General features: G+C 64.2%; 53 protein-coding genes (1 of these 53 running past the window's edge). 22 read left to right on the top strand and 31 right to left on the bottom strand.

The window, feature by feature from the left end:
- The 3 genes in view from AC07OK_RS15040 to AC07OK_RS15030 are tightly spaced (at most 1 nt apart) and all read right to left on the bottom strand, a layout consistent with a single transcriptional unit that may run on beyond the window.
- A protein-coding gene (locus tag AC07OK_RS15040; RefSeq protein WP_494691062.1) for an aldo/keto reductase crosses the window boundary here: on the bottom strand, positions 1 to 465 show its beginning. It extends 549 nt beyond the left edge of the window; only the first 465 of its 1014 coding nucleotides appear in the window; it begins with the start codon at positions 463 to 465; its stop codon lies off the left edge, out of view.
- Position 466: 1 nt separating this feature from the next.
- A complete protein-coding gene (locus AC07OK_RS15035; protein ID WP_494691061.1) occupies positions 467 to 1687 on the bottom strand; it encodes a UxaA family hydrolase in 1221 nt (406 codons plus the stop codon).
- A complete protein-coding gene (locus AC07OK_RS15030) occupies positions 1687 to 2022 on the bottom strand; it encodes a UxaA family hydrolase (protein WP_494691060.1) in 336 nt (111 codons plus the stop codon). The genes AC07OK_RS15035 and AC07OK_RS15030 overlap by 1 nt, the downstream gene beginning before the upstream one ends.
- A 102-nt stretch (positions 2023 to 2124) precedes the next feature.
- Here AC07OK_RS15030 and AC07OK_RS15025 point away from each other — a divergent pair, with 102 nt between their 5' ends.
- From AC07OK_RS15025 to AC07OK_RS15010, 4 genes are read left to right on the top strand one after another with little or no spacing between them, the layout of a single operon-like run.
- Positions 2125 to 3135 carry a zinc-binding alcohol dehydrogenase family protein gene (locus AC07OK_RS15025; protein WP_494691186.1) on the top strand — a complete coding sequence of 337 codons (1011 nt, stop codon included), beginning with the start codon at positions 2125 to 2127 and terminating at the stop codon, positions 3133 to 3135.
- Positions 3136 to 4260, top strand: a complete 1125-nt coding sequence (locus AC07OK_RS15020; protein WP_494691059.1) for a mannitol dehydrogenase family protein — start codon at positions 3136 to 3138, stop codon at positions 4258 to 4260. It abuts the gene before it with no gap.
- Complete coding sequence (locus tag AC07OK_RS15015) at positions 4257 to 5189, top strand: sugar kinase (protein ID WP_494691058.1); 933 nt, start codon at positions 4257 to 4259, stop codon at positions 5187 to 5189. Before AC07OK_RS15020 ends, AC07OK_RS15015 begins: the two co-directional genes overlap by 4 nt.
- A complete protein-coding gene (locus AC07OK_RS15010; protein WP_494691057.1) occupies positions 5186 to 6016 on the top strand; it encodes an amidohydrolase family protein in 831 nt (276 codons plus the stop codon). The genes AC07OK_RS15015 and AC07OK_RS15010 overlap by 4 nt, the downstream gene beginning before the upstream one ends.
- Before the next feature lie 22 nt (positions 6017 to 6038).
- On the opposite strand, the gene AC07OK_RS15005 is transcribed toward AC07OK_RS15010, so the two are convergent.
- On the bottom strand, positions 6039 to 8762 hold the full coding sequence (locus AC07OK_RS15005) for a LamG-like jellyroll fold domain-containing protein (RefSeq protein ID WP_494691056.1): 2724 nt from the start codon (positions 8760 to 8762) through the stop codon (positions 6039 to 6041).
- Between the two features lie 494 nt (positions 8763 to 9256).
- Here AC07OK_RS15005 and AC07OK_RS15000 point away from each other — a divergent pair, with 494 nt between their 5' ends.
- The gene (locus AC07OK_RS15000; protein ID WP_494691055.1) at positions 9257 to 10477 is read left to right on the top strand and encodes an FAD-dependent oxidoreductase; all 1221 of its coding nucleotides are present in this window, start codon (positions 9257 to 9259) and stop codon (positions 10475 to 10477) included.
- Positions 10478 to 10508: 31 nt separating this feature from the next.
- On the top strand, positions 10509 to 12230 hold the full coding sequence (locus AC07OK_RS14995; protein ID WP_494691054.1) for a flavin monoamine oxidase family protein: 1722 nt from the start codon (positions 10509 to 10511) through the stop codon (positions 12228 to 12230).
- A gap of 244 nt (positions 12231 to 12474) precedes the next feature.
- Here the strand turns inward: AC07OK_RS14995 and AC07OK_RS14990 are convergent, their stop codons facing one another.
- Positions 12475 to 12780 (bottom strand): HigA family addiction module antitoxin, encoded by a 306-nt coding sequence (locus tag AC07OK_RS14990; protein WP_494691053.1) that lies wholly within the window; start codon positions 12778 to 12780, stop codon positions 12475 to 12477.
- Between the two features lie 322 nt (positions 12781 to 13102).
- Here AC07OK_RS14990 and AC07OK_RS14985 point away from each other — a divergent pair, with 322 nt between their 5' ends.
- Positions 13103 to 14458, top strand: coding sequence for a jacalin-like lectin (locus tag AC07OK_RS14985; protein WP_494691052.1), 1356 nt, complete (start codon positions 13103 to 13105; stop codon positions 14456 to 14458).
- A gap of 71 nt (positions 14459 to 14529) precedes the next feature.
- On the opposite strand, the gene AC07OK_RS14980 is transcribed toward AC07OK_RS14985, so the two are convergent.
- From AC07OK_RS14980 to AC07OK_RS14965, 4 genes are all read right to left on the bottom strand, one after another.
- Positions 14530 to 15660 carry an AraC family transcriptional regulator gene (locus AC07OK_RS14980; RefSeq protein WP_494691051.1) on the bottom strand — a complete coding sequence of 377 codons (1131 nt, stop codon included), beginning with the start codon at positions 15658 to 15660 and terminating at the stop codon, positions 14530 to 14532.
- A gap of 201 nt (positions 15661 to 15861) precedes the next feature.
- Positions 15862 to 17472, bottom strand: coding sequence for a glutamine-hydrolyzing GMP synthase (gene guaA / locus AC07OK_RS14975; protein WP_494691050.1), 1611 nt, complete (start codon positions 17470 to 17472; stop codon positions 15862 to 15864).
- Between the two features lie 69 nt (positions 17473 to 17541).
- Positions 17542 to 19014: an IMP dehydrogenase gene (gene guaB, locus AC07OK_RS14970; RefSeq protein WP_494691049.1), complete on the bottom strand. Its 1473-nt coding sequence runs from the start codon at positions 19012 to 19014 to the stop codon at positions 17542 to 17544.
- Between the two features lie 153 nt (positions 19015 to 19167).
- A complete protein-coding gene (locus tag AC07OK_RS14965) occupies positions 19168 to 20379 on the bottom strand; it encodes a hypothetical protein (protein ID WP_494691048.1) in 1212 nt (403 codons plus the stop codon).
- Positions 20380 to 20787: 408 nt separating this feature from the next.
- On the opposite strand from AC07OK_RS14965, the gene AC07OK_RS14960 reads away from it, so the two are divergent.
- From AC07OK_RS14960 to gntR, 4 genes are all read left to right on the top strand, one after another.
- Complete coding sequence (locus tag AC07OK_RS14960) at positions 20788 to 21939, top strand: choice-of-anchor J domain-containing protein (RefSeq protein WP_494691047.1); 1152 nt, start codon at positions 20788 to 20790, stop codon at positions 21937 to 21939.
- Positions 21936 to 23351 carry a PA domain-containing protein gene (locus tag AC07OK_RS14955; RefSeq protein ID WP_494691046.1) on the top strand — a complete coding sequence of 472 codons (1416 nt, stop codon included), beginning with the start codon at positions 21936 to 21938 and terminating at the stop codon, positions 23349 to 23351. Before AC07OK_RS14960 ends, AC07OK_RS14955 begins: the two co-directional genes overlap by 4 nt.
- A 148-nt stretch (positions 23352 to 23499) precedes the next feature.
- Positions 23500 to 24009 carry a DUF4124 domain-containing protein gene (locus AC07OK_RS14950; RefSeq protein WP_494691045.1) on the top strand — a complete coding sequence of 170 codons (510 nt, stop codon included), beginning with the start codon at positions 23500 to 23502 and terminating at the stop codon, positions 24007 to 24009.
- Between the two features lie 65 nt (positions 24010 to 24074).
- On the top strand, positions 24075 to 25103 hold the full coding sequence (gntR, locus tag AC07OK_RS14945; protein ID WP_494691044.1) for an HTH-type transcriptional regulator GntR: 1029 nt from the start codon (positions 24075 to 24077) through the stop codon (positions 25101 to 25103).
- Between the two features lie 19 nt (positions 25104 to 25122).
- On the opposite strand, the gene AC07OK_RS14940 is transcribed toward gntR, so the two are convergent.
- Positions 25123 to 25953, bottom strand: coding sequence for a hypothetical protein (locus AC07OK_RS14940; protein ID WP_494691043.1), 831 nt, complete (start codon positions 25951 to 25953; stop codon positions 25123 to 25125).
- A 151-nt stretch (positions 25954 to 26104) separates the two neighbouring features.
- Between AC07OK_RS14940 and AC07OK_RS14935 the strand changes: the two genes are divergently transcribed.
- On the top strand, positions 26105 to 27346 hold the full coding sequence (locus AC07OK_RS14935; protein ID WP_494691042.1) for an esterase/lipase family protein: 1242 nt from the start codon (positions 26105 to 26107) through the stop codon (positions 27344 to 27346).
- Here AC07OK_RS14935 and AC07OK_RS14930 read toward each other — a convergent pair.
- A complete protein-coding gene (locus tag AC07OK_RS14930) occupies positions 27335 to 27619 on the bottom strand; it encodes an RnfH family protein (protein WP_494691041.1) in 285 nt (94 codons plus the stop codon). The two genes, AC07OK_RS14935 and AC07OK_RS14930, sit on opposite strands and share 12 nt — an antisense overlap.
- Positions 27609 to 28043, bottom strand: a complete 435-nt coding sequence (locus AC07OK_RS14925) for a type II toxin-antitoxin system RatA family toxin (RefSeq protein WP_494691040.1) — start codon at positions 28041 to 28043, stop codon at positions 27609 to 27611. Before AC07OK_RS14925 ends, AC07OK_RS14930 begins: the two co-directional genes overlap by 11 nt.
- A 75-nt stretch (positions 28044 to 28118) precedes the next feature.
- On the opposite strand from AC07OK_RS14925, the gene smpB reads away from it, so the two are divergent.
- The 3 genes from smpB (at position 28119) to AC07OK_RS14910 (ending at position 30011) form a co-directional block, all read left to right on the top strand.
- Complete coding sequence (gene smpB, locus AC07OK_RS14920) at positions 28119 to 28568, top strand: SsrA-binding protein SmpB (RefSeq protein WP_020702788.1); 450 nt, start codon at positions 28119 to 28121, stop codon at positions 28566 to 28568.
- 187 nt (positions 28569 to 28755) lie between these two features.
- Positions 28756 to 29451 (top strand): YajG family lipoprotein, encoded by a 696-nt coding sequence (locus AC07OK_RS14915; RefSeq protein WP_494691039.1) that lies wholly within the window; start codon positions 28756 to 28758, stop codon positions 29449 to 29451.
- The gene (locus AC07OK_RS14910) at positions 29451 to 30011 is read left to right on the top strand and encodes a FlgO family outer membrane protein (protein ID WP_116988674.1); all 561 of its coding nucleotides are present in this window, start codon (positions 29451 to 29453) and stop codon (positions 30009 to 30011) included. The genes AC07OK_RS14915 and AC07OK_RS14910 overlap by 1 nt, the downstream gene beginning before the upstream one ends.
- A gap of 1 nt (position 30012) precedes the next feature.
- On the opposite strand, the gene AC07OK_RS14905 is transcribed toward AC07OK_RS14910, so the two are convergent.
- On the bottom strand, positions 30013 to 30864 hold the full coding sequence (locus tag AC07OK_RS14905) for an NAD-dependent protein deacetylase (protein WP_494691185.1): 852 nt from the start codon (positions 30862 to 30864) through the stop codon (positions 30013 to 30015).
- A gap of 102 nt (positions 30865 to 30966) precedes the next feature.
- Between AC07OK_RS14905 and AC07OK_RS14900 the strand changes: the two genes are divergently transcribed.
- From AC07OK_RS14900 to AC07OK_RS14880, 5 genes are all read left to right on the top strand, one after another.
- The gene (locus AC07OK_RS14900) at positions 30967 to 31551 is read left to right on the top strand and encodes an RNA polymerase sigma factor (protein WP_494691038.1); all 585 of its coding nucleotides are present in this window, start codon (positions 30967 to 30969) and stop codon (positions 31549 to 31551) included.
- The gene (locus AC07OK_RS14895) at positions 31548 to 32240 is read left to right on the top strand and encodes a zf-HC2 domain-containing protein (protein WP_494691037.1); all 693 of its coding nucleotides are present in this window, start codon (positions 31548 to 31550) and stop codon (positions 32238 to 32240) included. The genes AC07OK_RS14900 and AC07OK_RS14895 overlap by 4 nt, the downstream gene beginning before the upstream one ends.
- Entirely contained in the window at positions 32237 to 33610 is a 1374-nt protein-coding gene (locus AC07OK_RS14890) for a S8 family peptidase (RefSeq protein WP_494691036.1), read from the top strand. The genes AC07OK_RS14895 and AC07OK_RS14890 overlap by 4 nt, the downstream gene beginning before the upstream one ends.
- Positions 33607 to 34308: a TorF family putative porin gene (locus AC07OK_RS14885; RefSeq protein ID WP_494691035.1), complete on the top strand. Its 702-nt coding sequence runs from the start codon at positions 33607 to 33609 to the stop codon at positions 34306 to 34308. The genes AC07OK_RS14890 and AC07OK_RS14885 overlap by 4 nt, the downstream gene beginning before the upstream one ends.
- An 83-nt stretch (positions 34309 to 34391) precedes the next feature.
- Positions 34392 to 35456, top strand: a complete 1065-nt coding sequence (locus tag AC07OK_RS14880; protein WP_494691034.1) for a TIGR03118 family protein — start codon at positions 34392 to 34394, stop codon at positions 35454 to 35456.
- A gap of 14 nt (positions 35457 to 35470) precedes the next feature.
- Here the strand turns inward: AC07OK_RS14880 and AC07OK_RS14875 are convergent, their stop codons facing one another.
- The 4 genes from AC07OK_RS14875 to ppsA form a co-directional block, all read right to left on the bottom strand.
- Positions 35471 to 35887, bottom strand: a complete 417-nt coding sequence (locus tag AC07OK_RS14875; RefSeq protein WP_494691033.1) for a DUF4259 domain-containing protein — start codon at positions 35885 to 35887, stop codon at positions 35471 to 35473.
- A 12-nt stretch (positions 35888 to 35899) separates the two neighbouring features.
- On the bottom strand, positions 35900 to 36850 hold the full coding sequence (locus tag AC07OK_RS14870) for an SPFH domain-containing protein (protein WP_494691032.1): 951 nt from the start codon (positions 36848 to 36850) through the stop codon (positions 35900 to 35902).
- 22 nt (positions 36851 to 36872) lie between these two features.
- Positions 36873 to 37295, bottom strand: a complete 423-nt coding sequence (locus tag AC07OK_RS14865) for an NfeD family protein (protein WP_494691031.1) — start codon at positions 37293 to 37295, stop codon at positions 36873 to 36875.
- 168 nt (positions 37296 to 37463) lie between these two features.
- Entirely contained in the window at positions 37464 to 39893 is a 2430-nt protein-coding gene (gene ppsA, locus AC07OK_RS14860) for a phosphoenolpyruvate synthase (RefSeq protein WP_494691030.1), read from the bottom strand.
- A 154-nt stretch (positions 39894 to 40047) separates the two neighbouring features.
- Between ppsA and ppsR the strand changes: the two genes are divergently transcribed.
- Positions 40048 to 40896, top strand: a complete 849-nt coding sequence (gene ppsR / locus AC07OK_RS14855) for a posphoenolpyruvate synthetase regulatory kinase/phosphorylase PpsR (RefSeq protein ID WP_492929979.1) — start codon at positions 40048 to 40050, stop codon at positions 40894 to 40896.
- 7 nt (positions 40897 to 40903) lie between these two features.
- On the top strand, positions 40904 to 42244 hold the full coding sequence (locus AC07OK_RS14850; protein WP_494691029.1) for an amidohydrolase family protein: 1341 nt from the start codon (positions 40904 to 40906) through the stop codon (positions 42242 to 42244).
- 129 nt (positions 42245 to 42373) lie between these two features.
- Here the strand turns inward: AC07OK_RS14850 and AC07OK_RS14845 are convergent, their stop codons facing one another.
- The 14 genes from AC07OK_RS14845 to uppS form a co-directional block, all read right to left on the bottom strand.
- Positions 42374 to 43054, bottom strand: a complete 681-nt coding sequence (locus tag AC07OK_RS14845) for a hypothetical protein (protein ID WP_494691028.1) — start codon at positions 43052 to 43054, stop codon at positions 42374 to 42376.
- Positions 43055 to 43341: 287 nt separating this feature from the next.
- Positions 43342 to 44547 (bottom strand): EAL domain-containing response regulator, encoded by a 1206-nt coding sequence (locus AC07OK_RS14840; RefSeq protein ID WP_494691027.1) that lies wholly within the window; start codon positions 44545 to 44547, stop codon positions 43342 to 43344.
- Between the two features lie 20 nt (positions 44548 to 44567).
- Complete coding sequence (locus tag AC07OK_RS14835; protein ID WP_332851631.1) at positions 44568 to 45353, bottom strand: TrmH family RNA methyltransferase; 786 nt, start codon at positions 45351 to 45353, stop codon at positions 44568 to 44570.
- On the bottom strand, positions 45350 to 45991 hold the full coding sequence (rnhB, locus tag AC07OK_RS14830) for a ribonuclease HII (RefSeq protein ID WP_494691026.1): 642 nt from the start codon (positions 45989 to 45991) through the stop codon (positions 45350 to 45352). The genes AC07OK_RS14835 and rnhB overlap by 4 nt, the downstream gene beginning before the upstream one ends.
- A gap of 10 nt (positions 45992 to 46001) precedes the next feature.
- A complete protein-coding gene (gene lpxB / locus AC07OK_RS14825; RefSeq protein ID WP_494691025.1) occupies positions 46002 to 47180 on the bottom strand; it encodes a lipid-A-disaccharide synthase in 1179 nt (392 codons plus the stop codon).
- Positions 47164 to 47952 carry an acyl-ACP--UDP-N-acetylglucosamine O-acyltransferase gene (gene lpxA / locus AC07OK_RS14820; protein WP_217940228.1) on the bottom strand — a complete coding sequence of 263 codons (789 nt, stop codon included), beginning with the start codon at positions 47950 to 47952 and terminating at the stop codon, positions 47164 to 47166. Before lpxA ends, lpxB begins: the two co-directional genes overlap by 17 nt.
- A gap of 2 nt (positions 47953 to 47954) precedes the next feature.
- Positions 47955 to 48467: a 3-hydroxyacyl-ACP dehydratase FabZ gene (gene fabZ / locus AC07OK_RS14815; protein WP_494691024.1), complete on the bottom strand. Its 513-nt coding sequence runs from the start codon at positions 48465 to 48467 to the stop codon at positions 47955 to 47957.
- A 2-nt stretch (positions 48468 to 48469) separates the two neighbouring features.
- On the bottom strand, positions 48470 to 49525 hold the full coding sequence (gene lpxD / locus AC07OK_RS14810; RefSeq protein ID WP_494691023.1) for a UDP-3-O-(3-hydroxymyristoyl)glucosamine N-acyltransferase: 1056 nt from the start codon (positions 49523 to 49525) through the stop codon (positions 48470 to 48472).
- A gap of 24 nt (positions 49526 to 49549) precedes the next feature.
- A complete protein-coding gene (locus AC07OK_RS14805) occupies positions 49550 to 50074 on the bottom strand; it encodes an OmpH/Skp family outer membrane protein (protein WP_494691022.1) in 525 nt (174 codons plus the stop codon).
- A 48-nt stretch (positions 50075 to 50122) separates the two neighbouring features.
- Positions 50123 to 52459, bottom strand: coding sequence for an outer membrane protein assembly factor BamA (gene bamA, locus AC07OK_RS14800; protein ID WP_494691021.1), 2337 nt, complete (start codon positions 52457 to 52459; stop codon positions 50123 to 50125).
- A gap of 55 nt (positions 52460 to 52514) precedes the next feature.
- Positions 52515 to 53885, bottom strand: a complete 1371-nt coding sequence (gene rseP / locus AC07OK_RS14795) for an RIP metalloprotease RseP (protein ID WP_494691020.1) — start codon at positions 53883 to 53885, stop codon at positions 52515 to 52517.
- Positions 53882 to 55075 (bottom strand): 1-deoxy-D-xylulose-5-phosphate reductoisomerase, encoded by a 1194-nt coding sequence (gene ispC, locus AC07OK_RS14790; protein WP_494691019.1) that lies wholly within the window; start codon positions 55073 to 55075, stop codon positions 53882 to 53884. Before ispC ends, rseP begins: the two co-directional genes overlap by 4 nt.
- A 10-nt stretch (positions 55076 to 55085) precedes the next feature.
- Positions 55086 to 55925, bottom strand: coding sequence for a phosphatidate cytidylyltransferase (locus tag AC07OK_RS14785; RefSeq protein WP_494691018.1), 840 nt, complete (start codon positions 55923 to 55925; stop codon positions 55086 to 55088).
- Positions 55925 to 56677: a polyprenyl diphosphate synthase gene (gene uppS, locus AC07OK_RS14780; protein WP_116988649.1), complete on the bottom strand. Its 753-nt coding sequence runs from the start codon at positions 56675 to 56677 to the stop codon at positions 55925 to 55927. Before uppS ends, AC07OK_RS14785 begins: the two co-directional genes overlap by 1 nt.
- Positions 56678 to 56810: the final 133 nt, after the last annotated feature.

The following is a 56810-nucleotide window of genomic DNA, read 5'->3' as shown; positions in this document are numbered from 1 at the left end:
GTGCGCGTGCTGTTCGCCGTGCGTGACGCGGCCGATGTCGTGCACGTACAGGATGTCGACCCGGTCCATGCCCAGCCGCTGCAGGCTGTCCTGGTGCGAGCGCATCACGCCGTCGTAGCTGTAGTCGAAGTGCGGCCGCAGCGGCAGCGGCCGCGCCCAGCCGGATTCGCCGGGCCGCACGCCGGCGTCGGGCCGCATCAGCCGCCCGACCTTGGTGCTGACCACGTAGCTGTCGCGCGGGCGCTCGCGCAGCGCGGCGCCCAGCCGGTGTTCGGACAGCGTGTAGCCGTAGTAAGGCGCGGTATCGAAATAGCGGATGCCCAGCTCCCAGGCGGCATCGACGATGGCGCGCGCCTCGGCGTCGCTGACCTCCTGATACAGGCCGCCCAGCTGGGCGCAGCCCAGTCCCAGGCTGCTCAGCGCGATGCCGCGGCGCGGCAGCATGCGCGGGTCGTTGACGTGCATGTCAGGCCGCTTTCAAAGGGAAGCATCCGGGGCCGGACGCTTCGAATTGTTTATACGTGAGGATGAACTCCTGGTGCCCCAGCGCTTCCGAACAGCTTTGCGCGCCGTTGGCCACCTGCGCCACCAGCGCCACGATCTCGGCGCCGACCTGCTCCAGCGTCGCGGCGCCGGTCAGGATGCGGCCCGCGTTCACGTCCATGTCCTCGGACAAGCGCTCGAACGTGGCCGGGTTGGCGCACACCTTGATCACCGGCGAGATGGCCGAGCCTACCACCGAGCCGCGCCCGGTGGTGAACAGCGTGACATGCGCGCCACAGGCGATCAGCTCGACGATTTCGGCGTTGTCGGAAATGTTGGGGAAGCCGAAGCGCACCTCGCCGTCCGGCACCACGTCCAGCAGGTACAGGCCGCCGGTTTCGGGCTGGTCGCCTGGCTTGAGGATGCCGCTGATCGGCGAGGCGCCGCTCTTGGCGTAGGCGCCCAGCGATTTCTCTTCCTGCGTGGTCAGGCCGCCGTCGGCATTGCCGGGCGCGAAACTGCCGTGGCCCAGCACCGTGTAGTAGTGCGCCGCCTTATTGACGCAGGCGACGATGGCCTCGCCCAGCTCCGGCGTGGCGGCGCGGCGTTTCATGTGGAATTCGCAGCCCACCAGTTCTCCCGTCTCTTCGAAGATGCAGGCCGCGCCGGCCGCCACCAGCTGGTCGAAGGCCACGCCGACGGCCGGGTTGGCGGTGATTCCGCTGGTGCTGTCCGAGCCGCCGCAGATGGTGGCCACCACCAGTTCATCGAGCCCCATCGGCACGCGCTGCTGCGTATCGAGCGCTTCGCGCGCCCAGCGTACCCATTCGACGCCGTCGGCCACACTGGTGCGGGTGCCGCTGTTCTGCTGGATGGTGATGGTGTGCACCGGCCGGCCGCTGGCCGCCACCTCCTCTTCCAGGCCACGGCGGTTGAAGCTCTCGCAGCCCAGCGAAACGATCATCGCGGCGCCGACGTTGGGGTGGGTGGCCAGGCGCTTCATCATGCGGTCGGCGTAATCGTTCGGATAGCAGCCGGGGAAGCCGATCAGGTGCACCTCCTGGCCGGGGAAGGCGTTGACGATCAGGCGCGCCACGTGGTGCGCGCATTCGACGGTGTAGGCGACGACGACGACGTTGCGGATGCCCTTGCGGCCGTCGGCGCGCAAGTATCCCGACAGTGCGGGCAGTGTAGCGTTGGACATCAGTGGGTGCTCCCGATGAAGGAATGGGCGTCCGACGCCAGGGTGTAGGTCGGGATGTAGTCGCTGACGAGATTATGCGTGTGCAGCATGGCGCCGGGCGCGACGTCGGCGGTGACGGTGCCGATGATGGCGCCGTAGCGCAGCACCTTGTCGCCGGCCTTGAGTGCGCGGCGGGCCACCTTGTAGCCCAGCGGTACATTCTCGGCCAGGGTGACGGCCGCGCCGTCGATTTCCGGCGCCTCGCCGGCCGCCAGCGGCATGCGGGCGATCAGGCAGTTGTCTTCGGGCGCCATCAGCAGCAGGCGCGGCGCCGAGGGCTTGGTGGGGGTGGACATGGATCGTTCCTTACGGATAAAAGTCAGCATCAACCGCTCGATTGTATTCGATATATCACGTACAATACAAGCACATCCAACCTCGATCCGGAAAATTCGATGATGAAAACTGTTGTATGCCTCTCACCCGGCGACCTGCAACTGGTGGAACGCCCGCTGCCGCAGGCCGGCGCCGGCGAAGTGCTGTTGCGCGTGCGCCGCATCGGCCTGTGCGGCACCGACATGCATATCTTCCGCGGCACCCAGCCCTTCCTGCAATATCCGCGCGTGATGGGCCATGAGCTGTCGGGCGAGATCGTCACCGCGCCCGAGGGCAGCGAGCTGGCGCCCGGCGACCAGGTCTATGTGATGCCCTACCTGTCGTGCGGAAGCTGCATCGCCTGCCGCCAGGGCAAGACCAATTGCTGCACCAACATCCAGGTGCTGGGCGTGCACCGCGACGGCGGCATGACCGAATACCTGGCGCTGCCGGAACGCTTCGTGTTCAAGACCGATGGCATTTCCCTCGACGACGCCGCCATGCTGGAGTTCCTGGCCATCGGCGCGCACGCGGTGCGGCGCGGCGGCGTGCGGCCCGGCCAGAACGTGCTGGTGGTGGGCGCCGGCCCGATCGGCATCGCCGCCGCGCTGTTCTCCCGGCTCAAGGGCGGCAACGTGACGGTGCTGGACGCGCGCGAGGATCGCCTGGCGTTCTGCCGCAGCGCGCTGGACATCCCGCGCACGGTGACGGTGGGCGAACAGGACAAGGCGCAGCTGTCGGCGCTGACCAACGGCGAGTTCTTCGACGTGGTGTTCGACGCGACCGGCAACGTCAAGGCCATGGAGCGCGGCCTGGAGTTCGTCGCGCACGGCGGCACCTATGTGCTGGTGTCGATCGTGCTGGACCGCATTTCCTTCGCCGACCCGGAATTCCACAAGCGCGAAACCAACCTGCTGGGCAGCCGCAACGCCACCGCCGACGACTTCCGCGAAGTGCTGGCGGCGATGAAGGCGGGCCTGGTGCCCACCGGTTTGATGAACACGCACCGCACCACGCTGGCCGATTTCGTGACGGTGCTGCCGCAGTGGATGGACCCGGCCGCAGGCGTCATCAAAGCCATCGTCGAGGTGTAGATGGCCACGCCCATTCTGCAATTCGGCACCAGCCGCTTCCTGCAGGCGCACGTGGACCTGTTCGTCCACCAGGCGCTGGAGGGCGGACAGGCGCTGGGCCGGATCACCGTGGTGCAAACCACCGGCAGCACGCAGAGTGCGCGGCGGGTGGCGGCGTTCAACGCGCCGGGCGGCTACCCGGTGCGCATCCGTGGCCGCACGGACGGCGCCGTGGTCGAGCAGGAACACCGCGTCACCGCCATCGAGGCCGCGCTGCAGGCGGACCAGGACTGGCCGGCGATTCGCGCGCTGGCAGCCGGCCCGGTGCGGGTGATCGTCTCCAACACGGGCGACCGGGGCTACGAGCTGTCGCCGCAGGACGGCCCGGCGCTGCTGGACACGGCCACGCCGCCGCGCAGCTTTCCCGCCAAGCTGCTGGTGCTGCTGCACCGGCGCTACCTGGACGGCGCCGCGCCAGTGACGCTGTATCCGTGCGAGCTGGTGGCCAACAACGGCAGCGTGCTGCGCGACGTGGTGTGCCGGCTGGCGCGCGACTGGGGCGTGGACGGCGGCTTCCTCGCCTACCTGGGCACGGCCTGCGTGTGGATCAATTCGCTGGTGGACCGCATTGTCTCCGAGCCGATCGAGCCGGCCGGCGCGGTGGCCGAGCCTTACGCCATCTGGGTGATCGAAGCGCAGGCAGGCATGGTGCTGCCTTGCACGCATCCGCAAATCGTCGTCACCGACCGCCTGGAACAGTATGAGCGGCGCAAGCTGTTCCTGCTGAACCTGGGCCACACCTTCCTGGCCGAGCAGTGGCTGCAGGGTGGCCGCGCCGCCGACGAGACGGTGCTGCAGGCGATGTCCGATCCCGCGCTGCGCGCGCAGCTGGAAGCGTTGTGGGAGGAAGAAGTGCTGCCGGTGTTCGACGCGCTGGGCGAGTCCGACATCAGCCGCGCCTATCTGGCGCAGGTGCGCGACCGCTTCAGCAATCCCTTCCTGGCGCACCGGCTGGCCGACATCGCCCAGAACCACGCGCAGAAAAAACAGCGCCGCCTTCTGCCGGTGGTGGAACTGGCCCGCGAGCTGGGGCTGTCGCTGGCGCAACCGCGCCTGCACGCCACGCTGCGACGGGAGGCCGCATGAACGGCGCCTTCTGGTCCGTGGGCGAATGCATGCTGGAGCTGCGCCCGCAAGCGAACGACACGCTGGTCCACGCGGCGGCCGGCGACAGCTACAACACGGCGGTCTACCTGAAGCGGCTGGCGCCCGCCATGCCGGTGCGCTACGTCAGCGCGCTGGGAGACGACGCGATGAGCGGCTTAATCCGCGACCACATGCGGGCCGAACACATCGACGACAGCCTGATCGACATCCGCGCCGGCGGCACGGCGGGACTGTACGCGATCGCCACCGACGGCAGCGGCGAGCGCCGCTTCACCTACTGGCGCGCGCAGTCGGCGGCGCGCGCCATGTTGTCCGCCGCTCACCTGGCGCGACTGGGTGCGCAGTTGGATGAATGCCGCGTGCTGCTGCTGACCGGGATCACGCTGGCCATCCTCGACGACGAGCGGCGCGCCGCCCTGCTGTCGCTGGCGGCGCGGGTGCGCGCGGCCGGCGGCTGGGTCGCGCTGGACAACAACTACCGCCCGGCGCTGTGGGACGCGGCGAGCGCGCGCGCGTGGATGACGCGCGCGGCGCAGGTCTGCACCCACGCGCTGTTCAGCTTTGACGACGAGGTGCTGCTGCATGGCGATCGCAGTCCGGCGCAGGCGTTGGCCCGCATCGAAGCGAGCGGCGTGCCGGAAGTAGTGCTCAAGCTGGGCGCCGACGGCTGCCTGGTTGGCGGTGCGGCGTCAGGCTCGGTGCATGTCCCCGCCCTGCCGGTGCGCGCAGTGGACACCACCGCCGCCGGTGACAGCTTCAACGCCGGCTACCTGGCGCAGCGCCTGCGCGGCGCGTCCAGCGTCAAGGCTGCGGAATTCGGCTGCGCGGTGGCCGCCGCCGTGGTGGCGCATCCGGGCGCTATCATACCGGCGACAGCCCTGCCCTCCCTTTTGAACACGGAGCCATGATGCGCATCGACGCCCATCAACATTTCTGGCAACTGGCCGCGCGCGAGGGCGCGTGGCCGCCGCCGGAACTCGCCCCGATTTACCGCGATTTCCATCCTCGCGACCTGAGCCCGCTGCTGGCCGCGCATGGCGTGTCCGCCACCGTGCTGGTGCAGTCCATGCCCAACGAGGCCGACACCCGCTACATGCTGGAGCTGGCGGACAGCCACGCTTTCATCGGCGCCGTAATCGGCTGGACGGACATGAAGGCGGCCGACGCTCCCGAACGCATCGCCGCCATGGCCGCGCATCCCAAGCTGCGCGGCCTGCGGCCCATGCTGCAGGACCTGGACGACGTTCACTGGATCGACGACGCAACCCTGGCGCCGGCGGTGGACGCCATGCTGCGCCACGGCCTGTGCTTCGACGCGCTGGTGCTGCCACGCCATCTGCCGGCGCTGCTGACCTTCGCGCGCCGCCATCCAGAGCTGCCGATCGTGATCGACCACCTGGCCAAGCCGGCCATGGACGGCGCGCCGCATGCCCAATGGCGGCACGCCATGGACAAGCTGGCGGCGCTGCCGCAGGTGGAATGCAAGCTGTCCGGCATGGTCACGGAGGCCGGTCCCGGCTGGACAGTCGAGCGGTTGCGGCCCTACGCGCACCACATGCTGCAAGCCTTCGGGCCGCAGCGCGTGATGTGGGGCAGCGACTGGCCGGTGCTTACGCTGGCCTCCGACTACGCGGCGTGGGTCGACGCCAGCGAGGCATTGCTGGCGCATCTGAACGCGGCGCAGTCCGCCGCAGTATTCGGCCTGAACGCTCGCCGCTTCTACCGCATCGACTAAGCGCCGCGCGCCAGGGTCTATTTCAGACGTAGGCCAGATGATCGAAGGTGGCGACGCTCAACGTCGGAGCGTTGTGGGACAGCACAGACAGGCCGCTGAACACCGTCGCCGGCATGCCGACGTCGATGCTGCCCACCTGGGTCCAGTTCACCCCATCCGGCGAAATGAAGCCGGTGAAGGTGTTGCCGGCCCGCGTCAGCCGCACCCAGTACGGCGCAGTGATCCCCGCCAGCAGGTTGACCGTGCTGGTGCCGCCACCGGTGCCGCCGCGGTAGCTCATTTGCGCGCCGTTGCCTGGGGTGAGCGCCAGCATCACGTTCTGCGCGTTGCCGTCCAGCGTGGCGCGCATCATCACGCCGGACTTGGCCCAGGCATTGGTGTTGCCGATGCTCGCCACGCGCGCGGTGATGCTGCCGTCGCCGGTGGCACAGGCCGAGGCGAAATGGAAGCCATCGTTGTTGCCCCAGATGTCGGCGCCGCCGCCGGCCACCGTGTACACGCCGTTGGCCAGGCTGGCGCTGCCTTTCACCGCCACCGCACCGACGTCAACGTCGAACATCGGCGACGGCAGCGACGAGCCGCTGAGCGCGGCGATGTCGGCCGCGCTGGCGGCGCCGTTGTAGATGCGAAAATCGTCGATCATGCCGTTGAAGGTCGGATCGGGGTATTGCGACCGGCCGATGTAATTTTGCGTGGTGTGCCCGAGCTGGAACGGCGGCATGCGGAAGTCCGGCGCGGTCTTGATGGGCGCGCCGTTCAGGTAAATGGTGACGTCGGTGCCCGCCAGCGTCACCGCGACATGCACCCATTGCGAAGCGGGCAGCGTGGTCGGCGTATCGACACGCCATTCGCTGTCGCCGCCGTTGAGCGTGACCGAGAACCCCAGCGAGCCGCGGCCGGTGTGCGGCGACAGGTACATATAGTGCAAGGTGTTGCTGCCGAAATCGAAAATCCGGCTCCAGGTCTGGCCACCGTTCCAGTACACCCAGGCCGCGATGGTGAAGTCGCCGACGGTGTCGACCACATTGGCCGGCAGGCTCGCATACGCGCCATTGCCGTTCAGCGCCAGCGCCGTGCCCTGCCCCGCCACTCCTGCCGCCCACGCGGCGCCGGCGGCCAGCGTGCCGGTGTGGCCGTTGCCGGTGCTGTCGGCGGCGCTGGCGCCGCTGCCCTCGTCGAACGTCAGGCGGGTATGCAGCCTGACGCCGGCGATGCCCTGCACCTCGTTCGAGGCGGCCGTCTCGCCTGACGGCGTGCTGGCCGTGACGACGTAGTAATACACGCCGGCCGCCAGGTTGGTGTCGGTGTAGGTCAGCAGGTCGGTGATGCCGGAGGCGATCACCGTGTAGGGACCGCCGGCGGTAGTGCCGCGCTTGACGCTGTAGCCGCTGGCGTAGGCGCTGCCCCACCACGACAGCACCACCTGGCCGCCGGTGGTCACGGCGCTCAGGCCGCTGGGCGCCACGCCGGCCGCGATCGGGTCGCGCGTGAACAGCAGCGTGCCATAGCCCAGCTGGTCCCAGGTGCCGCCCGTCTGCGGATAGCGTCCGCCCCCTTCCGGCGCCACTTTCTGCGCGAATTGCTGCGTGTAGGGCGCGGCCAATCCCTTGCGGTTGACGTAGTGGTTGTAAATCAGCGCCCATGCGGGCCGGGAGTTGCCCTGCGCCGAGGTGGAAAACGCGGTGGCGTAGAAACCCGGCACGTAGTAGTTGACGAACGGGACGGTGTTGTAGGAGGAGCCCGACTGGATCAGGTTGCCCTTGGCGGAATATTCGCAGGCCGCCAGCACCCGGTTGTTGTCGTAGCCGTACAGGTCGATACCCTGGTTCCACGCCATTTCGCAGATGGTGGTGACCAGCGTCACGCTGAGCATGTTGTGGCCCTGGTCGCGGCCGGACTCCTGGGTCTGTCCCAGATAGCCGGGATGGATGTAAAACACCATTTGCGCGATCGCGCCATTGCCCAGGCCCTGCTTGAAATAGGACACCGCGTTGTCGAAGCGGACGTGGTCGTCGCACAGCACCGCGATGGCCATGGTGGCGGCCAGGCTGCTCAAGTCCCAGTTGGAGAACACGGTCAGATTGCTGAAGCCGCCGGTCAGCGGCAGGAACACGTTGATCATCATTTGCTGGAAGGCGGCCAGGTCGGCCGCGGCCCAGCCGGAATAGCCGCGCATGATTTCCGCCGCGTTGGCCAGCTGATAGCCCTGCAGGCCCGCAGCCAGGTAGCCGTCCCAGTGGCCGTCCGTCAAGTTGATGCCGGTGAGCGTGGAGCCCCACGCGTTGAGGATCTTCACGGCGGTGTTGGCCGCGGCCAGGTTGCCGGTGATTTTCCACTGCAAGGCATTCAGGTAGGCGGCCATGGTATCCCACTGCAGATACTGGACGTTATCGCCATGCACGCCGTCGTTGCGGTAGATCACCGCTCTCGCCGACGGCGTCCACGTGTTGCTGGCCAGATTATTCTGCAACATCAGGTTCCAGTCGTCGATCCATGGCGATGCCTGGTTGCCGACCTTCAGGCTCATGCGGTCGAAGTCGGCCTGGGTGTGCAGCAGACCGGGATGGGTGAAGGTGCCGGGCGCACCGCCCATGCGCTTGGGCGCGCCTTGCAGGGCCGCCGTGGCGGCATCCGCTCCGCCGCCGCCGCAACCTGCCAGGCTCAACGGGCCGAGCGCGGCGAAACCGAGTGTGCTGGCGCAAAAGTTCCGGCGCTTGGGGGAAAAAGGTTGGTTAGTGTTAGACATGGTATCCAGACTGAATGGGTGTGGGCCATGCATACCGGATCGCCAGGAAGGCCGGCGCCGCTCCGGTATGCGCCTTTGCTGAAGTCGCAACCGCGAACACCGCGCTGACGACGGGCCGATTATGTCAGTTAATATTGCCGTGCAGCAATCGTGCGCAGGGGTTGGGAAAAATCGTAATCCGGCTTGTCGGATTTAATAATTCGTAAGCAGGTTTTAGCAAGCCATCCATTACAACTGAATTGCAAGCCGCACACCGCCATTAAAATCGGCCATTTTCATTCGCCGAGCCACATACATGATGCATGTCACCCTGCAAATAACAAGCGGATTAATAGCCACAACCGGCGTCAAGTTAATTAAAAATATATAAAAATATTCGTTGGAATAAACCAACACAGGCATTATATTTTTAAAAATAAATGTAATACTACACAGCCGTTTCCCTCCAAGAGTTATTACCATCCTCCACTTGTTACTATTGGAAAGGTAGTATTATGCCTGTCGATAACGTCAATAAGTCCTCGCCCGGTTTTCAGCAAACATATGAAGTGATCGTCATAGGCGGTGGCCCGATGGGGCTAGCCACCGCGTATTACAACAGCAAACGTTCGGCCTCCACGCTGGTGTTGGAACAGTTCACGTTCATCAACCAGCAAGGCAGCTCAGCCGGTGTTTCGCGCCAGTTCCGCATCCCCTATCCGGATGAATACATGGTGAAGATGGCCGAAGATGCGCTGCCCTACTGGGCCGAACTGCAAACCCACAGCAGTGAACAACTGCTGACGACGGTCGGCACCCTGTGGTTTGGCGACCCGACAGTCCAGTCGACTGAAGGCAACATCGCCGCCGCGGAACTGGCCATGCAGGCGCAGGACGTGGCCTACACCTCCTTGACCGTGGCGGAAATCGAAGAGCGATATCACTTTAAAGACTTGCCAGACAATTACCGGGGCCTGTTCCAGGCCGACGGCGCCAGCATCGACTTGCGCGCCACCCAGCGCACCCTGTACGACTGCAATCTCGCCAGTCCGCACGTGACGATGCTCGAGCAGTCGCCGGTTATAGGCATTCAGCAATCCGATCAATTATTCATGGTGACGACTCCTGGCGGAACTTACGTCGGCAAGAAGTTGGTGGTGGTGCCCGGGCCTTATATCAACGACGTCATTAACCTGCTCAATTTCCGGGTCGAGGCGACGTATTGGAATATGGCCTCGGCCTATTTCAAGAAAACCGACCCCACCATTCAATACCCGACCTGGTTTGTTTTCCAGCAACCGGAAGGCAAAAGCGGGAATCAGTTCTATGGTTTTCCCGAAGTCGATTGGGACCACCCCGACTATATCCGGGTTGCGCCGGACTTCGTGATGACGCCCCTGTCCGATCCCAATCTGGCCAGCTTTGTCCCCAACCCCGAGGAATTGGCGTACACGTCCGAGTGGGTGCGCAAGCATATGACCGGACTCGACCCGACCCCGCATTACAAGTCCACCTGCCTGGTGGCGCTGAGCACGATCGCCGGCAAGGAAATGCTGATCGACTTTGCCCCAAGGTATGTGCCCAACCACCAAAACATCGTCATGTATGCAACCGGCTGGGCCGCCAAGTTCGTGCCGCTGCTGGGCAGCATCCTGTCGGAAATGGCGCTCGACGGCAAGAGCACGTACGACATCTCGCACTTCCAGACCGGCCAACTCTACTTCAGAGCCATGTAAATAATTTAGCTACTTATATCGGGAGTCCCAAATGGTTGACAAGAATACGGCATTGAACACCGGCATGCAGGATGGATTGAAACTCGACGTGGCCATCGTGGGCGCCGGCATTTCCGGCATCTACACCGCCTACCGCCTGACCAAGGCAGGCGCCAGCACCGGCAGTCAGGTACAGGTCTTCGACATGAACACCCGCATTGCCGGACGGCTCGAATCGGTACGCCTGCCCGGCATGCCGACGGTACAGGGTGAACTGGGCGGCATGCGCTACCTGACCTCGCAAAAGATCGTCACCACGCTGATCGAAGAGGTCTTCGCCGATCAGATGGAAGCGGTCGAATTCCCGATGGGCGATCCGGCGGACCTGTATATCTACTTGCGCAAAGACCGCTGCATGCAAAACGCCTGGACGGCAGCGCAGGACAAGCACGAGAAGCTGGCCACCCGCTACTATCTGGACGACGAAGACATCGGTTTCAGCGCCGATCAGCTCTTCAGCAAAGTGATTTACAACGTGCTGATGGCAGATCCGTGGTTCAGGGAGCGTTTCGGCGACTACGTCAGCCAGGATGGCGAGTACACCTACACCATCAAACTGACGCTGCGGCAGTGGGACCAGATCAAACCCTACCTGACCTACCGCTTCGAAGGCTCGCCGTACGACAAACGCCTCGTCAATGACATCGGCTTCTGGAATCTACTCAAGGACCAGGTATCGCAGGAGGGCTACACCTTCCTGTCGACCGCCGGCGGCTACTACTCCAACACCATCAACTGGAACGCGGCGGAGGCCTTCCCCTACATGATCGGCGACTTCTCGGCCGGCGCGACGTACAAGACCATCGCCGAGGGTTTTGACAGCACGGTCTATGCGATGGCGAACGAGTATATGCGCCACGAAGGCGCATGCATCTGGTCCGAAAACAAGCTGCTGACCTTTAACCGGCAACACCCGCACAGCGCCACCCATCGCTATGAACTCGTGTTCCTCAACCTGAGCTCGAACCAGCAATGGCGGGTCTATGCCAATCGCCTGGTGCTGGCGATGCCGCGACGCTCGCTGGAGCTTCTGGACCAGGACAATTTCTTCTTCAACATCAACGAGAACGCCGAACTGAACAACAACATCCGCTCGGTCATCAAGGAACCCGCGTTCAAGATCCTGATGGGATTTGAAACGCCGTGGTGGAAGGAGCTGGGCATTAACGCCGGCCATTCGATCACCGACTTGCCGATGCGTCAGTGCTACTACTTCGGCACCGCGAAAGCGACCGACCATTCGATGCTGCTCGGCAGCTACGGGGACATGGAAACGGAGACGTTCTGGAAGGCTCTGTCCGACGATCCGGTGAAGTTCCGGCCACGTGCGACCAAGCTGGCCTCGCAGTTTGAAGTCGAGACACTGAACGACGTCGCGGCGAGCGAAATGATGGTCAAGGAGGTGGTCAAGGAGCTGCGCGAGCTGCACGGCGTGGGGATTCCCATGCCCTACGTCACGTGGTTCAAGGACTGGGGCGACGACCCGTTTGGCGCCGGCTATCATGCCTGGAAAGCCGGCTACAAGGTGCAGGATGTGATGCCCTACATGCGCAAGCCCTCGCCGACAGAGGACATACACATCTGCGGCGAAGCCTATTCGGACCAGCAAGGTTGGGTTGAAGGCGCCTTCTGCGAGGCGGAGAAGATGCTGCAGTCCTATTTCGGCCTGCCCCGCCCGAGCTGGCTGCCAGCCGACTATTACCTCGGCTGGTAGAGCGCCGGGGCCCTGTGCGCGGTGCCGATGGCTCGTTACATGGGCCATCGGCACCGGCATCAGCAGCAGGACCAGCGGCGGCAGGGTCAGGATCGCCGCCAGCGTGGTCATCGCAATCCAAAAAGAAAAAGCCCCTGAAAATCTGGGGCTTAGTCTCATCCGCTTGCCTGCCGGCGCCAGCGGTTGCCGGCTACGGCATCATTCCCACCCGGATATCAAAAATACCATCATCGACATTGCGGCATCATACTTCCAGCGCAAGCGGCCTAACCGCTTTGGCAATGGCTTTTCCCGCCGTTATCTCGGCTTTACGCAAATCATAGGCACTTTGAAGGTTCAGCCAGCCTTGCGCTTCGCTTCCATAATAACGCTCCAGCCGCAGCGCGGTATCAGCCGTGACGCCGCGTTCGCCTTTGATGATTTCGCTAAGGCGCGAGTAAGGGACATGCAGCGCCAAGGCCACTGAACGAACGCTGACGCCCATAGGCTTGATATAGTCCTCCAGCAACACCTCGCCAGGATGAACCGGACGCATACCGTTCTTAAACATGATCTTCTCCTCAGTGTGGGTCCTCGATCAACTAATGTTGGCAAACCTGCGACTCTTACCCTTTGTGAACAGGATCTCCATGTCAGCGCACGCAAAGGACTGGATTGACATATGCCGACGTTATCTGTTAACCGGTTAGCAGTCAACAACATGTCGGCGTGTCGCGCACATTGCCGTGACCACCGCTCGTTGCACGGCTGGTTAAGTCGCTTGCGCGCTCGGTTATAAGGCGGATGGGAGCGGCGAAAAGACTGGTATTTCGCTATAGGATGCGACGCAGTATCACCGTTCGACAACAACCATCCAAAATCAGGAGCTACCGATGTCTACCGTCCTCGCAACACAAGAACAATTCTTCAGCAACCCTTTGTCGGCACTGGACTTTGTCGATCGTATAACAGGAACCGGCGTCAGCGACGCGCAGCTGTCCAAACTTGGGGCCCTGCCTGAGCGGGCGTGGTCGTCCCTGATGCGGGTGGCTGTGCACAAGCACGGCGTCGCGGCGCCGGCGGGCATCGAGATTCCGCTGCCGGATCAGGAGGATGACGCCTACACCAATGAAATTCTCGAAGACGTGGGCATCGCCCTGGCCACCTACCTGGGCATCGCCTCGGTGGTGGCCGGCGTGCTGGCCGCGATCTTCTCCGCAACCGTCGCGCCGGCCTTGTTCTTCGCCGCTTGCTCGGCGATCTTTGGCATCCTCGCGCTGGGGCTTGCCGCGCTGATCGCGTTCCTGAAGTGGGTCATCCAGCCGGAACTGCATTCCTCCATCGAGTTCGGTGGTAAGGGCGGCACGCTGTTCCGCGACGTGCTGGACCACCACCAGACTGCGGATTGGGCATTCCGTGATTTCCCGCAGAGCGTGGCCAGCCAATGGGAAGTGGATCGCGTGGATATCTGGACCGGCAACGTGGTCGATGCGATCCAGATGCATTGGCGCGGCAAACCGGGCTCGCCGTATGCGGACAAGCGCGTCAGCGGACGCAAGTTCGGCGGCGGTGGCGGCCAACTGCATCAGTTCACGTTGCAGCCGGGCGAATACATCGCCAACGTCAAGGTCAAGGCTGGCGCGGTGGTGGACAGTGTGCAATTCAAGACCAATATCCGCGTGTCCGACAGCTTTGGTGGCGGTGGCGGCGACCGCGAGGCCACGCTCGGTGGCGGCGATGACGGCCAGGGACCGGTGATCGGCCTGCTGGGCCGCGCTGGCGGCGTGATCGATGCGCTGGGCGTGCAGCATGCGCTGCAAACCAATCACACCGTGGTCTATGGCGGTAGCGGCGGCATTCCCTTCCTGATCAACCTGTCCGGCATGCAGCGCCTGGTGCGGCTCGACGTCTGGCAGGGCGCGTACATCGACGCCATCCAGCTGCACTGGCTGAACCAGGACAGCGCCCTGGTCAGCGGTCCGATGTACGGCGGCTACACGATCGGTGGCGTCGGCGGCGAGAAAAAGTCGATCGAGTTCGCCGCCGACGAGACGATCCAATCGCTAGTGCTACGCACGGAACTGTACGTCGACCATCTCCGCGTGGTGACCAACAAGCAGACGGTCGATTTTGGCGGTAATGGCGGCACCGAACGTCCAGCCATCAACCTGGGCGGCCGCAAGCTGCTGGGCTTCGTCGGACGCTACACGAAGTTCGTGGACCAGTTCGGCGTGATCTTCGCCGACTGACTGCGCCGCGCCGCCCCGCCCCGGCGGCATCACTCGGCCGCATGACGCCGGCGGTGCGCGCCCTGCGCGCCTCAGGCCATCCGGTGAAGCGCCAGCGGCTGGCATGCCAGCCGCTGTATCCATTCATCCCAGCGGTCGGGCGACCAGGCCGGCGACGTTGTACCGCCGCGATCCGCCAGCGCGAAGCCGCGCGCGCCGCGGGCGCTGATGCCGCGCGCGCCGCGGGCGCTGATGCCGTAGGCGCGGGTGAAAGCGCGGCTGAAGCTCTCCGGATGGGCAAAGCCGACCATGCGCGCCACGGCGGCGATGCTGGGCCGCGCGTCGGGGGCCAGGGACACATCGGAAGCGATTCCCGCGTGCCACGGGCCGGGGGAGCACAATAGCTGGCGCGCCTTCTGCAATCGGCGGCGCTGGATGTAGCGGGCGGCGCCGCCGTCGGCCTCGAACAGATACTGCAGCGTGCGCAGCGACAGTCCGGCATGCGCCGCCAGCCGGGCCGGCGACAGCTGGCTGTCGTGCAGGTTCTGATCGATGTGGCGCAGCAGGACCAGCTTGATCCCGGCCGCCGACGCCTGACGCTGCTCCTCGGTCGGCACGCCGTTGAGCGCCGCCGCCGCCAGCGCCAGGATGGTGGGCGTGATCGCCACCGCATGCGAAGCGCGCATCTGGCCCGAGGTTTGCAGGACCGTCTTAAGATGCTCGCGCAGCAACGTCACCAGTGGCAGACGGCCATCGAGCACGCGCTGGTGCTGGCCGTCCGGCTCGTGCAGCATGGACGCCAGCAGGGCGCGCGGCGCCACCAGCGTGAGATTGGTGGCCGTGTTGATCTCGGTGGACAGCGGCTGGCCCAGGTCCGTCACCCACAGGTCGCCGGGGCTGGTGCCGGGCGGATGGCGGCCAGTCAGGCTGCGGCAACTGCCGTGGGTGTAAAACTGCAGCAGATAGTGGTCCAGGCCATCGCGCCAGACCCGGCTGGCGGGACGCTGGAAGCGCTGCGGCGCCATGCTGGCCATGCCCACCGCCAGCGCGCCCAGATGACAGGCTTCCACGCGATAGCGAGGGTCGTCGCGCCCGACGGGCAACGGCTGCGAGTCGAACATCACGCCGATCTGCTCACGCCAGATGGCGGTGGCGCGGGCGGGCGGCAAGCCCTCGGTATCCATCACTATGCGCGGGATGGGCGCGTCGGTTGGTGCTCTCATCGGGCGGCACGAAATGAATTCCAATGATGTATTTTATATTATTATCAATCAGGAATGGTTGCTACAGCGCTTAGCGATTCCAGACCAACGATACTTGAGAATATTGCGGGTAAAAAGCTATCGCGACCAGCAATCTATCAAAAAAAAAGCTCGCCGAAGCGAGCTTTAAAACAAATGTCAACTAGTTTCCAAAAGGAAGCTTCACTCCCACTCGATGGTCGCAGGCGGCTTGCCCGAGATATCGTAGACCACGCGGTTAATGCCACGCACTTCGTTAATGATGCGGTTGGACACTTTGCCCAGCAGCGCATGCGGCAGGTGCGCCCAGTGCGCCGTCATGAAGTCCTGCGTCTGCACGGCGCGCAGTGCCACCACATATTCGTAGGTGCGGCCATCGCCCATCACGCCCACCGATTTCACCGGCAGGAACACGGCGAACGCCTGCGACGTCGCTTCGTACCAGTTGGTCGGCACGCTGTCCTGGTCGAAGCCTGGCACCACCACCGGCTCGTACGGCGTGTTGCGCAGCTCTTCGATGAAGATGGCGTCGGCGCGGCGCAGCAGGTCGGCAAAGTCCTTCTTCACTTCGCCGAGGATGCGCACGCCCAGGCCTGGGCCTGGGAACGGATGACGGTAGACCATGTCATGCGGCAGGCCCAGCGCCACGCCCAGCTTGCGCACTTCGTCCTTGAACAGTTCGCGCAGCGGCTCCAGCAGCGACAGCTTCATGTGCTCCGGCAGGCCGCCCACGTTGTGGTGGCTCTTGATGGTCTGGCCCTTCTTGCCCTTGCCGGCCGATTCGATCACGTCCGGATAGATGGTGCCCTGCGCCAGCCACTTGGCGTTGACCAGCTTGCCCGATTCGGCATTGAACACTTCGACGAATTCGCGGCCGATGATCTTGCGCTTCTGCTCGGGATCGGCGACGCCGGCCAGGTGGCCCATGAACTGGTCCTCGGCATCGACGCGGATCACTTTGACGCCCAGGTTCTTGGCGAACATGTCCATCACCATCTTGCCTTCGTCCAGGCGCAGCAGGCCGTGGTCGACGAACACGCAGGTCAGCTGGTCGCCGATGGCGCGGTGGATCAGCGCGGCGGCCACCGACGAATCGACGCCGCCGGACAGGCCCAGGATCACCTCGTCGGTGCCCACTTGCGCGCGGATTTTCTCGACCGCTTCCGAGATGTAGTCCGGCATGTTCCAGTCCGATTTGCAGCCGCAGATCTCGTGCACGAAACGGCCCAGCATGGCCTTGCCCTGCACCGTGTGCGTGACTTCCGGGTGCCACTGCACGCCGTAGTAGCGTTTCTCTTCGTTGGCCATGGCGGCGATCGGGCAGCTCGGGGTGTTGCCCATCAGGACGAAGCCTGGCGGCATCTCCAGCACCTTGTCGCCGTGGCTCATCCACACTTTCAACATGCCGTGGCCTTCGTCGGTGACGAAGTCGGCGATGCCGTCGAGCAGCTTGGTGTGGCTGCGGGCGCGCACTTCGGCATAGCCGAATTCACGCACCAGGCCGTTCTCGACCTTGCCGCCCAGCTGGGCCGCCATGGTTTGCATGCCGTAGCAGATCCCCAGCACCGGCACGCCCAGTTCGAACACGGCGTCCGGCGCGCGCGGGGCGTCGCCTTCCAGGGTCGAGCTGTGGCTGCCCGACAGGATCACGCCGGCGGCGCCGTAGTTGCGCACGAACTCGTCGCTGACGTCATACGGGTACACTTCCGAGAACACGCCGGAGTCGCGCACGCGGCGCGCGATCAGCTGGGTGACTTGGGAGCCGAAATCGAGAATGAGGATTTTTGAGTGCATGAGTAATGTACTGGAGAGGTAAAGAATAGAAAAACGCCGGCTGAACTCAGCCGGCGTTGCAAGGACTGTTTAGTCGCCGGAACGGTAGTTCGGCGCTTCCTTGGTGATTTGCACGTCGTGCACATGCGATTCGCGCATGCCGGCCGAGGTGATCTCGACGAACTCGGCTTTGTTACGCAGTTCGTCGATGGTGGCGCAACCGCAGTAACCCATCGATTGACGCACGCCGCCGACCAGCTGGAAGATGATCGCCAGCACGCTGCCCTTGTAGGCGACGCGGCCTTCGATACCTTCAGGCACGAACTTGTCGGCCTTCATGGTGGCGTCCTGGAAGTAGCGGTCGGCCGAACCGTCGGACATGGCGCCCAGCGAGCCCATGCCGCGATACGATTTGTACGAACGGCCCTGGTACAGGATCACTTCGCCCGGCGCCTCTTCGGTGCCGGCAAACATGGAACCCATCATCACGGTCGAGGCGCCGGCCGCCAGGGCCTTGGAGATGTCGCCCGAGAAGCGGATGCCGCCGTCGGCGATACATGGCACGCCGGTGCCTTCCAGCGCTTCGGCGACGTTGGAGATCGCGGTGATCTGCGGCACGCCGACGCCGGCCACGATACGGGTGGTGCAGATCGAGCCCGGGCCGATGCCGACCTTGACCGCGTCGGCGCCGTATTCGACCAGCGCCTTGGCGGCGGCGGCGGTGGCGATGTTGCCGCCGATGACGTCCACCTGCGGGAACTTGGTCTTGATCCAACGCACGCGGTCGAGGATGCCTTGCGAGTGGCCGTGGGCGGTGTCGACCACCAGCACGTCGACGCCGGCGGCGACCAGCAGTTCGATCCGCTCTTCATCCTTGGCGCCGACGCCGACTGCGGCGCCGACCAGCAGCTTGCCCTGCGAGTCTTTCGACGCCAGCGGGTGCTCGGTGGATTTCTGGATGTCCTTGACGGTGATCAGGCCGCGCAGTTCGAAGGCGTCGTTGACGACCAGCACGCGCTCGAGGCGGTGCTTGTTCATCAGGCGCTTGGCTTCGTCGCGGTCGGCGCCTTCCGCGCCCTCTTTGACGAACACCAGCTTGTCACGCGGGGTCATCTTGGCGCGCGCTTCGGCGTCGAGTTCCTTTTCGAAACGCAGGTCGCGGTTGGTGATGATGCCGACCACTTCCTTGCCTTCGACGACAGGGAAGCCGGAAATGCCATATTGCTCGGTCAATGCGATGACGTCGCGGATCTTCATGGTCGGCGGGATGGTGATCGGATCACGCAGCACGCCGGCCTCGAAGCGCTTGACGCGCGCCACTTCGCGAGCCTGATCCTTCGGATTCAGGTTCTTGTGGATGATACCTATGCCGCCCTCTTGAGCCATGGCAATCGCCAGGCGGGCTTCGGTGACCGTATCCATCGCTGCGGACAGCAAAGGGATGTTCAGACTGATATTGCGGGTCAGACGAGTTTTGAGGGACGTATCGGCAGGCAGAACATTCGAGTACGCGGGGACGAGCAGCACGTCATCAAACGTGAGTGCTTTTTGGAGTAGACGCATAGCATTTCCTATAGGCGCAAAAGCAGATTATACAGAAAACGCAGTGTTCTGTCTGAAACTTCGTCAGACGACCGGAGCGCGGCAGATGGCGACGTCAGGCAACAGCAGGCCGACGACGTGGCCACCGTCGTCCGAACTCGGGCGATTCGCCGTCTACACCCTATAAACCGTCATCGTAATGGACGAGTATTTCGCAGTTTCTTTAACCGGCACCTTCTTCCCGAGGACGTGAGTCACGCTATTGCATTCCTCGGCACTTGAGCAACTTAACAAGTAACCGTTCTCGACTAGCCTGGCGCTGTCGACCTGCGGCAGGATAGAGGCGGACAAGAGGATATGGAAGTCGACCGCGTCTTCGGTGTGCTGCATCGGGCGAGAACCGGTCGTCTGCCCTGGCTTGGGAAGCTCGCTAAGCGACTGATCGTAACAAATGGAAATCCCAAACTTCATACCGCCACAATCAAACCTGCCAGCCTTGGGGTTCGGAATGTGCACCGTATCTCCAGTGATGCTGATGACTTCATGGTAGTCACCAATCTTGTTGTACTTGGCTACACAGCGGCCGTTGTAATAGCAATGCGCGGTATTCTTGGCGATATGGGTCGCCGTTCCCAGCAGCGCCAGCTTGGCGCGGTATGTGGACACCGGTAACTTATCATGATGCATGACGCCGCCACTCATCCAACTGGGCGGGGAAACCGGCCCATCCATGACGACGGCAGCCGGCCGGCCACATGTAAATTTAGGGTCCGCCAACCGTGCCGTGTACTTCACACGGCGGCCTTGGGTGCGCCCATCATCGCCATCCACGGCCAGGAGTTTTCTCCATGCGACAGTCCCGGGCACGATCAGCGCGTTTTTGAACTGCAAGCTCATTGCTTCGAACTCCGTTCTCAGCATCAAAAGGAGGGCCTGCTCCAGCTGCCGAAAGTCACCCGCATGATGGTTGCGGGGCTCTGTGAGCGGGTTGGCGAACATATATTCCGGCGCCAAAAAGATACAACGTATGCGGTGTTCATTGCCCGCCATCGGCTCGTGTAGATCGACATACCTCATCAAGTCGGCCAGTGCGGTCTTCATGTGCATGAGCCTGTCGACGATGGGCATATCTTGCCGTGCCATAGTATCAAAATGGAATAGGGCAACGATAACTTTGCGGACCACCTCGGTGCCGACCTTCTTCTCCCGCGTGGCGAACAACGAGGTCAGGTTACCAATGTTGACAACCTCGGACATCATCGACGCCCCGCTCGTGCCGCCAACGCGCACTCTCACATGAGCCGCATCGATCTTCGCAATGACTTCGCCCGTCCAATCAGGACCGAGCCCAGTGACGGTGACGTACTGACCAACTCGAAATGTCATGCATCCTCCAGGCCGAATGAATTCGATGGCAAAAGGTGAAATTATCAATTGGACAACCACCAGGCATCGTAGTCTCGTCCGTTGGAACATGCAATTAAATCAATGAACAGGCGAGTCTTTTCCGGTCGTCAACAACGTTCCTTTCCATCCACGTTGCAAAAAAGCCACGACTTATCAAGCAGATCTTAAAGGCCCCAAAGCTACGTGTTTGCTAGTTAAGACGGGCTTATCACTACAAAGTCTGAACAATTTGATAAACAATATATATAGAAAACCAAGAAAAATTGCTGTACTTTACGAAACGTAGTCATTTGGGCCAGAGGCACACAACCGTTGCCGTCTGACATGTTCAACGCGCTCGCTTGCCGTAGCGAATTGTATGCAAGCAAACAATACCATTGGGGCATCATGAACTTGAATAAATACCTGATCGGACTCGTAGCCACCGTTGCTACCAGCTCCGCTTTCGCCAGTCCTTTGCTAAACGAAGGATTCAATGACATCAACACCCTGGCCTCCAGCGGCTGGGTGATGAGCAACAACAGCACCGGCACTGTCAATGGCAGTGCCAACATCGCTGGCGGCCTGACCAACTGGTTCCAAGGCACTGACAAGTTCAATGCAGCTGAAGGACCTGCAACCTCCTACATTTCAGCGAACTATCTCAACGCGACCTATGGCGGCGCCGTCAGCAACTGGTTGATCACGCCCGAAGTGGCGCTGTCGAACGGCGAAAAACTGAACTTCTCGTTGCGCCTGCTCGGCGAAGGCGGGAGCGATACCGTCGAGGTCTACTACAGCGCTCACGGCGCCAGCACCAACGTTGGTTCCGGTGACTTCGTTTTGCTGCATCCGGCATTTAGCTCGAACTCCGGTAGCGAATGGGCGAACTATTCGCTGACCCTGTCCGGCCTGTCGGGCGCGACCAGCGGCCGCTACGCGTTCCGCTACGTCGTGGACAACACCGCGTTTAACGGCGACACCATCGGCATCGACCAGGTCAATATCAGCGCCGTGCCGGAACCAACTACCGCACTGCTGCTGCTGCTGGGCTTGGGCGTGGTGGGCTTCAGCCGCAAGAAGCAGCTGCGCCTGCTGGCACTGGCCGGCCTGTCGGCCAGCACCCTGGTGGCGCAAGCGGCCGAGCCGCAAACCGGCGCCAATGGCCTGATGAGCTTTCCCAACTCGCGCGTCGTCGTCGCACCGGAGCTGAGCGTGAACGCCGCGCCGGCAGGCGCCGGCATGGTCGCCTATAAAGATGCGGCCACCGGCCAGCTGGTCGGGCCGTCGGCCGAGCAAGCCGCCGAACTGGCCGCCGCAGCCGTGCCAGCCACCAGCGCCAAGGCCACCGGCCGTCTGGCACTGGGCGGCCGCATCGCGCCGCTGACCACCAAGCAAGGCGGCGTCGGCCGCAAGCTGGACGACTCCACCGCCAGCTTTGCCGTCATCCACAAAGATGCCGATGGCAACCTGACCGAATCCTGCGTCCCCGGCGAAGAAGTCGCCCACCACCTGGCGCACGGCCCTAGCCTGCCTGCCGTGAAAGGAGAACAACAATGAAGCGCTTTACCCTGAACGCCCTGGCCGCTGCTGCCGCCTGCCTGTTCGCCTCCTCCAGCTTTGCTGCCGCGACCATCGTGATCGTCAACGGCGACCCGGCCAACGTCGGCTTCAATGACCCGACCGTGGTCGCTCCCGTCGGCGGCAACGCCGGCACCACGCTGGGCGTACAACGCCTGAACGCGTTCCAGGCCGCCGCCAACAAATGGGGCGCCACCCTGACCAGCACCACCCCGATCCGCGTGCTGGCCACCTGGGAAGCGCTGACCTGCACCTCCTCGTCGGCCGTGCTGGGCAGCGCCGGCGCCACCGAGGTGTTCCGCGACTTCGCCGGCGCACCGCAAGCCGGCGCCTGGTTCGGCAAGGCCCAGACCGGCAAGCTGACCGGCGCCGACCCCGACGCCACCACCGCCGACATCCGCGCCCGCTTCAACATCAACCTGGGCAGCCCTACTTGCCTGGCCGGCTCGCCGTTCTACCTGGGCCTGGACGCCAACCACGGCACCGCGGTCGACCTGGTGACCGTGCTGACCCATGAATTCGGCCACGGCCTGGGCTTCCAGACCTACACCAACGGTTCGACCGGCGCGCAGCTGGACAACACGCCGAGTATCTGGGACTTCTTCCTGAAGGACACCACCACCAACAAGCTGTGGAAAGACATGACGGCCGCCGAGCGCGCCGCCTCGTCGCTGAAATCCGGCAAGCTGGTCTGGAATGGCCCGATCGCCAACAGCTATGTCAACACCGTGCTGCAACAAGGCGCGCCAGCGCTAACGCTGCTGAGCCCCGCCAGCATCGCCGGCGCCCTCCAGGTTGGCACCGCCAGCTTCGGCCCGACCCTCAGCAGTCCAGGCATGACCGGCGAGATCATGCCGGTGGTCGACACCGCGCCTAACCTCGGCCTGGCCTGCGGTCCACTGTCGCCGCTCAACGCCGCCGCCGTCAACGGCAAGATCGCACTGGTGGACCGCGGCACTTGCGCCTTCACGATCAAGGCCAAGGCGGTGCAGAACGCCGGCGCGATCGGCGTCATCGTTGCCGACAACGCGCCGGGTTCGCCGCCGCCAGGCTTGGGCGGCGCCGATCCAAGCGTCACCATTCCAGCGGTGCGCATCTCGCAGGAGGACGGCATTGCGCTGAAAGTGGCCCTGGCCAAGCGCACCCGCCTGCACTCCAACGTGTTTGCCAACCTGGGTGTAAACCTGGCCTTGCGCGCGGGCGCCGATTCGGCCGGACGCCTGCTGATGTTCGCACCTAACCCTTACCAGGGCGGTTCGTCGGTATCGCACTACGACGTCAGCGCCTTCCCTAACCTGCTGATGGAACCGGCAATCAACAACGACCTGACCCACGAGGTCACGCCGCCGAACGACCTGTCCTTCCCGCTGCTGCGTGATGTAGGCTGGTAAGCAGACCCTGCAACTGGCTGGCCCGTCCGGCGGCCAGCCCCGACAGCCCGTCGTCCATCCCGGACGGCGGGCTTTTTCTTTATGGTTGACAGTTGCCGTGAATCATGGCGAAATCAGTGCCTGCCTCACTGGTTTCTGGAGCGTCACCATGACTGACCGTACTTTGCATTGCCTGGCCGGCGCCCTGCTGCTGGCCGTTTCCTCGCTGGCGATGGCCCAGTACCTCTGGATCGACGACAAGGGCGTCAAACAGCTGTCGGACCGCCCGCCGCCACCCTCGGTGCCGGAGCAGCGCATTCTGAAGGCGCCCGGCAAGGCGCCGCCCAGCTTTAACCCCAATGCCGAGGCCGAAGCGCCGGCGGCCGAACCGGCGCCGGAAAGCGCCGTCAAGCGGCCGCCCACGCTGGCCGAGCGGAACGCCGACTTCAACAAACGCAAGGCCGATGCCGCCGCCGCCGACAAAAAGGCCGCCGACGAGGCCAGGCAAAAAGCCGACATCGCCGCCAACTGCGACGCCGCCCGCAAGAACCAGCAGGCGCTGGCCGACGGCGTGCGCATGAGCAATTACGACAGCAACGGCGAACGCGGCATCATGAACGACGCCGAACGCGCCGAAATGGCGAAAAAGAATCAAAAAGTGTTGGCTGGTTGCAAATAACCCCTGTCGGGACAAAGCCAAGCTGCCGTATGATATCGCTATCAACAAGCGCCATTGGCTAACCTATGATCAAGACAGCAGCGAACAAGAGCCGCGCCAGCGGCCGCATCACTTTAGCCATGGTGGCCGAGCGCGCCGGCGTGGCGACCATGACCGCCTCGCGCGCCATCACCCAGCCGGACATGGTGTCGCAGGCGCTGCGCGACCGCGTCGACCGGGCCGTCGTCGAGCTGGGCTACGTGCCCAACCGCGCCGCCCGCGCGCTGGCCTCGGCGCAATCGAAGGTGATCGCGGTGCTGGTGCCGTCGCTGTCGAACGCGGTGTTCACCGAAGTGCTGGCCGGCATCCAGGATGCGCTGGACGCCGACGACTACCAGATCCTGATCGGCAATACGCGCTATTCCGACAAGGAAGAGGAAAAGCTGATCGGCACGTATCTGCAGTCCAATCCCGACGGCATGCTGCTCTCCGGACTGAGCCACAGCCCGCGGGTGCAGCAGATCCTGACCAACTCGCGCGTGCCGGTGGTGTCGATGATGGACATGTCCACCGACACCACCCAGCTGACGGTGGGCTTCTCGCAGGTGCAGGCCGGCCACGCGATGACGCACTACCTGATCGAGAAAGGCCACAAGCGCATCGGCTTCATCGGCGCCCAGCTCGACGAGCGCACCTTGCGCCGCGCCGAAGGCTACCGCCAGGCCATGCGCGAGGCCGGCCTGGCCGACAGCAAGCTGGAGGTGATGGTCGGCGAGCCGTCCACCATCGCGCTGGGCGCCGAGCTGCTGGGGCGCATGCTGGCGCAGGCGCCCGATTGCGACGCCATCTTCTGCTGCAACGACGACCTGGCACACGGCGCGGTCTACCAATCCCAGCGGCGCGGCATCGCCGTGCCGTCGCAACTGGCCATCTGCGGCTTCAACGATTTGCCGGCCTCGGCCTGGATGAATCCCTCGCTGACCACGGTCGCCACGCCGCGTTACCGCATCGGCTACGAGGCGGCCAGGCTGCTGCGCGCCGTCATCAAGGGCGAGGAGCCGGCCAGCCGGCAGATCGACCTGGGCTTCACGCTGATGGCGCGCGAAAGCGCCTGACACGGCGCCGTGGGGCGCCCTACTCTTTCCAGTTGACCGCAACAGCGCCGATCTGCTGGTCGTTCCAGACCAGTACGTTCGCGCTGACGAAAGTGCCATTGGGATTCGCCATGATTTGCAGCCCATTGGTGTGGTAACGATAGGAACCGCCAAGCCGCTGGGCGGCCAGTTGCTCGGCGTGGCGGCCGCGCTCGCCCCAGGCTTGCGTCACGTAGAAAACCGCAGCTCCCAGCGTGATGGCCATGCCCAGCACCAGCGGCTTGCGCATGTCGTAACGCTTGCGGCCCTCGAACGCGCGCGCCTGCTCGATGCTGGCGCTGCTCAACGAGCGCAGCACCCAAATCCAGACGCCGCCTTTTAACAGCAGCAACAGGACAGTGCCCAGGTATGTGAGCGGTGTAAGCCGTATCTGCGCCAGCGTCAAGTCCAGTGGCTGGGCAAAGAGCAGCAGGAACCAGAGCACCATGCCGGACACCGTCGAATACAACATCCAGCGCAGCACCACGGCGACCCGCAACCCGCCCCAGATCAACACCAACGCCACCAACAGCGCAGCCAGATCGACGTTGAACATCGAACCGATACCGTGTGCGGCGTTCCAGATGGCGACGCCCAGGTCCAGCGCGGCGATGGCCAACAGCCCCTTGGCGGCGCGCCGCATGACGGGTTTGTAGCTCGCCGGATCGGCGCATATTTCGGGCGCTGCCGCGGATACTGGCCCTTGCAGCGCCAGCTCGGCAAGCCGGGCCTCGATTTGGGCGACGCGCTCGGGAAAACGCTCAGTGTCGATGCTGCGCAGGATCTGGCGTAACTGTTCTTCGTTGTACTTGCAATAATCGGGCTGGTTCAATGCTACTCCGTCATAGGTTGATCCAGGTCGCTGGGGCGACCAGGCGTGGAATCGGTGAGTGTAACGAAAAGTGCCGCGCCCGCGCAATCCGGCGCGCCGATCGGCCGCCGCGTCGTACACTGGCGCCATGCCCCCCTATCGAGAGAGAAGTATGCAATTCGCTAAGCATGAGGAACTGCAACGCGCGCTGGCCGACGCCGCGCCTGACATCATTGCGCCGCCTTTAACGCTGGCGGCCACGCCAGCTTTGCCGGCCGCCGAGCTTGCCGACGCCCACCTGAATATCGTGCGCCACAAGGATAGCGGTTGCATCCAGTTTGTGTTCCCGCGCCAGGGCGCGCAGTTGCTGGCGTCGCCACTATCGCCGGCCGCCGGCCGCATGGACTGGATCCTGCATGCGGCTTTGCGCGTAAAGGAAAGCATGACGCAGCAAATGATCGAGACCATCGAGGCCCACAACAAGCCGGAGGGCCTGCTCAGCCTGCGCCACGGCTGGCGCCAGCCGGCGACGGCGGCCGAGCTGACGGCCTCGCGCGGCCGCAAGGTGCTGCTGTTCGTGCACGGGATATTCAGTTCCATCGAAGGCGCCTTCAGCGACCTGGACGCCGACGACACCATGCAGCGGCTGCTGGCGCAGTACGACGGCCAGGTGTTCGGCTACGACCACTGGAGCATCGCCAAAACGCCGCAGCAGAATGCGCTGGACTTGCTGGCGCACCTGCCGGCCGACGCCGGCTGGGAGGTCGACATCGTCTGCCACAGCCGCGGCGGCCTGGTGGTGCGCTCGCTGTTGTCGGCCGCGCCGCACGCGCAGGACGCCACCCTGGCCGCCATCGGCCAGCAGCGCGTGGGCCGTATCGCCAGCGTCGGCAAGGCTTACTTTGTGGCGGCGGCGAATCAGGGTTCGCCGCTGGCGTCGCCGGACGAGGTCGAACACTTCCTCAACGCGGCGGCGATGCTGGCCTCCTTCAGCGGCGGCATGGCGCTGGACCTGGTGATCGGGCTGGCGCGGATGGTGGTGTCGCTGGGCTTCGAACGGCCCAGCGTGGAAGCGCTGGCCAGCGGCTCGGCGCTGATCGCGCAATTGAACCAAGGCGCCACCTTGCTGGCCAGCGCCAGCACCTATTACGCCCGCGCGGATTTCGATTTCGGCGGCTCGCTGCTGGCGCGTACCGGCGCTCTGCTCAACCGCATGCTGCTCGACAGCGACAACGACGTGGTGGTTCCGTACAGCAGCGTGCTGCTGCCGGCGGCGCAACTCGCCGACGAGCGCATGCTGAGCTTCGGCACGCCGCAGCAAAAACAATCGACGGTCTGGCATACCGAGTTCTTCAAGCAGGCCAGCATGCGCGCATTCTTGTCGCCTGCCGCCGCCCCGCGTTCAGGCCTGTGATTTGCGCCGGCGGCGGGCGTTTTTAGGGTCGGCGATCAGCGGACGGTAGATTTCCACCCGGTCATGCTCGCGCAGCACGGTGTCCAGCGTCTTCTTCTTGGCGTAGATGCCGACCTGCATCGTCGCCAGGTCGACTTCCGGCGCCTTCTGCAATACGCCGCTGAGGGCGATGGCCTGCTCGATGGTGGTGCCCACCGGCACCCGCAGCGCGCGCAGGAACTGCACCGCGTCGCTGGCGTAGCACACTTCGATGTTGAAGGTGTCAGCTGCCATACACCGTTTCCGCCCGCTTGCAGAAGGAATCGACCATGCTGTTGGCGATCATGCCGAACACCGGGCCCACCAGCTGCGCCAGCAAGGCGCTGGAGAACTCGTAGTGCAGGTCCAGCTCGATCTTGCAGGCATCCTCGCGCAGCGCCTTGAAGGTCCACACCCCGTCCAGGCACTTGAAAGGCCCGTCCACCAGCTTCATCTTGATCTCGGTCGACGGCGTGTTTTCGTTGGAGGTGGTGAAGCTCTGACGCACCCCGTGATAGTTGATGCCGACGCTGGCCGTGACCGTATTGCCATCGCGTTCGCGGATCTCCACACCACCGCACCACGGCAGAAATTTGGGATAGTCCTCGATCGCGGCGACCAGATCGAACATCTGCTGCGCGCTGTATCCGAGGAAAACTGATTTGTGCACTACTGCCATTGGCTAACCATTTGCTATGATGTTGAATTATTCGCGTTTCTGTGCGCGAAGCAGTAGTTTAACCGATACCATCCCATGACCATAGCCGATAACAAAAAAGCCTTTTTTGACTACTTCATCGAAGACCGCTACGAGGCCGGCATCGTCCTCGAAGGCTGGGAGGTCAAGGCCATCCGCGACGCCCGGGTGCAGATCAAGGAAGCCTACGTCACCATCAAGGGCGACGAGCTGTTCCTGTTCGGTGCCCACATCAGCGCGCTGCCGACCGCCTCCACCCACATCCACCCGGAAGCGATCCGCACCCGCAAGCTGCTGCTGCACCGCGCCGAGATGGACAAGTTGATCGGCAAGGTCGAGCGCGCCGGCTACACCCTGGTGCCGCTGAACCTGCATTACAAGGGCGGCCGCGTCAAATGTGAAATCGGCCTGGCCAAGGGTAAAAAGATGCACGACAAACGTGCTACCGAGAAAGACCGCGACGGCAAGCGCGAGGTGGCCGCCGCCATGAAGACCAATCGCCGCTAACAATGCCCGCGACACTGTTGCGCGCCCTGTACAAAACCCGGTCCCGCACCGGGTTTTTTATTGCCCGACGAGTTTCTAATTAGAAACACCCATGCTAAACTGGCAGAAGAATGATTTTACATTCGTGGCTGGCGCTTGCCGATGGCGCGCGGGCCGCGAACCAGACTAGACTCTTGACGACGAGGCAATGATGGCGCTGAAAACTGCAATGGCCCTGGCCGCCGGTATTTTGCTCGCAGGCTGCGCGTCGCGCTACACGCCGACCCCGGTGGCGAGCAACTTCCCCATCACCAAGCAGGCCAAGCTGCAGGCGGCCTACCACTGGGGCGTCATTTCCGACAATATCGAGAAAAGCATCGTGGCCGAGCTCAAGAAGAGCCCGCCCCGTCCGGTGTTCCTGAACGAAGCGCGCGAGCCGACCCCGTTCCAGCGCGCGCTGACCACCCAGCTGACCACCTCGCTGGTCAACGACGGCTACGCGGTCACGCGCAGCCCGGCCGGCTCGCTGAAGATCGACATGGACGTGCAGGCCGTGACCTTCACCGCCAACCGTCCGCAATACCGCTACCACGGCGAACGCGCCGCGCTGGCCTCCGGCGTCTGGGTGCTGAGCGAGATCGAGGCGCCGGTGCTGGCGGCCGTGGCGGTCGGCGCCGGCGCCTGGGATTCCTACGACTGGTTCAACGCCCAGTTCGCTCCCGGCGCGACGCCCAGGACCGAAATCATCGTCACCGTCTCGGTGTCCGACCAGTTCCGCTACGTGGCGCGCAGCACCTCGGCCTACTACGTGGCCGACAGCGACCGCATCTTGTACGGCATCGTCGATCCCGAGCCGGAAGAACCCAAACTGACCCGACTGTTCAAAGTCCGCGGAGACATGTAATGCCGACCCACGTTTTGACCCTGGCCCGCGCCTCCGTGCTGGCGCTGCCGCTGCTGCTGGGCGCCTGCTCCTCCACCCCCGTCAAGGATGAGGGCAACTATTCGACCATCTCCTCCAACCAGTTCATCGACGCCAACTACAAGGCCGCCGATTCGCTGATGCACCAGCTGAACGGCAAGCTGATGGCCGACAAGCCGCTGATCATGGCCACCATCGTCAACATCGATGCGCTGGAGCAGACCACGACCCTGGGCCGGCTGGTGTCGGAGCAGCTGTCGACGCGGCTGGCGCAAGGCGGCCTGAGCATGCTGGAGATGAAGCTGCGCAACAGCGTCTACCTGAAGCGCAACCAGGGCGAGCTGATGCTCACCCGCGAGATCGGCGAAGTGGCCACCGCCCACAACGCGCAAGCCATCGTGGTCGGCTCGTATGCGGAGACGTCCGACATGGTGTTCATCAACATCAAGGTGATCCAGCCAAACACCAACTTCGTGCTGGCCGGCCAGGATTACGTGCTGGCCAAGGAAGCCATCGTCCGCTCGATGTTGCAGCGCAACTGAGCTATAAAAGGCGCGGCAGCACCTCGCTGGCCGTCGCCTCCACTTTCAGGCCGATCAATTCGTCCGCCCGGGTCTTGCCCAAGTTGATGGCGGCGATCGGCTTGCCGGTCGCCGCCGCCAGCTTGCAGAAGCGGTAGCCGGAAAACACCATCAACGACGACCCCACCACCAACAAGGCATCGGCCTGCTCCATCATGTCGAGCGCGGCCGCCGTGCGCGGCGCCGGGATGTTATCGCCGAAGAAGATCACGTCCGGCTGCAGGGTGCCGCCGCAGGCGCCGCAGCTGGGCATGCGGAAATCCTGTAAATCATTTAGCTCGATTTCGGCGTCGCCGTCGGGACGGGCTTCGGGCACCACGCTGTCCACGCCGGCCGCCGCGCTGGCAGCCAGCGCCGGATTGGCCTCGACCAGCCAGCGCTGGATGTCGGCGCGCCGGTGCAGCGCGCGGCAGTCCAGGCAGATCACGCCGTGGATATTCCCGTGCAGCTCGATCAGCCTGCTGGTGCCGGCGCGCTGGTGCAGGCCATCGACGTTCTGGGTGATCAAGGCATCGATGCGGCCGGCCGCTTCCAGCTGGGCCAGCGCCTGGTGGCCGGCGTTGGGCGCGGCCTGCGCCAGGGTCGGCCAGCCGGCCATGCTGCGCGCCCAGTAGCGGCGCCGCACCGCTTCCGACTTGCGGAAATCCGGCCCCTGGATGGGCGTGCGGCCGCGACGCACGCCATCCTTGTCGCGATAATCGGGGATGCCGGAGGCGGTGCTCAGGCCGGCGCCGGTCAGCACCAGCACGCGCCGGTGCCGCTGCAGGAAGCCGGACAGATGGTCAACTTGTTGGTTCAGGTTCATGCCCGCCATGTTAGCCGAGAATCGCGGTGGTAGCATGGGACCATTAAATTTCCCGACTTGGAGAACCGTTTTCGCTCGGCAAGGTATTAACGGGAAAATGGAGGATGGCGGATGCAACAGGAACGGGGCCGGATCAGCGGCCCGTACACGGAATCGGAAGAGGTGCGCCTGCTGGCCAGGATAGCGGGCGGGGACCGTGTCGCCTTCGAAGCGCTGTATCGGGCGTATTTCCCGCGCCTGTCGCGCTTCATCGGCCGCATGGCGCGCAACGCGGCGCTGATCGAGGAGGTGGTCAACGATACCATGTTGGTGGTATGGCAAAAGGCCGCCAGCTTCGACGGCAGCTGCAAGGTCTCCACCTGGGTCTTTGCGATCGCCTATCGCAAGACCTTGAAGGGCTTGAAGGCCAGCGACGAACCGGTGGAGTCGGATGCCTCGCTGTACGAGGACGACCGCGGCAACCAGCCGGAGCAGACCATGAAGCGCCAGCAACTGCAGCAGACCGTGGCCGAGGCGCTGGACCAGCTGCCCGCTGCCCAGCGCGCCGTGATGGTGCTAAGCTACTACCACGACATGGCCTACAACGAGATCGCCGACGTGGTGGAGTGTCCGCTGAACACGGTCAAGACCCGCATGTTTCATGCGCGGCACAGATTGAAGGATTTGTTGTGGAACGAAAGAGAGAGCAGCCAATGAACGGGCGCATCTTCAGAATGGATATCCCGGCCCATCAGGCGGTACAGGAATTGCTGCCCTGGCATGCGAGCGGGCAGCTGGCGCCGGAGGAAGCGCTGCGGGTGCAGCAGCACTTGCAGACTTGCGCGGAATGCCGGCGCGAGCTGGAATGGGAGCGCGAACTGCGCGCCCAAGCCGTCGCCGCCGACGCCATGCCGGAAGGCGTGGACATGGAGCGCGCCCTGGCGCGATTGATGCCCGCGCTCGGCCCGCAGGAGCACGGCGGCACGCCGGCGCCCCTGCCGTCGCCTGTGGCCGGCACTAGCGCCGGCCGCGTATCGTGGTGGCGCGCGGCGGCGGCCAACCAGCCGTCGTGGCTGCGCTGGACCGTGGCCGCGCAATGGGTGGCGATCATCGGCCTGGGCGCGCTGTTGCTGCGCCCGGACAGCGAACCGGCGTCCTACCGCGTGCTCGGCTCGGCCGTCAGCAGCGGCGGCAACCTGGTGGTGATGTTCCAGCCCGACACCACCGAACGCGAGCTGCGCCGCATCCTGCAAGCCCAGGGCGCCCGCGTGGTCGACGGCCCGACCGTCACCGACGCCTACCTGCTCAACGTGCCGGCCGCCGGCCGCGAACGCGCGCTGCAAAGCTTGCGGGCCGATCCGGCCGTCAAGCTGGCCGAAGCGCTGGATGGGAGTGGCGCGCCTTGAACACCTACTGGCTCCGGCTCGGCGTGATGGTGGCCTGCCTGGCCGGACTGGCCGGGAGTCCGCTTGCCGCGGCCGCGACAGAAACCATGCAAGCGGCGCCGCCGGCCGGCGATGAAACATTGCGGCCCGTGCTGGCGCCACCCGGCCACGTCCCCGGCGAACACCAGTTGCTGGTGATGCTGCGCCTGCCGGCCACGCATTTCCGGCCGGACGCCAGCTACGGCGGCCGCTACATCGACGACAGCAGCCGCGCCGCGCGCCGCCGCCGCGCCGAAGCGCTGGCCCGCCAGCACGGCTTGACGCTGGTGGACGACTGGCCGATGCCGGTGCTGGGCCTGGATTGCTACGTGATGCGCTACCCGGAGCAGGACAACCCTGACCTCATCATCGCCAGGCTGGCGCGCGACCCGCAGGTGGAATGGGCGCAGCCGGTAGCGAGTTTCGAGGGCATGGCCAGCATCCCGCCCCGCGGCGCCGCCGACAGCCCGCCGCCGCAGGCCAGCAACGCGCTGTACCCGGTCCAACCCGCCGCCCGCTACTGGCATGTGGCCGAGCTGCACCGCCAGACCACCGGCCGCGACATCCGCGTGGCCGTGGTCGACAGCGGCATCGACGCCGGCCATCCCGACCTGCAGGGCCAGCTGGCGGTCAACGCCAACTTCGTCGACAACGGCGCCACCCCGGCCGAGAACCATGGCACCGCCGTGGCCGGCATCATCGCCGCGCGCGCCGGCCACGGTGGCATCCTCGGCGTGGCGCCGCAGGCCCGGCTGCTGGGCCTGCGCGCCTGCTGGCAGCAGGCCGACCTGGCCACGCGCTGCAACAGCTTCACGCTCAGCAAGGCACTCAACTACGCCATCCTGAACGGCGCCCAGGTCATCAACCTCAGCCTGGCCGGCCCGCCGGACCGGCTGCTGGACCGGCTGCTGGACGTGGCCATGGAACGCGGCATCGGCGTGGTCGGCGCGGTCGACGCCAGGGCCAGCGGACCGGCCTTCCCGGCCAGCCATCGCGGCGTGCTGGCGGTCGCTTCGCAGGCCGAAGCCGGCAAGCAGTACACGCCGGGCAGCAGCAACGGCGATCCGCCGCTGCTGGCGCCCGGCAACGACGTGCCGACCACGGCGCCCGGCGGGCGCTGGTCCTTTGTCAGCGGCAGCTCGTATGCGGCGGCCCACGTCAGCGGCATGCTGGCGCTGATGCAGGAGCTGCAACCGAACGCCACCCCGGCACAGTTACGGCGCCTGCTGCAACCGGGCGAAGCGCTGAACACTGTTAATATCGACGCATGCGCCACCATCTCCCGCCTGCTCCATCATTGCAGCTGCTCGTGCACCGCCGCCGGTCTCACGCAACGTGGCGTCGGCCCGTGACGCTGCGCGCCACCCTTGCCCTCCTTGCGATATTGCCACTGCTGCCCTGGCGGCCGGCCCTGGCTCAAACCGATGTCAGCGGCAGCGTCGCGCTGCAATCGGATTACCGCTACCGCGGCCAGTCGCTGGGCGACGGCCGGCCGGTGCCGCAATTCACGCTCAACCTCGACCACGCCAGCGGCTGGTATGGCGGCCTGTTCGGCAGCGGCGTGTCGATGGCCGAGCAGCACGGCGCCAAGCTGCAAGCCTACGGCGGCTACGCGCTGCGGCTGCGCTCGGGCTGGAGCGTGGAGGCCGGATGCAGCCGCTCGACCTACACCCAGCTGCACAACAACGACTTCAACGAATGCTACGCGGGCGCGGCGGGCGAGCGCCTGAGCACCCGGCTGTACTATGCGCCGCGCTACCTGGGCCACATGACGCGCGCCCTGTATGGCGAGGCCAACCTGTTTTATCCGGTCCATCCCAGCGTCAACCTGATCGCCCACGCCGGCCTGCTGCGCACCTTGCGCGGCATGGAATGGCCGGGCGTGCCGGCCCATTCGCGCTACGACTTCAAGCTGGGCGCCGCCATCCCGTTCGGCAACTGGACGCTGCAACTGACGCGCGAGCAATCCCAGGACGACGGCCAGCGCTACAACAACTATCCGCTGCGGCCCGCCCGTGCCTGGGTGCTCAGCACCAGCTACACTTTCTGAAAATTTATTCGCGCGGCGTTGGAACCGCGCGGCGGCGAGCGGGAATCCACGGGACATCAACCCTGTTCCCGAAAGGAGTCGCCATGCGCACCCGCACTTGCACCGCCCTGACCGCCCTGTCCCTGTCGCTGTCCGCCTGTGGAGGCGGCGGCTACGACGCGCCGATGGCGGCGCCGCCGGTCGTCACGCCGCCGGTCGTCGCCAGCCACTTCAAAGTCGGCAACCTGGTCGGCGACACCGCCGGCGGCGCGGCCCAGACCGACGCCAAACTGGTCAACGCCTGGGGCATCGCCTTCAATCCGACCGGCTTTGTCTGGGTCGCCAACAACGGCAGTTCCACCTCCACGCTGTACGACGGCAACGGCGTGCCGCAAACGCTGGTGGTGGCCACGCCGCAGGCGCCGACCGGCATCGTCTACAACGGCAGCGGCGATTTCCACGCCAGTCCATTCATCTTCGCCACCGAGAGCGGCAAGATCGCCGCCTGGTCGCCGACGGTGGACCGCAACAACGCCCTCACCGTGGTGGACGGCGCCGCCGCGCAGGCGGTCTACAAAGGCCTGGCCATCGCCACCTGGAACAACGCCAACTACCTGTACGCCGCCGACTTCCACAACAACCGCATCGACGTGTTCGACGCCGGCTTCAACAAGGTGACGCTGAGCGGCGCCTTCCACGACGCCGCGCTGCCGGCCAACTATGCGCCGTTCGGCATCCAGGCCGTCGGCGACCGCATCTACGTCGCCTTTGCCCAGCGCGAGAGCGGCGGCGATGACGAAGTGGCCGGCGCAGGCCTGGGCGCGATCGACGTGTTCGACACCGCCGGCAACCTGGTCAAGCAGCTGGTCAAGGGTGGCGCGCTGAACGCGCCGTGGGGCATGGCGATGGCGCCGTCCAACTTCGGCAGTTTCAGCGGCAAGCTGTTGGTGGGCAATTTCGGCGACGGCAAGATCAACGCCTACGACACGGCCAGCGGCGCCATGAGCGGCACGCTGTCCAAGGCCGACGGCAGCGCCATCGTCATCGACGGCTTGTGGGGTATCGCCTTCGGACCAGGCGTCAACAACCAGCCCACCAACACGCTGTTCTTCGCCGCCGGCCCGGGCGACGAGACGCATGGGCTGTACGGCCGCATCGATATGCTGTGATGCCGCACCCGGGGTCAGGCGGCGATGCGGCCGCGCAGCTCTTCGACTGCCGCGCGCCAGTCGGCGTAGTGCTCGCTGTCGGCCCAGAGTTCGCGCAGCTCGGATTGCTCGGACAGGATGCGCTCGATGGCGCGGCCCGCCTTCTCGGCCAGGTCGCTGCGCACGCGGGCCTTGGCCTTGCGCGCGTCGACCCACGCGTCCACCGCCGCGCTGTCCTCGCTGCGCTCGCCGCCCTTGCCCTGCAAGCGCGCCAGCACTTCGATCGCCACCAGCGCCTCGGCCGCGAACGGCGCGTCCAGCGGCTCGCCCGCATTGTCCAGCGCCATGTCCAGCGTATTTTCCACCGCCTCCAGGTTGCTGATCTGGCCCAGGTCTTCCGCCCAGTCCTGCGCATAATCGTTGCCGAATGCGTCTACCGCCCATGTCGCCATCGTTGCTTCTCCTTAGACTTTGGCCGGCTTGACCAGCGGACCATCCTTCTGCGATTTGACCACCTGCATGGCGGTGGCGATCAAGCCGCTCATCTCCCCCAGGTTGGCCGGAATGATGATGGAGTTGTTGGTCTTGGCCAGCTGCGCGAAGGCGCCCACATACTGTTCGGCCACCTTCAGGTTGACGGCGTCCTCGCCGCCCGGTTCGCGGATCGCCGCGCCCACCTGGCGCAGCGCCGATGCGTTCGCCTCGGCCAGCGCGATGATCGCCGCGGCCTGGCCCTGGGCGCGGTTGATGGCGGCCAGCTTGTCGCCTTCCGAACGGGCGATCTGTGCTTCGCGTTCGCCATTGGCGATATTGATCTGCTCCTGCTTGCGGCCTTCCGAGGCCGAGATCAGCGCGCGTTTCTCGCGCTCGGCGGTGATCTGCGCCTGCATCGCGTGCAGGATCTCCTTCGGCGGCGTCAAATCCTTGATCTCGTAGCGCAGCACCTTGACGCCCCAGTTGGCGGCCGATTCGTCGATGGCGTTGACGATGGCGGTGTTGATATGGTCGCGCTCTTCAAACGTCTTGTCCAGTTCCATGCGGCCGATCACCGAGCGCAAGGTGGTCTGCGCCAGCTGCGTGATGGCGGTGATGTAGTTGGACGAGCCGTACGAGGCGCGCATGGCGTCGGTGATCTGGAAGTACAGGATGCCGTCCACCTGCAGCTGCGTGTTGTCGCGCGTGATGCAGACCTGCGGCGGCACGTCGAGCGGGATCTCCTTCAGGATGTGCTTGTAGGCGATGCGGTCGACGAAGGGAATCACGATGTTCAGGCCGGGGCCCAGGGTGGCGTGGTACTTGCCGAGCCGCTCGACCACCCAGGCATGCTGCTGCGGGACGACATTGATGGTCTTGAAGACGAACACCAAGGCCAGGATGAAGATGATGAAGCTGACATTGCCGAAACTGATATCCATAAAACTCTCCGGTGGGTAAATCTTAGGCCGCCACGATCAGGCGGCTGCCGCGCACTTCGCGTATCGTAAATTGTCCCGGCGCCGGCGTCATGCCCGGCGCCAGTTCGACGTCCCACAGCGCGCCGCGATACATCACGCGCGCCGCGCCGTCCTGCCAGGCCGGCACGTGCACGGTCTGGCCGATGTCCATATTGACGTTGGGGTCGTGCTCGGCCTTCGCATGGTTGATCAGCTTGCCGAAGCGGCTGCGCCGCAGCAGCACGGTGGCGGCGATGCCGACCACGGCGGCGAACAGCGTCTGCAGCGCCATGCCAAAGCCCAGCAGCGCGGCCAGCGCGCCGGACACCAGGCCGAGGGCGATCATCAGCAGGTAGAACGTTCCGCTGAACAGTTCCAGTATCACGGTGGCGCCGGCGGCCACCAACCAAAAGCTCCAGTCAGCCATGATGCACTCCTCTCAGGTTTAAAAATGCAAAAACCCCCGCTTCCCGATGCGGGCTGCGAGGGTTTTTGCTGCAAGGTGCGTTGGTATTGATAGTGTTATTTGCTACTCAATTCGATAACCCCAGTCTAAACCAATTTACGCTTGCGTCAACTTATTTCAACTTCACCGTTACTTTTGCAGGGCTGCCAGCTTCTGCCAGGTATCGATCACCGAGTCCGGGTTCAGCGACATCGATTCGATGCCCTGCTCCATCAGCCAGACCGCGAAGTCCGGATGGTCGGAAGGACCCTGGCCGCAGATGCCGATGTACTTGCCCTTGGCACGGCAAGCCTTGATCGCCATCGACAGCAAGGCCTTGACCGCCGGATCGCGCTCGTCGAAGTCGGCCGCCAGCAGCGCCATGCCGGAATCGCGGTCCAGGCCCAGGGTCAGCTGGGTCAGGTCGTTGGAACCGATGGAGAAACCGTCGAAGTGTTCGAGGAACTGGTCGGCCAGCAGCGCGTTCGATGGCACTTCGCACATCATGATCAGGCGCAGGTCGTTCTCGCCGCGCACCAGGCCGTTCTTGGCCAGCAGGTTGACGACTTTTTCAGCCTGGCCCAGGGTGCGCACGAACGGCACCATGATCTCGACGTTGGTCAGACCCATGTCGTTACGCACGCGCTTCATGGCCTGGCATTCCATTTCGAATGCGCCGGCAAAATCGGCCGCCAGATAGCGCGCCGCGCCGCGGAAGCCCAGCATCGGGTTTTCTTCGTCCGGCTCGTAGCGCGAACCGCCGATCAGCTTTTTGTACTCGTTGGACTTGAAGTCCGACAGGCGCACGATCACCGGTTTCGGCCAGAAGGCGGCGGCGATGGTGGCGATACCCTCGGCCAGCTTGTCGACGTAGAAGGCCTTCGGCGAGGCGTGGCCGCGCGCGACCGACTCCACCGCTTTTTTCAGGTCGGCGTCGATGTTCGGGTATTCCAGGATCGCCTTCGGGTGCACGCCGATGTTGTTGTTGATGATGAACTCAAGACGCGCCAGGCCAACGCCACCGTTCGGCACCGACTGGAAGTCGAAGGCCAGCTGCGGATTGCCGACGTTGAGCATGATCTTGGTCGGCAGCTTGGGCAGCTCGCCGCGCGACACTTCCGAGATTTCCGTTTCCAGCAGGCCGTCGTAGATCTTGCCCTCGTCGCCTTCGGCGCAGGACACGGTGACGAAGGTGCCGTCCTTGAGGATCTCGGTGGCGTCGCCGCAACCGACCACCGCTGGCACACCCAGTTCACGGGCGATGATCGCCGCGTGGCAGGTACGGCCGCCGCGGTTGGTGACGATGGCCGAAGCGCGCTTCATGACCGGCTCCCAGTTCGGGTCGGTCATGTCGGCGACCAGCACGTCGCCCGGCTGCACGCGTTCCATGTCGGCCGGGTCGTGGATCACGCGTACCGGACCGGCGCCGATCTTCTGGCCGATGGCGCGGCCCGAGGTCAGCACTGTGCCGCTCGACTTCAGCTTGAAGCGCTGCTGCACGTCGGTCGCCTTCTGCTGCGACTTGACGGTTTCAGGACGCGCTTGCAGGATGTACAGTTTGCCGTCGCGGCCATCCTTGCCCCACTCGATGTCCATCGGACGGCCGTAGTGGTTCTCGATGATGACGGCGTACTTGGCCAGTTCCACCACTTCGGTGTCGTTCAGCGAGTAGCGGTTGCGCAGCTCGACCGGCACGTCCACGGTCTTGACCGAACGGCCAGCCTTGGCTTCGTTGGTGAACTCCATCTTCAGCAGCTTGGAACCGATGTTGCGGCGGATGACAGGCGATTTGCCTTTTTCCAGCATCGGCTTGTGGACGTAGAATTCGTCCGGATTGACCGCGCCCTGCACCACCGTCTCACCCAGGCCGTAGCTGGAGGTGACGAAGACCACGTCCTTGAAGCCGGACTCGGTATCGATGGTGAACATCACGCCGGCCGCGCCCAGGTCGGAACGGACCATGCGCTGCACGCCGGCCGACAAGGCGACTTCGGCGTGGGTGAAGCCTTTGTGGACGCGGTAGGAGATGGCGCGGTCGTTGTACAGCGAGGCGAAGACATGCTTCATCGCGTCGAGCACGTTTTCGATGCCGACCACGTTGAGGAAGGTTTCCTGCTGGCCTGCGAAGGAAGCGTCCGGCAAGTCTTCGGCGGTGGCCGAGGAGCGCACGGCGAACGACATCTCGGTGCTGGAATCGGCGACCAGCTGCTTGTAGAAGGTCTCGATTTCCTGTTGCAGGCGTGGCTGGAACGGGGTTTCGACGATCCATTGACGGATCTCGGCGCCCGCTTGCGCCAGCGCGCGCACGTCGTCGATATTCAGGTCGGCCAGGCGGTCGGCGATGCGTTCGGCCAGCGGCTTGCCGCCGTCGACGCTGTGCGACAGGAAGTCGCGGAAGGCCTGGGCCGTGGTGGCGAAGCCGCCCGGAACCCGGACCCCGGCGCCAGCCAGTTGGCTGATCATTTCGCCTAATGAGGCGTTTTTGCCGCCGACGGATTCAACATCCGTCATGCGCAAATGTTCGAACGATGCGACATAAACCGCTCCGTTGCTCTGCTCCTTCAATGCTGCGTTGGACATAGTGACACCCTTTTGATGATAGAAATCTTCCAGCGAGGCGCAGACTTTGTTTCTTGTTATTCTGGTCGTCGTGCAGCACAATCTTACCTATGGCGCCCATTCTACAGCCTGCGGCTCAAATTGACGATTCACAATAATGACAGGCTTACTCTACATGACACTAGAACAACGACCTCCCCTGCCCGCGGCAGCCCGCACGGTCTTCTTCGTTTCCGACGGCACCGGCATCACGGCTGAAACCTTTGGTCACTCGGTCCTGACCCAATTCGAGCTACGTTTCCGCCAGATCCGGCTGCCTTTCATCGATACGCTGGACAAGGCGCACGACGCGGTACGGAAAATCAATGAAGCGTTTGAAACCGATGGTCAACGCCCGATTATCTTTTCGACCTTGGTCAAGACCGAGCTGTCGGACGTGATCCGCCTGTGCAAGGGCATGTACATGGACATGTTCCAAACATTTGTTGCGCCATTGGAACAAGAGCTGGGCGCCAAGTCGACCCACACCATCGGCCGCTCGCACAACATTGTTGACAGCGAGGAATACAAGAACCGCATCGAGGCGATCAACTTCTCGCTGGCGCATGATGACGGCCAGTCGCACAAGAACCTGTCGTCGGCCGATGTGATCCTGGTGGGCGTGTCGCGTTCGGGCAAGACGCCGACCAGCTTGTACCTGGCGATGCAATACGGCATCAAGGCGGCCAACTATCCGCTGATCCCGGACGATTTCGAGCGAGGCAAGTTGCCGTCGTCGCTGTACGAGTTTAAATCCAAGATCTTCGGGCTGACCATTACGCCGGAGCGCTTATCCGAGATTCGCAACGAACGGCGCGCCGGCAGCAAGTACGCTGCGCTGGAAAACTGCCGTTACGAGGTCAACGAAGCGGAGATGATGATGAAGCGCGAAGGCATACGCTGGTTGTCGTCGACCACAAAATCGATCGAGGAAATCTCCACCACCATCCTGCAAGAGATCAAGCCCAACCGGCGCGAGTACTGAGATGCGCTTGATTGCGCTGCTATTCGCCGCCTTGGCGCCGGTCGCGGCGTGGGCGCAATCGACCGCCTTCGTGCACGTCAACGTGGTGCCGATGGACCGTGAGCACGTGCTGCGCGACCAGTCGGTGCTGGTCGCTGACGGCCGTATCGAGGCGGTTGGCGCGGCGCTGCCCGCGCCGGCCGGCTACCGCGTCGTCGATGGCCACGCCACGGCATGGCTGTCGCCCGGCCTGGCCGACATGCACAGCCACTCCGAGACCCGCAATGACCTGGCGCTGTACCTGGTCAACGGTGTCACCACGCTGCTCAACATGGGCGGCGCCCGCGCCAACCTGGTCGACAGCATCGTGCCGGCCGTGGCGCGCGGGACGCTACCCGGCCCGCATGTCTACGCCAGCCTGATGGTGGACGGCACGCCGGACTACAACGGCTTGCAGGTCAAGACGCCGGCGCAGGCGCGTGCGGTGGTCGACCTGGCGGCCGCCAACGGCTACGATTTCATCAAGGTGTATGTGGGGCTGGCGCCGGACGTGTTCAGCGCACTGGCAGAAGCGGGCCGCGCCCAAGGCCTGCCTCTGGTCGGCCATGGCGTGACGGCGGTGCGGCTAGAGCGCCAGCTGGCGCAGGGCCAGGTGCTGGTCGCGCACCTGGAGGAATTCTTTTACACCTATTTAACACCACCTGGCGTGCCGGAGACCGATGTGCCGCCCGATGACACGCGCATCCCCGAGGCGGTGGCGCTGGCCAAACGTCATGGCGCGGCGGTGATCGCCGATCTGGTGACCTACCGGGCGATCGCCAGCCAACTCGGACATCCGGAGGTACTGCGCGCCATCCTGGCCGCGCCGCAGACGGCTTATGTGGCGCCGGCCGACGTGCAGGCATGGCGCCGCAGCGACTACGGCGGCAAGTCGGCGCGGCTCGAAGCCAAGCTGGCCTTCCTGCGCAAGCTGACCAAGGCCATGGCCGACGGCGGCGTCGAACTGCTGTCGGGCACCGACGCGCCGACCATACCCGGCGTGGCGCCGGGCTACTCCTTGCACGACAATCTTATCGAATTGGAAAGCTCGCATCTGAGCCGCTACCAGGCGCTGGCCACCGCCACCAGCGCGCCGGGTGCCTTCATCGCCCGCACCAAGGGCGGCGTGCCGTTCGGCCAAGTGGCCGCAGGCTATCGCGCCGACCTGGTGCTGACCGAGCACAACCCGCTGGACGGTTTTTCGACCCTGCGTGCGCCGCTGGGCGTCATGGCCGACGGACGATGGCGCGACCAGCCGGCACTGGCCAAGCTGCTGGCCGGTGTGCGCGACAGCTATCGGGAACACAGCGCTGAAAAACAGCCGCCATGAAGTCAACCAGGCCGAGTAAGCGGGTATCCATGCCATGGTTCCCGCTTTCGAGGGAACGACGCTTAACTTAGCGGCATTCGGGACTGATGCCCGATGTCGATTCCTGTTGGAATCGACATCGGCTGAAACTTAAGCCGACGGGGCCTCCACCAATTGATATTTATTGTTCACCTTTGAAAAGTGCAAATAAGTAAGCCCGCGCTTCTCATCTAGCAACTTACCTTTGATATCAGCAACAAATTCCCCATTGATTTCCGCGCTGATCCTGAAAGTTTGGTTCTTCCTATACTTGTCTGAATCCCAATCCTTCACTTGGGTGGGGTCCTGATATCCAAAGTCCACTTTTTCATCGTCCTCGCCCGGATGAACAACATAAATAGTGAACCAAACCTTGACGTCAACCCCATTCGATATCCGGAACGTGGGCCATGCCCAATAAACACCTCCCGACGGCCGCCTGAGCAGGACAAGTTCGACTATATCGAGATCCGCTGTAACATTGGTGCTTGTGTCATCGGTATGATCAGGCAAAGGCCACTCGCCACGCACGTTGTAAATCGATCCCCCCGCATATGTTCCACTCTTCCAAGTGCGCGACACCCTTGGACCAACTTCGCCGAAGTCCTCCTTGAAATGACGGCCCACTGTATAGATAGTGACCCATACAGATTTATCTGTCTGATTATGAGTTTCGAATCCATTGCTTCCCATTTCACCTCCTCCATCAATTGGAAAATAGACGCTCGATTCGTGCAATTGTTTCAGGATCGACGCGTGCCAGGCCAGCAGTATTTCTAAATTGCTTGCCAATAATACATGATTATTTGAAAACTTTTAAAATTCTTTGCGCGAGGTGTCGGCCCAATCCAACAGGCGAACAACTCGGCTTGAGTAGCGTGAGAGCGGAGCCGTAATAGACGCGGGGCTCGGTTTGACGGGGGAGTGTGTGGTTGCGATGGTGCTGGCCAGGGCTTGCAGATTGTCACTGCATGGCAGATGAATTATCCTCATCATCGTTTGCACTTTGCCGATACGACATGCCGGTCTCCTTTGAGCCAAGGGCTCTGCTCAAAGGAAACGTACAACAAGGCACTCAGTTAGAAGAAGTGCTGCCAGTCCGCCAGCCACGCAGGGAATTCCTCGACCGGCATCGGCTTGGCGATGTAGTAACCCTGCGCGTAGGTGCAGCCCAAGCCTTGCAGGAAGTCCCAATCCTGCTTGGTCTCAACGCCGACCGCCACCGAACGCCGGTCCAGGCTGCGCGCCAGTCCCAGGCAGGAACGTAGCACCGTGCCGATGGCCTGTTTCTTGGAAGCGCCGTCGACAAAACTGCGGTCTATTTTCAACTCGGAGAATGGAATGCGCGCCAGTAGTTGCAGGTTGCTGCGTCCGGTGCCGTAGTCGTCAATGGCCAGGCCAAAACCCTTCATACGCAAGCGCAACAGCCGCTCGAGGAAATGTGGATCGGTAGTCAATACTGCCGATTCGGTCATCTCGAAAGTGATGTAGTCGGGCATGATGCGATGCCGTTCCAGGCAGGCCGAAATCTGCTCCATGAACTGCGGATGCGCCAGCGTACCCTGGTCAACATTGATGGAAAATGAAATCGGAATGCCCTGGTCATGCAGGGTGCGGCAGGCCGCCACCGACTTCTCGATCATGCTCCAGTCGAGGAAATCGATGCGCCGGTTCTCCTCCAGCACCCGCATGAACGACGCCGGTCCCAGCACGCCATACAGCGGATGGCGCCAACGCGCGAACATTTCCAGGCCCTTGACCTGCCCGGTCTCCAGCTCGATCTTGGGCTGGAAGAAGGGATCGAACTCGCGCATCTGCAAGCCCTGCCCCACCTCGGCGAACGAGATCGGCGGGGTATTGGCGTACGCGCCGACGGTGCGGGCCTCTTCCGGTTGCAGATAATTGGTGATGAGCGTTTCCAGACGGCTGCCGATCACCGGCTTGCCGATCGCGCCCAGCATATTAATGCCGTAGGCCGCCGCCATGGTCTCCACCGAGAACAGCACGGCGTTCGACTGCGCGCCCACCACCACCACGCCCATCTGGGACTTGGCTTCGGACAGGCGGCGGATCAGCTCCAGCGCGTCCATGCCCGGCAGCGCCAGGTCGATGATGGCGATGTCCACCTGCGGCGTGATGCCGGCGCTGAAATGGCGCAGCGCCGTGTGGCCGTCGGGCGCCTGCGTGATCCGGCCTACGCCCAGGTGCACCAGGATATCGGCCAGCGCGTGGCGTTGTACCTGATCTCCCTCGGCTACCAGAAAGTGCAACTGCGCGATATCCATCGACGACTCCAATAAATCAGTTATATCTGATTCTGCCTGACTTGCTCGAAAAAGCATACTGCCGCGCATGCGGCCACGTTCAGCGACTCCACCTGGCCCAGGTGCGGTATCACCACCTGATGCGTCGCCATCGACAGCAGGTCATCCGCCACGCCCTGCCCTTCGTGGCCAAACAGCCAGGCCACCGGCTGGCGCAGGTCGACATCGTACAGGCGCTGGGTGGCGTAACCGCTGGTGGCCAGCGAGGCCACCTTGGAGGCCGACACCAGCTGCGCCAGGTCGACGTTTTCGAAGATATCGAGCACAAAATGCGCGCCCATGGCCGCGCGCAGCACCTTGGGCGACCAGCAGAACGCCGAACCGGCGCTGCAATACACCTGGGTGATGCCGGCCGCCGCCGCGCTGCGCAGGATGGAGCCGACGTTGCCGGGGTCCTGCACGTTATCGAGCAGCACCGCCGACACGGCCAGCGGCTCGGTCACGGCGCGCTCCGGCGTCTCGATCAGGAACATCACGCCGACGCCATGTTCGACCTGGCTGACGGCGTTGTACATCGCATCGGGCAATCCCAGCACGTGCGCGTGCTGCGCCTCCAGCCGGCCGACGATCTCCATTACTTCCGGGTTGTGCAGCGCCGTCTCGCTGACGATGCACTGCTCCGGCAGGCCGCGCAGCTGCAAATAGGCCTGGCACAGGTGCACGCCGTCCAGCAAGGTGCGGCCGGACTTGCGGCGCGCCTGCGAACTGCCTGCCAGCTTGACCAGCTCCTTGTACTGCGCGTTGTCGCGCGAGGTGATGGTCTTCATACGGCCCCCCCTGCGCGCAGCGCGAATTCTTCCAGCACCGCCCGCACCGGCGCGAACGAGCGCCGATGCACCGGCGAGGCGCCATGCTCGCGCAGGCGCGCCAGGTGCAGCGCGGTGCCGTAACCCTTGTGCTGGTCGAAGCAGTACTGCGGATACTGGGCGTGCAGCACCACCAGCGCGGCGTCGCGCGCGGTCTTGGCCAGGATGGACGCGGCCGAAATCGCATCGACCTTGTCGTCGCCGCCGATCACCGCGATGCTCTGGATCTTCATCACCGGGCAGCGGTTGCCGTCGATCAGGGCCAGCGTCGGCACGGTGCTCAGCGCCTCCACCGCGCGCCGCATCGCCAGCATCGACGCCTGCAAAATATTGAGCTTGTCGATTTCCTCTTCCGACGCCTCGGCGATCGCCCACGCCAGCGCGTTGGCCTTGATCAGTGGTGCCAGCAGGTCGCGCTTGGCTTCGGTCAGCTTCTTGGAATCGCGCAGGCCCTCGATCGGACGCGAAACGTCCAGGATCACGGCCGCCGCGTACACCGGGCCGGCCAGCGGACCACGGCCCGCCTCGTCGACGCCGCAAATGATTTCATCGGGCGAGTCGGGCAGGAAGTCGAACAGGCCGGGGTTTTGGTTTTTCACTTTGATACTCTTAAGCTTTGATTACTTTAAGCACGGCGGCCGCGCTCTCCACCGCGCTGTTGCGCAGCAGGCTGTGATGCATGTCGGTGAAGCGCTCGGTCAGCCGCAGGCGATGCGGCGCATCGCTCAGCTGCTTCCACATGGCTTCCGCCAGCGCTTCAGGATTGGCGGCGTTTTGCAGCAGCTCCGGCACCAGGAACTCGCGCGCCAGGATGTTGGGCAAGCCTATCCACGGCTGGTAGCCGAAGTGGCGCAGGATCTGCCATTCCAGCTCCATCATGCGATAGGCGATCACCATCGGCTTCTTGAACAACGCCACCTCCAGCGACGCCGTGCCCGAGGCCACCAGCACCGCGTCCGCCGCGGCGATGGCCGTATGCGATTGCCCGTCCAGCAGTTGCACTTCAACGTCCTGCAGGCCGGCCTGCGCCACCAGTTCGAGGAAGTACTGGCGCTGCCGTTCGCCCGCCATCGGCGCCACGAAACGCAGGCTACGGTCGCGCTGCTTGAGCAGCCGCGCCGCGCCGATGAAGGCCGCCGTATTGTATTTGAGCTCGGACATGCGGCTGCCCGGCATGATGGCCACCACATTGGCGTCCTCCGGCATGCCCAGCGTGCGCCGCGCGCCCGCCACGTCCGGCGCCAGCGGGATCAGCTCCGCCAGCGGATGGCCGACATACGTGACCGGCACGCCGGCCTGGCGGTAGATCTCCTCTTCAAAAGGAAACACCACCAGCATGTGCGACACCGCCCGGATGATTTTCTTGATGCGGCCACCGCGCCAGGCCCAGATCTGCGGCCCGATGTAATGGATGGTCGGAATCCCGGCCGCCTTGAGCTGCTCTTCCAGCCCCAGGTTAAAGCCCGGATAGTCGGCACCGATGAAGGCCGCCGGCCGCTCGGCCAGCAGCTGATCGCGCAGCTGGTTCTGGATACCCTTGATTTCGCGGTAGCGCGGAATCACGGCCAGCAGGCCGCGCACCGTCAGCTTGTCCATGGCAAAGTGCGATTCGAAGCCCTGCGCCATCATATGCTCGCCGCCGATGCCGTGGAAGCGCGCCTCCGGCAGATGCGGGCGCAGGCCGGACAACAGCCGCGCCGCCAGCAGGTCGCCCGACGGCTCGCCCGCCACCAGCGCCACCGACAGCGGCGGCGTGGCCGGCGCCGTCAGGTCAGCGGACGATGCCACGGCTGGCGACGTTGAGGAATTCGCGCATCGAGCGGATTTGCTCGGCCGCTGCCGGCATCGCATCTTCTTCCGCCTGCAATGCGACCTTGGCTTCTTCCAGCGTCAGGCCGGAACGGTAGATCAACTTGTACGCGGTGCGGATGCCGTTGATCTGCTCACGCGTAAAGCCGCGCCGCTTCAGGCCTTCGATGTTGACGCCGTGCGCCTGCGCCGGATTACCGTTCAACAGCACGAACGGCGGCACGTCCTGCGTCAGCGAAGTGCTCATGCCGACAAACGCGTGCGCGCCGATCTTGCAGAACTGGTGCACATTGGCGAAGCCGCTCATGATCACCCAGTCGCCGATTTCGACGTGGCCGGCGATCTGCGCGTTGTTCGAGAAGATGGTGTTGCTGCCGACCTGGCAGTCGTGCGCCAGGTGGACGTAGGCCGAAATCCAGTTGTCGTTGCCCAGCGAAGTCACGCCCTTGTCCTGCACCGTGCCGGTGTTAAACGTGCAGAACTCGCGGATGGTGTTGCGGTCGCCGATGGTCAGGCGGGTCGGCTCGCCGTTCCACTTCTTGTCCTGCGGCGCGGCGCCGATCGACGAGAACTGGAACAACTTGTTGTCGGTGCCGATGGTGGTATTGCCCTCGATGACCACGTGCGGACCAACCACGGTGCGCGCGCCGATCACCACGTTCGGGCCGATCACCGAATACGGCCCCACCTCGACGGATTCGTCGAGCTGGGCCTTCGGATCGATGATGGCGGTGGCGTGAATCTTGGCCATGATTACTTCCCTGCTGGCTGACTGGCGTCGGTGGCGCTGCGGATGGTGCACATCAGGTCCGCCTCGACCGCGGTCTGGCCGTCGACCGTGCCGACCGCCTTGTATTTCCAGATGCCGCGCGCGACGCGCAGGATCTCGACGTTCATCACCAGCTGGTCGCCCGGCTCCACCGGACGCTTGAAGCGCGCGTTGTCGATGCCGACGAAGTACACCACCGAATTCTCGTCCGGCTTGATGTCCATGGTCAGGAACGACAGGATGGCCGCGGTCTGCGCCATCGCTTCGATCATCAGCACGCCCGGCATCACCGGCTTGTGCGGGAAGTGGCCGTTGAAGAATTCCTCATTGGCGGTGACGTTCTTGATGGCGGTGATGGTCTTGCCCGACTCCCAGTCCAGCACGCGGTCGACCAGCAGCATCGGATAGCGATGCGGCAGGTACTGCTTGATCTGATGGATGTCCATGCATTTCTTGACGCAGGTGGATTCGGTGGTGGTGGTGTCGGTAGTGGTCATGATTATTTCTCGTCTTGATTCGTCAATGTTTTAATTGTTTTTTCCAGCGCGCGGATTTTATCCCGCATCGTCGACAGGTTGCGGACGATGGCGGCGGATTTTTCCCACTCGCTGTTCTTTGCCAGCGGATAGAAGCCGGTGTACTGTCCCGGCTCCAGGATGGAGCGCGAAACCATGCTGCCCGAACCCACATGCACCTGGTCGGCGATGGTCAGGTGGCCCAGCACCATCGCGGCCCCGCCGAAGGTGCAGTATTTGCCGATCTTGGCGCTGCCGGCCACGCCGACGCAGCCGGCCATCGCCGTGTGCGCGCCGATATGGCAGTTGTGGCCGATCTGGATCTGGTTGTCCAGCTTGACGCCGTCTTCCAAAATCGTGTCGGCCAGGGCGCCGCGGTCGATGGTGGTGTTGGCGCCGATGTCCACATCGTCGCCGATCACCACCCGCCCGGTTTGCGGAATCTTGATGTAGACCCCGCCCTCGTTGGCGAAACCGAAACCGTCGGTGCCGATCACCGCGCCCGAATGGACGATGCCGCGCTTGCCGATCACGCAGCGCGACTGGAAGGTCACGTTGGCGAACAAATGCGTCTCCTCGCCGATGACGGCGTCGCGGCCGATGTAGCAGCCGGCGTCGATCACCGCGCGCTCGCCGATCACGGCGCCGCTCTCGATCACCGCGCGCGCGCCCACGTGGGCGCTGGCGGCGATCACCGCGTCGGCCGCCACCACGGCGCTGGCGTGCACGCCCGGCGCCGGCACGATGGCCGTCAGCGATTCGAAATACTGCGCCGCGCGGGCGAAATACACGTACGGATTTTGGGTGACGATGCGCGCGCCCGCATATCCGGCGGCGATAAAAGCGTCATCGGCGGCCGACACGATCAGTGCCGCCGCCTGGCTTTGCAGCGCTTGCGCGCGCAGTTTGCTATTGCTGAGAAAGCTGATGTGCGAAACGCCGGCGTCCGTCAGTGGCGCGATCCCGGTCACTTCCAGGTTCGCGTCCCCCACCAACTGCCCGCCGAGGCGTTCGACCAATTCCCCTAGTCGAGTGCCCATCGGGTGATCCAATCTTGATGTGTTTTACTTGTCTTTATCCAGCGCGGCCAGCACTTTGTCGGTGATGTCGATGCGCGGGCTGGCCCAGACCGCATCCTGCAGCACGATGTCGAAACCTTCCACCGCCGCCATCTGCTTGATGATCTTGGTGGCTTTTTCCGAGATCGCCTGGCGTTCCTCGTTGGTGCGCTGGTTCAGGTCTTCGCGGAACTCGCGCTGGCGGCGCTGGTATTCCTTATCCAGCTCGAACACGTCGCGCTGGCGCTTGATGCGGTCTGCCTCGGCCAGCGCCGGTACATCCTTCTCCAGCTTTTCCGACGCCGCCTTCAGGCGTCCGGCCATATCCTGCATGGCCTTCTCGCGGCTCTTGAACTCTTCCTGCAGCTTCTCGCCGGCCAGCTTGGCCAGCTTGGATTCGTTGTAGATGCGCTCAGGGCTCAGCCACGCGATGCGCGAGGCCGAGGTCTGGGCCTGCACCGGCGCCAATGCACACCAGCCCAGTGCAAGCACGGCGAGAGATTTGGTCAGGGTAGCGGACGCAGTCTTCAACTTGTTTCTCCGAGGTAAATATCAATACTCAAAACCATCAAACCCATCTTAGAAACCGGTACCCATCTGGAACTGGAAGCGTTCCAGACGGTCGCCCGGCTTGGCGTTCAAAGGCTTAGCATAACTCAACTTGAGCGGACCGACCGGCGAAATCCAGCTGATGCCCAGGCCAGACGAGTAGCGCAGCTCGGAAGCGCGCATCTTCGCGCCTTCCTGGTACACCTGGCCGGTGTCGACGAAACCGAACCAGCGCAGGCTGCGGTCCTGGCCCGAGCCTGGGAACGGCAGTTGCAGTTCGGCGGTGCCGAGCAGGCGCGAGGCGCCGCCCAGCGCATCGCCGTACACCTGGTCGACCGCGCCCAGCGAGGAGCTCAGGTAGCCGCGCACCGAACCGATGCCGCCGCCGTAGAAGTTCTTGAACACCGGGTAGCTGCTGTTGCCCAGGCCATGACCATAATCGATCTCGCCCTTCAACGCCAGCGTGACCTTGGAGAACAGCGGCTTGTACCACTGCTGCTCGTAGACCGCGCGGTAGTACTTCTGCTGGCCGATCAAATCCAGTTCCAGGTTGGCGCGCTGGTAGCGGCCCACGGTCGGCGTCAGCGCCGAATCGCGGCTGTCGCGCGCCCACGCCGCCGTCAATGGCACGGCGTTGGTCGAGGCGGTACCGATGCCGTCCGGGTTGCCGGTAATGGTGGTCACGTATTCCTTGAAGCGCACCGGCGAGGTGGCGTCGGTGGTGATACGCGAGCGTTCCAGGCCGATACCGAAGAACACCGTGTCGACTTCCGAGAACGGCACGCCGTAGCTGATGCGGCCACCCTGCTGGCGGATGGTGTAGCTGCCGATGTTGAGCGCCGGCGGCTGCTGCGTGCGCAGGTAGACTTCGTACGAACGCGATACGCCTTCGTCGGTGTAGTACGGGTCGGTCTGCGAGAACGACAGCGTGCGGCTGTATTTCGAGGTATTGAACTCGATGCCGACGGTGGTGCCCGAACCGGCGAAGTTGGCCTGCTGGATCGCCGCCTGGAAGGTGAACTTCTCGGACTGCGAGAACGCGCCGCCGATCTGGAAGTTACCGGTCGGCTTTTCGACCACGGTCAGGTTGACGTCGACCTGGTCGGACGTGCCCTGGGCTTCCGGCGTGTCGATGGTCACGTCCTTGAAGTAGCCGAGGCGGTCGACGCGGTCGCGCGAGAGCTTGATCTTGTTGGCGTCGTACCACGACGATTCGAACTGGCGGAACTCGCGGCGGATCACTTCGTCGCGGGTGGTGGTGTTGCCGGCGATGTTCATGTGGCGCACGTAGGCGCGCTTGCCCGGATCGATGAAGAAGGTGAAGGCGACTTCGCGCTTCTTCTGGTCGATCTCCGGATTGGCGTTGACGTTGGCGAAGGCGTAGCCGAAGGTGCCCAGGCGATCGGAGATCAGCTTGTTGGTGGCGGTCAGGCGCTCGCCGGAATAGGTTTCGCCCGGACGCAGCAGCACCAGCGAACGCAGTTCCTCCTCGCGGCCGAAGGTCTCGCCTTCGAACTTGATGCCGGAGACCTTGTACTTCTCGCCTTCGGTGATGTTGATGGTGATGTAGATGTCCTTCTTGTCCGGCGTGATCGACACCTGGGTCGATTCGATCTGCATCTCGATGTAGCCGCGATTCAGATAGTAGGACTTGAGCGACTCGATATCGCCGGTCAGCTTGGTCTTGGAGTACTGGTCGGCCTTGGTGTACCAGCTGAACCAGCCGCCGGTGTTCAGGGCCAGCTGGTCTTTCAGCTCCTTGTCCGAGAACACCTTGTTGCCGACGATGTTGATCTGCTTGATCTTGGCGATGTCGCCCTCGTCCACCGCGAAGGTGATGTTGACGCGGTTACGCTCGATCGGGGTGACGGTGGTGACGATCTTGACGCCATACAGGCCGTGCGACAGATACTGGCGCTTCAGTTCCTGCTCGGCGCGGTCGACCGAGGCCTTGTCGAAAATCTTGGTCTCGCCGACGCCGATGTCCTTCAGCGCCTTGACCAGCGTGTCTTTTTCAAATTCCTTGGTGCCGGTGAACTCCACCTTGGAGATGGCCGGACGTTCCTCGACCAGCACCACCAGCACGCCGCCGTCGGCTTCGAGCTTGACGTCCTTGAAGAAGCCGGTGGCATACAGCGCCTTGATGGCGGTGATCGATTTGTCGTCGTTGAAGGTCTCGCCGACCCGCACCGGCAGGTAGCTGAAGACCGTACCGGCTTCCGTACGCTGGATCCCTTCGACGCGGATGTCTTTGATGACGAAGGGCTCGATGGCCATGGCACTGCCGGCGCATAGCGCCAGGACAGCGGCGCCGATCAGGCTGCGGCGAAAGGAAGAGGAAGTAATACGGTCAGAATATAATTTCATTGGGGTTATTCAATGGCTAAATCAACGAACTACTTTTATATACAAAGCGAGCCTGTTACAGCAGCCGCGCGACGTCGTTAAACACCGCCAGCAGCATCAACGTCAGTAACAAGCCCATGCCCAGGCGCTGCGCAATCTCACCAAAACGCTCCGGCACAGAACGCCCAGTTAAAACTTCCAGCGAATAATACAGCAAATGCCCCCCATCTAGAACGGGAATTGGTAGCAAATTCATTACCCCCAAACTGATGCTGATGAAGGCGATGAAGCTCAAATAGCTGGCCGCGCCCATTCGTGCGGTCTGTCCGGCATAATCGGCGATGGTGATCGGGCCGGTGACGTTCTTCAGCGAGACTTCGCCGGTGATCATCTTGCCGATCATTTTGATCGTCATGGTGCAGGTCTCCCATACCCGCGCCACCGACTTGCCGACGGCCGCGATCGGGGATGATGGCACGCTGATCATATCCGGCTGCAGCTCGACGTAAGCGCTGATCTTACCGACTGTTACAGTTCCCTTGCCGGTTTTTGCCTGCTCGGCCTGGGGCACCATGGGCAGCACCAGCTGCTGGCCGGCGCGGCGCACCGCCACCTGCACCGTCTTGCCGGTTGAGGCGCGGATGATGTCGATGAAGGCGATGCCGTCGCCCACCGGCGTGCCGTCCACCGACAGCAACAGGTCGCCCTTGAGCAGGCCGGCGCGCGCGGCGGGGCCGCCGGGTATCACTTCCTGCACCACCGGCGCCGGACGGCCCACGCCCACACCGAGCTTGCCCGGTACGTCGCCTTCCAGGTCCAGCGTCGCCAACGCGTCGGCCGGCAGCACGAAACTGAAGCGGCCCTGCCCCACGCGTTCAATGGCGACGCGGGCTTCCTTCTTATCGATGGCGGCCTGGATCAGGTTCCAGCGCAGCTCGGACCACACGGCCACCGGCTGCTCGTTGACGGCGGTGACCACGTCGCCGCTGCGCAGGCCAGCGCTCCAGGCGGCGGTAGGGACGCTAGCTTCGCTGGCGCGCACGCTGATCTTGCTGGTCGGTTCTTCCACGCCGTGCATATACAGGCCGGCGAACAGCACGATCGCGATCAGGAAATTGGCCAGCGGGCCGGCGGCCACGATGGCGATGCGCTTCCACACATTCTGCCGGGTGAATTCGCGCTTGAGGTCTTCCGGCGACAGGCCACCCAGGTCGCCCTCGCGCGAGTCGAGCATCTTGACGTAGCCGCCCAGCGGCAGCGCCGACACCGCCCACTCGGTCTGGTCAGGCCCGAAACGGCGCGACCACACCACCTTGCCCATGCCGACCGAGAAGCGCAGCACCTTCACGCCGCACCAGCGCGCCACCAGGTAGTGCCCCAGTTCGTGGAAGATGATCAGGGAGCCCAGGCAGACGACAAATGCCAGCACGGTTTGCAGGAAGTTCATTTTGCCAGTCCGGCGATATAGGTCTCAGCGGCGGCGCGCGCCAGCGCATCCTGCGCCATGACGGCTTCGATGCTGTCGGCGGCGCCGTGCGGCAGCGCCTCCATCACATGCGCGCTCACGCGGTCGATCTGGCGGAAGCCGATCTTTAAATCGAGGAAGGCTTGCACGGCGATCTCGTTGGCCGCGTTCAGCAGCGCCGGCGCGGTGCCGCCGGCCTTGAGCGCCTCGAAGGCCAGCGCCAGGCAGGGGAAGCGGTTGAAGTCGGGACGCTCGAATTGCAGCGTGGCGATCTGCGTCAGGTCCAGCTGCGCCACGCCCGATTCGATGCGCTCCGGGTAGGCCAGCGCATGGGCGATCGGCGTGCGCATGTCGGGATTGCCCAACTGCGCCAGCACCGAACCGTCGACATACGACACCATCGAATGGATCACCGACTGCGGATGGATCACCACCTCGATCTGCTCGGCCGGCGCGCCGAACAACCAGTGCGCCTCGATCACTTCCAGACCCTTGTTCATCATGGTCGCGGAATCGACCGAGATCTTGCGGCCCATCGACCAGTTGGGGTGTTTGCAGGCCTGCTCCGGCGTCACCGCGTCGAGCGTGGCGACGTCGCGCGTCAGGAACGGGCCGCCGGAAGCGGTCAGCAGGATCTTGGCGATGCCGGCCTTGCGGTCGCGCACCGCCGGCACGCGGCCGCCGAACTGCGGCATGCCCTGGAAGATCGCATTGTGTTCGCTGTCGATCGGCAGCAGCACCGCGCCCGCCGCGTGGGCGGCGTCGATGAACAGCTGGCCGGACATCACCAGCGCCTCCTTGTTGGCCAGCAGGACCTTCTTGCCGGCGCGGGCCGCGGCCAGCGTCGGCGCCAGGCCAGCGGCGCCGACGATGGCGGCCATCACGCTGTCGACTTCCGGCGCGCTGGCGATGCTGCACAGCGCCGCCTCGCCATATTCCACTTCGGTGTTGACGCCGGCGGCGCGCAGCAGCGCCGTCAGCGCGCCGGCGCCGGCGGCCGTGCCGACCACCGCGCGCGCGGGACGGAACTGGATGCACTGGGCCGCCAGTTCTTCGACCCGGCTATGCGCCGACAGGGCGTAGACCGAATAGCGCTCGGGGTGACGGGCGAGCACATCCAGCGTGGACACGCCGATCGAACCGGTGGCGCCAAGGATGGTGATGCGTTGCATAGTTATTCTTTCAGAACCAGGAGCCGATCAGCGCGGCCAGCGGCAGGACCGGGATCAAGGCGTCGATACGGTCAAGCACGCCGCCGTGGCCCGGCAGCAGGTTGCTGCTGTCCTTGATGGCGGCGCGGCGCTTGAGTTGGGATTCGAACAGGTCGCCGATCACCGACGCGGCGACGATCAGCAGCAGCACCAGCAGGGCCAGGGCCCAGCCGAAGCGCGCCTGCAATTGGAAGGCGAAGGTGTCCTGCAGCCACGGCTGGCCGGCGGCCAGCAGCACGCTGATCGAGGCGATGGCCAGCACGGCGATGCCGCCGCCGATCGCGCCTTCCCAGGATTTGCCCGGCGAGATCGACGGCGCCAGCTTGCGCTTGCCGAAGGCCTTGCCGGAGAAGTAGGCGCCGACGTCGGCGATCCACACCAGCGCCATCACCGACAGCAGGTACAGCGCCGAGTGCTGGTACAGGCTGACGATGGCGAAGAAGCAGGCGAAGATGGCGAAACTGAAGGTGATCGCCAGCGACCAGTTGGCCGCGCCGGCCAGCGGCGGCAGGCCCAGGCCCAGCGACGGCGCATAGCGGATCAGCCACAGCAGGCAGGCCGCGCCGTACAGCGCGTTGAGCGCGCCCGGCTTGCCCGAATGCTGCAGCAGGAACACGAACAGCACCGCGCCGGCGATGCCGACCACGCGCGCGCGCATGGCGGACAGGCCGAACAGGCGGGCGCCCTCCCACATCGCGGCGCCCAGGAACAGCGTGACAACGACGGCAAACGCTGGGAAATAGTTGAAGAACAGGACCGGCAGCAACACCGCCAGCAAGACCACAGCGGTAATAATCCTCGTTTTCAGCATCAGCTTTTCTTTTCCGCCAGTTGCGCGCCGGTGCGGCCGAAGCGGCGCTCCCGATGCTGGTAGGAGGCAATCGCCTCGTCGAGGCTCTCGATCGAGAAATCGGGCCAGTAGGTATCGGTGAAGAACAGTTCGGTGTAGGCGAGCTGCCACAACAGGAAATTGGAGATGCGCTGCTCGCCGCCGGTGCGGATGAACAGGTCGGGCTCGGGCGCGTAAGCCATCGCCAGGTGCGGCGCCAGCTGCTCTTCCGTGAAGTTGGTGGCGCCGGGGTGGGCTTGCACCATCTGGCCGACCGCCTGCATGATGTCCCAGCGGCCGCCGTAGTTGAAGCAGACCGTCAGCGTCATGCGGGTGTTGCCGGCGGTCTTGCGCTCGGCGGCGGCGATCATGCCGCGCAGCTTTTCGTCGGCGCGGCCGAGCTCGCCGACCACGCGCAGGCGGATGTTATTGGCGTGCAGCTTGGAGACCTCGCGTTCGAGCGCCGTCACGAACAGGCGCATCAGCAGCGACACTTCCTCTTCCGGGCGGCGCCAGTTTTCGGAACTGAAGGCGAACAGGGTCAGGTACTCGACGCCGCGGCGGGCGCAGGCCTCGACCGAGGTGCGCACGGCGTCCACGCCCTTGACGTGGCCTGCCACGCGCGGCAGGTAGCGTTTGGTGGCCCAGCGGCCATTGCCATCCATGATGATCGCGACATGGCGCGGCACGGACGGTGCGTCTGGAACCTCAGTAGTCGAACTCGTATATTTCATGAAAACTTTGGTGCCAAAGTATAAAGTATTGCAGGTGTGACGCAAAAAGACAAGGCGCGGGGGGGGGGGGGGGGGGGGGGGGGGGGGGGGGGGGGGGGGGGGGGGGGGGGGGGGGGGGGGGGGGGGGGGGGGG

The sequence above is a fragment of the Duganella sp. GW821-FHT07G03 genome (genome assembly GCF_059418605.1).
The sequence above is the reverse complement of the archived record's forward strand: the minus strand, read 5'-3'. Positions and strand labels throughout refer to the sequence as shown.

Coding starts and splice junctions, on each gene's coding strand:
- AC07OK_RS15035 (WP_494691061.1), bottom strand. CDS start 1,687: ATGTCCAACGCTACACTGCCCGCACTGTCGGGATACTTGCGCGCCGAC.
- AC07OK_RS15030 (WP_494691060.1), bottom strand. CDS start 2,022: ATGTCCACCCCCACCAAGCCCTCGGCGCCGCGCCTGCTGCTGATGGCG.
- AC07OK_RS15025 (WP_494691186.1), top strand. CDS start 2,125: ATGAAAACTGTTGTATGCCTCTCACCCGGCGACCTGCAACTGGTGGAA.
- AC07OK_RS15020 (WP_494691059.1), top strand. CDS start 3,136: ATGGCCACGCCCATTCTGCAATTCGGCACCAGCCGCTTCCTGCAGGCG.
- AC07OK_RS15015 (WP_494691058.1), top strand. CDS start 4,257: ATGAACGGCGCCTTCTGGTCCGTGGGCGAATGCATGCTGGAGCTGCGC.
- AC07OK_RS15010 (WP_494691057.1), top strand. CDS start 5,186: ATGATGCGCATCGACGCCCATCAACATTTCTGGCAACTGGCCGCGCGC.
- AC07OK_RS15005 (WP_494691056.1), bottom strand. CDS start 8,762: ATGTCTAACACTAACCAACCTTTTTCCCCCAAGCGCCGGAACTTTTGC.
- AC07OK_RS15000 (WP_494691055.1), top strand. CDS start 9,257: ATGCCTGTCGATAACGTCAATAAGTCCTCGCCCGGTTTTCAGCAAACA.
- AC07OK_RS14995 (WP_494691054.1), top strand. CDS start 10,509: ATGGTTGACAAGAATACGGCATTGAACACCGGCATGCAGGATGGATTG.
- AC07OK_RS14990 (WP_494691053.1), bottom strand. CDS start 12,780: ATGTTTAAGAACGGTATGCGTCCGGTTCATCCTGGCGAGGTGTTGCTG.
- AC07OK_RS14985 (WP_494691052.1), top strand. CDS start 13,103: ATGTCTACCGTCCTCGCAACACAAGAACAATTCTTCAGCAACCCTTTG.
- AC07OK_RS14980 (WP_494691051.1), bottom strand. CDS start 15,660: ATGAGAGCACCAACCGACGCGCCCATCCCGCGCATAGTGATGGATACC.
- guaA (WP_494691050.1), bottom strand. CDS start 17,472: ATGCACTCAAAAATCCTCATTCTCGATTTCGGCTCCCAAGTCACCCAG.
- guaB (WP_494691049.1), bottom strand. CDS start 19,014: ATGCGTCTACTCCAAAAAGCACTCACGTTTGATGACGTGCTGCTCGTC.
- AC07OK_RS14965 (WP_494691048.1), bottom strand. CDS start 20,379: ATGACATTTCGAGTTGGTCAGTACGTCACCGTCACTGGGCTCGGTCCT.
- AC07OK_RS14960 (WP_494691047.1), top strand. CDS start 20,788: ATGAACTTGAATAAATACCTGATCGGACTCGTAGCCACCGTTGCTACC.
- AC07OK_RS14955 (WP_494691046.1), top strand. CDS start 21,936: ATGAAGCGCTTTACCCTGAACGCCCTGGCCGCTGCTGCCGCCTGCCTG.
- AC07OK_RS14950 (WP_494691045.1), top strand. CDS start 23,500: ATGACTGACCGTACTTTGCATTGCCTGGCCGGCGCCCTGCTGCTGGCC.
- gntR (WP_494691044.1), top strand. CDS start 24,075: ATGATCAAGACAGCAGCGAACAAGAGCCGCGCCAGCGGCCGCATCACT.
- AC07OK_RS14935 (WP_494691042.1), top strand. CDS start 26,105: ATGCAATTCGCTAAGCATGAGGAACTGCAACGCGCGCTGGCCGACGCC.
- AC07OK_RS14930 (WP_494691041.1), bottom strand. CDS start 27,619: ATGGCAGCTGACACCTTCAACATCGAAGTGTGCTACGCCAGCGACGCG.
- AC07OK_RS14925 (WP_494691040.1), bottom strand. CDS start 28,043: ATGGCAGTAGTGCACAAATCAGTTTTCCTCGGATACAGCGCGCAGCAG.
- smpB (WP_020702788.1), top strand. CDS start 28,119: ATGACCATAGCCGATAACAAAAAAGCCTTTTTTGACTACTTCATCGAA.
- AC07OK_RS14915 (WP_494691039.1), top strand. CDS start 28,756: ATGATGGCGCTGAAAACTGCAATGGCCCTGGCCGCCGGTATTTTGCTC.
- AC07OK_RS14910 (WP_116988674.1), top strand. CDS start 29,451: ATGCCGACCCACGTTTTGACCCTGGCCCGCGCCTCCGTGCTGGCGCTG.
- AC07OK_RS14905 (WP_494691185.1), bottom strand. CDS start 30,864: ATGGCGGGCATGAACCTGAACCAACAAGTTGACCATCTGTCCGGCTTC.
- AC07OK_RS14900 (WP_494691038.1), top strand. CDS start 30,967: ATGCAACAGGAACGGGGCCGGATCAGCGGCCCGTACACGGAATCGGAA.
- AC07OK_RS14895 (WP_494691037.1), top strand. CDS start 31,548: ATGAACGGGCGCATCTTCAGAATGGATATCCCGGCCCATCAGGCGGTA.
- AC07OK_RS14880 (WP_494691034.1), top strand. CDS start 34,392: ATGCGCACCCGCACTTGCACCGCCCTGACCGCCCTGTCCCTGTCGCTG.
- AC07OK_RS14875 (WP_494691033.1), bottom strand. CDS start 35,887: ATGGCGACATGGGCGGTAGACGCATTCGGCAACGATTATGCGCAGGAC.
- AC07OK_RS14870 (WP_494691032.1), bottom strand. CDS start 36,850: ATGGATATCAGTTTCGGCAATGTCAGCTTCATCATCTTCATCCTGGCC.
- AC07OK_RS14865 (WP_494691031.1), bottom strand. CDS start 37,295: ATGGCTGACTGGAGCTTTTGGTTGGTGGCCGCCGGCGCCACCGTGATA.
- ppsA (WP_494691030.1), bottom strand. CDS start 39,893: ATGTCCAACGCAGCATTGAAGGAGCAGAGCAACGGAGCGGTTTATGTC.
- ppsR (WP_492929979.1), top strand. CDS start 40,048: ATGACACTAGAACAACGACCTCCCCTGCCCGCGGCAGCCCGCACGGTC.
- AC07OK_RS14840 (WP_494691027.1), bottom strand. CDS start 44,547: ATGGATATCGCGCAGTTGCACTTTCTGGTAGCCGAGGGAGATCAGGTA.
- AC07OK_RS14835 (WP_332851631.1), bottom strand. CDS start 45,353: ATGAAGACCATCACCTCGCGCGACAACGCGCAGTACAAGGAGCTGGTC.
- lpxA (WP_217940228.1), bottom strand. CDS start 47,952: ATGGCCAAGATTCACGCCACCGCCATCATCGATCCGAAGGCCCAGCTC.
- fabZ (WP_494691024.1), bottom strand. CDS start 48,467: ATGACCACTACCGACACCACCACCACCGAATCCACCTGCGTCAAGAAA.
- lpxD (WP_494691023.1), bottom strand. CDS start 49,525: ATGGGCACTCGACTAGGGGAATTGGTCGAACGCCTCGGCGGGCAGTTG.
- bamA (WP_494691021.1), bottom strand. CDS start 52,459: ATGAAATTATATTCTGACCGTATTACTTCCTCTTCCTTTCGCCGCAGC.
- rseP (WP_494691020.1), bottom strand. CDS start 53,885: ATGAACTTCCTGCAAACCGTGCTGGCATTTGTCGTCTGCCTGGGCTCC.
- ispC (WP_494691019.1), bottom strand. CDS start 55,075: ATGCAACGCATCACCATCCTTGGCGCCACCGGTTCGATCGGCGTGTCC.
- AC07OK_RS14785 (WP_494691018.1), bottom strand. CDS start 55,925: ATGCTGAAAACGAGGATTATTACCGCTGTGGTCTTGCTGGCGGTGTTG.
- uppS (WP_116988649.1), bottom strand. CDS start 56,677: ATGAAATATACGAGTTCGACTACTGAGGTTCCAGACGCACCGTCCGTG.